This is a genomic window from Billgrantia ethanolica, assembly GCF_021404305.1.
Classification (GTDB): Bacteria; Pseudomonadota; Gammaproteobacteria; order Pseudomonadales; family Halomonadaceae; genus Halomonas; species Halomonas ethanolica.
In genome coordinates this window covers 556,433-610,202 of sequence record NZ_JABFTX010000003.1, presented here as the reverse complement: position 1 = coordinate 610,202, position 53,770 = coordinate 556,433, and the positions used below count along the sequence as shown (strand labels likewise).

Below are 53,770 nucleotides of genomic sequence, written 5' to 3'. Positions count from 1 at the left end.
GGAATTTTCCGTGCCCTGGCTACGCTTGACGCTGCGCAAGCCGGGCGCGGTACCGGCCGCTGCCGCGGTAGGCGTGCGCATCGAACGCGGCACGCCGCCGGAGGGTGCCTGATGGCCAAGGTAAGCGTCAGCATCGGTAGCAACATCGAGCGTGAGCGTCACATCACGGCCTGTCTGGAGGCGCTTGCCGCCACCTTCGACAACCTGGTCTTGTCACGCGTCTACGAGAGCGAGCCCGTCGGCTTCATCGATGGACGCAACTTCTATAATCTGGTGGCAGTATTCGACAGCGACTGGTCGGTAGGCGAGCTGCAGGCCTGGTGCAAGCGTATCGAACGCGAGCATGGACGGCGCCCGGGCACGCCCAAGTTCAGCCCGCGAACGCTGGACATCGACCTGCTGACGGTGGGCGACCTCACCGGCGAGCACGACGGGATCACGCTGCCACGCGACGAGATCCTGCATCACGCCTTCGTGCTGCTGCCGCTCGCCGAACTACTGCCCGACACGCCCCATCCTGAGACCGCACGCACCTACGCCGAACTGTGGGCCGAGTTCGAGGCTGGCGATCAGCGACTGTGGCCCGTCGAGTTCGTCTGGCGCTCCTGAGCGATACACCAGTAAGCCGATCGCTGAGCGCATTTCCTCAACGCCGCTCCATTTCCCGCTGCAGCACGGCCCGGCGGCGTCGGGCCAGCTCTTCGCCCAGCGCGCCGCCGCGAAAGCCCTCGGCCAGCAGCGCCCTGGCCTCGAGCCGCGACACCTCCCGCCAGGCTCGCTCGAGTCGCGTGGCCAGCGCCGGCGTCTCGAGCGCCAGCAGCGCGATGAGCGGGGCTACCCGTTCGGCTCGTCGCCAGGCGTCGACACCGTCCAGCCAGGCTTTTACCGTATCGGCATCGGGCGTGTCGCGCTCGGCCAGCTGCCGGGTCAATGCGACCTGCCACCCCAGCTCGCGATAGCTGCGCGGCAGACGCAAGCTTTCGCTCAAGGTGCGTTGGTCGGCCTCATCCAGACGCTCCACCAGGCGGGCCCAGCGCCAGCGCGACCGCTCTGTCTCGGGCAGTTCATCGGGCAGGCGCGTCATGCGCTGCAACGCCTCATCGAGCTCCGCGCCGCTCCCGATGAGCTCGGGCATCAACACCGTCAGGGCGCCACAGGCATGCAGCGTACGGAAGTAGACCGCCGGTTCAGGCTCGCCCAGCGCCTTCTCGGTCTCGGTCCAGACGCGCTCGGCCACCAGGTGAGCAAGCTCGCCGCTCTCGGTCAGCTCGCGCATCAGCGCCCAGGTCTCGTCGGCGATGGTGAAGCCGAGCCCGGCATAGCGGGCCAGGAAACGTGCCGTGCGCAGCACCCGCAGCGGGTCTTCGACGAAGGCCGGCGAAACGTGTCGCAAGACGCGCTTTTCGAGATCCTGCAAGCCGCCATAAGGGTCGATCAACTCGCCCTCTGGGGTTTCCGCCATGGCGTTGATGGTGAGGTCGCGACGGGCCAGGTCCTCTTCCAGCGTCACCTCGGGGCTGGCATGCACCTCGAAGCCGGTATAGCCGTGCCCCGACTTGCGCTCGGTGCGCGCCAGCGCGTACTCCTCATGGGTCTCGGGATGCAGGAACACGGGGAAATCGCGCCCCACCGGGCGAAAACCGCGGCGGCGCATCTCCTCGGGCGTCGCCCCCACCACCACCCAGTCGGTATCGACGGTGGGCCAGCCCAGAAGGGCATCACGCACCGCCCCGCCAACGCGATAGACCTCGAGCCCCGCCAGGTAGCGGTCGCGCCCTGCGTTCATCAGCCGGCGCGCTCCACACGTTCGGGCAGACGGTACTCCCACTCCGTGAATCCACCATCGAGACTGTAGACCTCGGCGAAGCCCTGCCCCGCCAGCCAGGCCGCTGCCTGCTGGCTCGAATGACCGTGGTAACAAACCACTACCATGGGCTGCTCGCGCGGCGCCACCTCCAGCAGCGTCGACACGCTGTCGTTGTCGAGATGACGGCTGCCGGGAATGCGGCCGGCGGAAAAGCTGGCCGGATCGCGGATATCGACCAGGGTGAGCGGAGCCTCGTCGTCGAGCCAGGCGGTCAGAGTATCGATGGTTAGATGTCGAAACATGGGGCGCTCCCTTCAGGTCTCGCCGGATCGCAATCCGGGTTCAGCGGCGATGACGATGGCTGGGCACCGCAATGCGCTCGCCGGTGCAAAGATTCAGAGCGGTGAGACTGCCGCCCCACACGCAGCCGGTATCCAGTGCTTCTACCCGCACCCGGGCGCCCTCGGCTTGGCCTTCCAACGCCGCCCAGTGGCCGAACAGCAGCCGCACGTCGTCGCCTCGGGGATAACGGAACCAGGGGGCGAAACCCGCCGGGGCGCTGTCGAGCCCCTCCTTGGCACTGAAATCGAGGCAGCCTTCGGCGTCGATGAAGCGCATGCGGGTCAGCACGTTGACGATGGCACGTAGGCGGTCGATGCCATCGAGCGCGACGTGCCAGCAGGCCGGCTCGTTGCCGTACATGCGCTCCAGGAAGGCACCGCTGCGCTCGCTGCCGAGACGCTCTACGACCTCGCCGGCCAGCTCTGCCGCCTCGTTCACCGACCATTGGGGCAACAGCCCGGCGTGAACCATCACGGTCTCGCCCTGCCCCGGGAAGTCTTCACGCACCAGCAGCGACCGCGACTGCAGCCAGTCGAGGAGCGCCTCGCGGTCGGGGGCGGCAAGAATGTCGTCCAGGGTGTCCTTGCGATTGAGCCTGGCACCGCCACGGGCCACTGCCAGCAGGTGCAGGTCGTGATTGCCGAGCACGGTGAGGGCGGCATCGCCCAGCGCCTGGACCTCGCGCAGACAAGCGAGCGATCCGGGGCCACGATTGATCAAGTCACCGGCCAGCCACAAGCGGTCGCGGCCGGGGTCGAAGTCGATCTTTTCGAGCAGCTCGACGAACTCGGCGTGGCAGCCCTGCAAATCTCCAACGGCATAGGCGGTCATGACACCTTCCCTTGTGCGCTTCGCGGGTTGTCCATCCGGCGCGAGGCTCACCCCGCACCACAGGCTTCAGTGTATCTGATTGGGGCCGGCCAGCCGGAAAGGGGCGATGGTCACTTCGAAAGGACGCTGACTGGCGGTATCGACACAGGTGTAGGAGCCTTCCATCACCCCCACCGGCCCGTCAAGGATGGCACGACTGGTGTAGCGAAAGGTCTGCCCGGGGCCGATCATCGGCTGCTGACCCACCACGCCCTTGCCGCGCACCTCCTGCACCTTGCCGCTGCCCTGGGTGATACGCCAGTGACGTGCCAGCAGCTGTACGCTGCGAGCCGAATGATTGTGAATCGTCACGGTATAGCTGAAGACATAGCGCGACTCCTCGCTCGAGGACTCGTCGTCGCGAAAGACGGGTTCCACGTCGACCAGCACCTCCCGCTCCAGCGGCACGTCGGAAGCCTGGTTCATGGCATGACCTCCGTGGCAGCAAGGTGGTTGGCGATACGTACGAATTCCTCGACGTTCAGCGTCTGGGGACGGCGCGCCGGATCGACGCCCAACGCCGACAGCGTGTCGCCGTCCACCACCCCCTTGAGGTTGTTGCGCAGGGTCTTGCGACGCTGGGAGAAAGCCTGGCGCACGACGTCGAACAGCAGCGCCTCGTTCGTAGCCGGCCAGGGCAGCTCGGCGTATGGCGTCAACCGCACGATGGCCGAATCGACCTTGGGCCGCGGCACAAACGCCTCCGGCGGCACCGTGAACAGGTCATCGACGCGGCAGCGATACTGCGCCATTACCGAGAGACGCCCCCAGTCGGCGCCGCCGGGCTCGGCGGCCAAGCGCTCGACCACCTCTTTCTGCAGCATGAAATGCATATCGGCGATGGCATCGCCGGCTTGCAGCAGATGGGCGATCAGCGGCGTCGAGATGTTGTAGGGCAGATTGCCCACCACCCGCAGCGGCTCACCGTCGCCGCGCAGCGCACGGAAGTCGAACTTCAGCGCATCGCCCTCGTGCACCACGAAGCCCGGATAGTTGAAGAACTGCACGCGTAGCCCAGGGATCAGGTCGCGATCCAGTTCGATCACCTCGAGCTGCCCGTCGGCTGCCTCGAGCAGCGGTTCGGTCAGCGCGCCCTGGCCGGGGCCGATCTCCACCAGCCGGTCGCCGGGGCGGGGGGCAATGGCCCGCACGATGCGGGAAATGATGCCGGGGTCACGCAGGAAATTCTGGCCGAAGCGCTTGCGAGCGCGATGGACCGGCGGGCGGGATGCCATGCAAAGAATCCTTGTCTGTTCGTTCGTCAGGGGGCGGCCGAACCGCGGCCGGCCATGTCGGCGGCCAGTGCCACGGCGACTCGCAGACTGCCCGCATCGGCCAGGCCGCGACCGGCCAGATCCAGCGCCGTGCCATGATCAACCGAGGTACGCACGATAGGCAGCCCCAGGGTGATATTGGCGGCCTGGCCGAAGCCGGCATACTTGAGCACCGGCAGACCCTGATCATGATACATCGCCAGCACCGCATCGACCCCGGCCAGATGGCGCGGCGTGAACAGGGTATCGGCCGGCAACGGCCCGTCAAGCTCGAAGCCTTCGCCGCGCAGGCGCGCGAGACAGGGCTCGATCACCTCGAGCTCTTCGCGCCCCAGATGTCCGCCCTCGCCCGCGTGGGGGTTGAGGCCGCACACGGCGATGCGCGGCCTGGCGATGCCGAACCAGCGCCTCAGGTCCGCCTGCAGAATACGCAGGATGCGCTCCAGCCCCGCCTCGCTGATGGCATCGGCCACTTCGCGCAGAGGCAGGTGGGTGGTAGCCAGCGCCACCCGCAGCGCGGTGCCGCCCTGCCAGTCGGGGCCCGCGGCGTGCAGAGCACTGTCGGTGGCCAGCATCATCACCACCTCGTCGACGCCGCAGGCATCGCGCAGGTACTCGGTGTGACCGCGAAAGCCGGCATGGCCGGCATCGAGAATCACGCCCTTGTGCAGAGGTGCGGTGATCATGGCGCCGGCGCGGCCGTCGCAACAGGCCGCAATCGCCAAGTCGAGGGTTTCAAGCACATAGCCGGCATTGGCCACGGCCAACTCACCGGGGCGGCTCGGCTCACGCAGCGCCACCGGCCACACCGGCAGCACGCCGGGCCTAGCTGGCGGCACCGGCTCCTCCGGCCGTAGTTCGACCAGATCGACCGCCAGATCCAACAGCGCTGCGCGCTGGGCCAACAGGGCCGGATCGCCCACTGCCACGACCCGTCCAAGCGGCGGTTCGCCCATGGCCAGCTGCAGGCACAGCTCGGGGCCGATGCCGGCAGGCTCCCCGCTGGTCACCGCCAGTACGGGCGCGTACGGGTTCATCTATCAGCTGCCGCTGGCCAGCCGGTTGTCGACGAAGGCGTCGGCGCGAATCTCCTGCAGCCAGGCGTCGAGGGCCTCGTTGGCCTTGCGCTGGAACACCATCTGGCGCGCCTGCTCATGGCTCACGTTGCCGCCCTGCTGCTCGATGAAGCGCTCCACCTCACGAGTGCTGACGTTGACCCGGCCGCCGAGCTGACGCTGATGTAGCTCGCGCAGCAGCATCTCGCGACGAATCTCCTCGCGCACGGCTGCCATGGTCAGACCGTCCGCCTCAAGGGCGTCGGCGAACTGATCGAGGGTCATGTTGTTGCTCTCGGCGATCTCGCGCATCTGGCGGTTGAGCGCGGTGTCATCGACGCTGAGGCCGGCATTGGCCGCCATCTGCAGCTGAATCTCTTCCAGGATGATCTGTTCAAGCACGTATTCGCGCAGCATCGACTCGGGGGGCAGCGACTGCCCCTGCGCCGCCAACTGGCTGCGCGCCTGCGCCATGCGCTCCTCGAGTTGGCTGTGCATGATGGCCTGCTGGTTCACCACGGCCACGATACGGTCCAGGGACTGCCGCTGCACCGGCTGGAAATCCTGGGCCACGGCCGTCAGCGGCAGAGCACCAAGGCACAGGGCCAATCCCAGGGCGCCCAGGGTGGCGAATGGCGAAATCCGCATCTTTCTCTTTCCTCTCATATGGCTCTCTTGTAGGGCATTCGCACGATCAGAAGGCCGTGGCTCGGTAACCCGGTATGGCGCGCTCGAAATAGTCGCCAGCATCGCCGCCGACACCGCCCAAGCCCTTGAAGACGAAACGCAGGAACAAGCCGCGCTCCGTCGTATCGTTCTCGATGCTGGCGGTGTCGTTGTCATCGATCCATTCGCGCCACACGACCTGCAAGCCGTAGCAGCAGTCGTTCCACTGCACGCCAGCCACCTGATCGAGCAGGCGCTCGTTGGTGTAGTCATACACGGCACGCCCGATCAGATCCACTCGGGGCGATAACTTCCAGGCAAACGAGAGATCGTACTCCTCTCGGTCGTATTCGCGAAACTCATCGTCCCCTGGTCGTACCGAAGGATCGAATCCTTGGAGTTCCCAGCGGTAGCCGAGGTTCAATACGTGTCCTTCAGGGCTACGATAGCGCAGGTCCAGCGAGGTACGCTCGGTACGCTGCTGCTTGTCGTCGTAGAGCCACTCCCAGCGACTCCGCCAGCGATCGGTCATCTGCCAATCGAGGCGAGTCACCAGCGGCGAGCGATCGCGGGTGGCGTTGTACCAGGGCTCGAAGCGACCCCCATCATCCGGCGAGCGTGGCAGCGTATCGGGGTCGCCGTTGATGTCGATGTAGCGGTCGTCGAGATAGAAGGCCTGGCCGATGCCGAAGGCCAGTCGCTCGCGGCCACGGTCGTCTTCCAGCAGGCGCGAGTCGACGCCGACCGACACCCGGTTGAGATCCCCCACTCGGTCTGCCCCGGAGAAGCGATAGGGCGACCACAGCTGGCTCCACGAGAAGGCACGCTCGCTACTATCGAACTCGGGAAATTCGCGTTGATTCGTTGCCGGTACATAGGCGTAGTTGAGTCTGGGTTCGAGGGTCTGACGATAGGCTCGCCCGCCAAGCTCCAGCTCGCGCTCGAATACCAGCCCGCCATCGATGGAGCTTACCGGCACAGCACGCTGCAGAGTGGTATCGCGATCGGTCTCACGCTCGCCATAGTCGAGGTCGTAGGCGGTGTAGAGCCACTCCACTCGCGGCTCCAGGTGGCCCCAGCTCTCGTCGAAGCGCCAGCCGGTAGCTGGCGAGAGGTGTAACCGGGTACCGGTAGCGGCTTCACGCAGAGGTACTCGGTTGCGATCCACATCGCGCCAGAAATAGGTGACGTTCGAACGCCACTGCTGATACCAGCCGCCCTGCTGGGACCAGCGGGCGTTGGCAGTCAGGCTGGGCAGACGATAGAACGGCTTGTCGCGATCGCGCAGCGGATCGTCGAGCCGCTGGTAACCTTGGGCACGGGCATCGAGATGCCACAGCGCCCCCCGATAATCGATCTGAGCCAGGCGCGGCATATTGGTGGGGTCATCGCCGAAGATGCTGCCGTAGTCGTCGAAGTAGCGCCCGTCGCTGGCCGCCCCGTAGCGCAGGTTGTAGCTCGTGCGAGAGTCGAAACGACCGGTATGACGATAATCGACGTACCAGCGGTCCTCGCCCTCGTAGCGCCGCGAGGCGGCACCCGGGTCATCGGAGCCACCGCCGTCACTGGACAGGTAGGCCCCCTCGATCTGACCGGCATCGGTGGGGAACAGGTAGCGGTACTCGCCCCCCAGCAGCAGCCCCCGGTCGCTGATCCAGCGTGGCGTGATGGTGGCGTCATGGTTGGGCGCAATGTTCCAGTAGAACGGCTGGGCATAGTCCAGAGCGCCGCCGGAGAGGCCGATCTCGGGCCACAGGAAGCCGGTATGACGCCGGTCGTCGATGGGAAAGCGCACCCAGGGCCAGTAGAATATCGGCACATTGCCCATCTCCAGGCGCGCGTGGCGTGCGGTGCCGAAACCGCTCTCGCGGTCGAGCACCAGATCGCCTGTGACCAGTTGCCACAGGTTGTCGCCCGGGTCGCAGGTGGTGAAGCTGGCCGAGGTGAGCCGGAAGCGGCCATCCTCCAGCCGCTCCAACTGCATGGCATCGCCGCGCAGGTGCTGATCGTGGACCACGAAGTGCGCCGCGTCGATGCTGGCGGCGTCGGTGACCAACGAGACCTCGCCGGCCTCACCGCGCACCAGCAGGTTGAGATCGCGCAGAGCCAGCGGCCCTTCGGCAAACGCCCACTCGCGCTCGGGCGGCACGCTCACCCGCGGCGACTCGAGCTGCGTGTCGGCACGCCGCAGGATCACTTCACCGCCGAGAATGGTTTCGCCATCATCGCCGTAGTAGGCGGTGTCGGACTCGCTGCGCACCTGGCCCGGCTCGTCGCCCGCGGGCAAGCGATAGGCGGGCATCACGTAGATCCCGCGGCACAGCGCCTCGGCCGGGCGCCCCTCGCCCCACGGCTGCCAGTCCAGTTGCCATGCCGCCAACGGCTCGAGCGCCAGCGCCTGCGGCGCGCCCAGCGTCAGGCCGGATGTGATCAGGCTGGCCAACGCCGTTCCTGCATGTCGGTTGCCCATGGTCCCTCGATGTCCTTGGCGAAGAGAATCGGTATTATACAGACCGCACCCAGCCTGTCGTATGCGCCTGATCGGTCAGCATGCGGCGGTGCCCAGCGGGCGTCAACCGGCACCGTACGAGACTCCAAGGAGCCAGCATGACCCAGGCCGACACCACGACGCGATTCGAGGCCCTGCGCCAATGGGCCGCGGCGCAGCATGAGCTTTCCCCGGCAGCCCTCGACCTGTGTCTGGCCGCAGGAGACGCCAGCTTTCGCCGCTACTTCCGCCTGCTGCTGCCCGATGGCAGCACGCGCATGCTGATGGACGCCCCCCCGGCCCAGGAGGACAGTCGTCCATTCGTCGATATCGCCCGTCGTTGGCGAGCCGGCGGCCTGCCGGTACCGGCCCTGCACGCGGTGGATCTCGACGCCGGCTTCCTCGAGCTCGACGATCTGGGCGACACGCCGCTGCAACTGCGCTTTGCCGGCGACGAGCATACTGACACCCTGGCCTGGCACGAACGCGCCCTGGCTCTGATCCATGAGCTGCAGAATCGCGCCGGCCCCGACATGCTGCCGGCCTACGATGAGGCGCTTCTGGGCCGCGAGCTGGACCTCTTCCCCGAGTGGTGCCTGGGGCGATGGCTGGGCGATAGCGCCCTGCCGCCCGGCTGGACCGAGCTGCGCGAGGCACTGATCGACTCCGCTCTGGCGCAGCCGGTGGTCACGGTGCACCGCGACTTCGATGCCATGAACCTGATGGTGTGCGACGAGAGGCTCTACCTGATCGATTTTCAGGACGCCGTGGCCGGCCCCATCAGCTACGACCTGATCTCGCTGCTGCGCGGGCGCTACTGCCGCTTCTCCCCTGCGCGCTTCGCGGGTTGGGTCGAGGACTTTCGCCAGCGGGCAGTGCACGACGGCCGCCTGCCCGGCACCACCGACAGCGACTCCTTCCGACGCCAGGCCCAAGCCATGGCCGCCCAGCGCGCGCTCAAGGTGCTCGGTATCTTCTGCCGCCTGACCCTGCGCGATGGCCGTAGCGGCTATCTCGAACGTCTGCCGCACTTCCTCGGCCATCTCGAAGCCAGCATCGTAGACCTGCCCGAGCATGCGGCCTTCCAGCGCTGGCTGGTGGAGCGCTTGCGCCCCACCCTGACCCAGCGGCTGGCCGCCGGCACCGGCCCGGAGGCGACATGAAGGCCATGATCCTGGCCGCCGGGCTCGGCAAACGCATGCGCCCATTGACCGACCATTGCCCCAAGCCGCTGCTGCCGGTGGCCGGCAAGCCGCTGATCGTGCACCACCTGGAGCGACTGGCGGCAGTCGGTATCGACGAGGTGGTGATCAACATCAGCTATCGCGCCGAGCAGATCATCAGCGCCCTGGACGACGGACATCAGTTCGGCGTACGCATCGCCTGGAGTCACGAAACGCAGCCGCTGGAGACCGGCGGCGGCATTCGTCAGGCGCTGCCGCTGCTGGGCGGCGCCCCCTTCCTGCTGGTCAACGGCGACGTCTGGTGCGAATTCGACCCCTTGACGCTGCCCGCCCTGGGGGGCGATCTGGCCCACCTGGTGCTGGTCGACAACCCCACGCACCACCCCGATGGCGACTTTCACCTGGACGCTGCGGGCCGGGTCCATGACGAGGGCGAACCGCGGCTGACCTTCGCCGGGCTCAGCCTGCTCGACCCTGCGCTGGTGGCCGATCAATCACCGGGAGAGTTCCCTCTCGCCCCTCTGCTACGTGCGGCGATGCACGCCGGACGCGTCGGCGGCACCCACCATCGCGGACGCTGGGTCGACGTGGGCACGCCCGAGCGTCTGGCCGAGCTGGAGCGGGAGCTGGTCGGACGGCAGGGCTGAGCCGAGCGCCGCACAGTGATAAGCTCTCCGACATGAACGTATCGACAAGGAAACCTTGCTCATGAAAGCCAGCGTCAAGTGGACCGATGGCCGTCAGTTCGTCGCCGAATCGGGTAGTGGTCACAGCGTGGTGATCGATGGCCCGCCCGACCACGGCGGACGCAATACCGGCCCGCGCCCGATGGAAATGCTGCTGATGGGCATGGGCGCCTGCACCTCCTTCGACGTGCTGGAGATCCTCGAGAAGTCGCGGGCCCCCGTGAGCGACTGCGTGGCGACCATCGAGGCCGAACGCGCCGATGCCGTGCCGGCCGTCTTCACCAAGATCCACATCCACTTCACCGTCAGCGGCCGCAACCTCAAGGAGAGCCAGGTCAAGCGCGCCGTGGAACTCTCGGCCGAGAAGTACTGCAGCGCCTCGATCATGCTGGCCAAGGGTGGAGTAGCCGTTACCCACTCCTACAGCATCATCGACGACTAGCATCATTGATGACTGCCGCCATACAGACAAAGGCCCGCCTGGCGGGCCTTTTCTCTAGTTCGTACGGATAGCCAAGCGCTAGCCAGGCGGCGAGTCGACATGCCGCCACAGGTAAAGGGCAAGGTAGGAACGATGGGGGGCAAAACGCATGGCGGTACGCCGCGTCTTGCGCCGCGGGCTGGTAAGACGCTCGAGGGTCTTGCGTGCCGTCACGTCGCCTTCCGGCCATACGTCAGGCTCGCCGAAGTAGAAGATAGACAGCATGTCGGCGGTCCACTGCCCCACACCCCATAGCGCGGTCAGCCGCCGCGAGCGTTCGACATGGTCCAGGCCCCTGAGCGCCTCGGCCTCTAGCCGACCGGCACGGGCTTCTTCGGCAATCAGACACAGCGCCCTGGCCTTGGCCCCCGATAGGCCACAGCCACGCAGCGTCTCCTGGTTCGGCTCGACGAAGAACTCCATCAGCGGCGTCTCGCCCGCCGCATCGACGACCCGCGCCCAGATCGAGCGCGCCGCCTTTACCGAAAGCTGCTGCCCGGCGATCGAACGGCACAGGCGCTCCGCCAGCGGCTGGCCGTCGTCGGCGCGCAGCGTCAGCGGCCCACCGCGCTCGATGGCCTCGGCGAGCAGTGGACTCAACTGACTGGCGACTTCGATACAGCGCCGATGGATCGCGTCCGACATCGCAACGTGCTCAGATTCGATAGACGCTCTTGGTCATCACCTTCGACATCAACGACATGCCGAACTTGATCGGAGCCGGAAAGCGTGCCCCGCCGGCTTCCAGCGCCAGTTGGGCGTGGTGCGCCTCGTCGATGGCCATCTGGCGCAGCACGGCCCGCGAGCGGTGGTCGCCCGCTGGCAGTTTGACCAGGTGATCCTCCAGATGCTTGCCCACCTGCTCTTCGGTGGCGGCGACGAAGCCCAGGCTGATGCGGTCGCCGATGGCACCCGCCACCGCCCCCAGGCCGAAGGAAGCTGCATAGAACAGCGGATTGAGCACGCTGGGGTGGCTGTCGAGCTCCTGCAGCCGCTCGTCGCACCAGGCCAGGTGGTCAATCTCCTCCTGGGCGGAGTGCTCCATCTGGCTGCGCACCTCCGCCAGCTTGGCGGTACAGCCCTGTCCCTGATAGAGCGCCTGGGCGCATACCTCACCGGTATGGTTGACCCGCATCAGCCCGGCGGCATGGCGCCGCTCCTCGGCGCTCATGTCCTCGTCCCGAATGTCTGCGGTGGCCGGCGAGGGTCGCGAGGCGTGGGCCGCATGGGGGATCAGCGTACGCAGCACGGTATCGAACTGGTGGACCAGGTTGTCAGCCGGAGAGTAATTACGATTCATGTCACTTTTCCCTTAGCGCCTCTCTCCCCACCACACCTTGCTCAACTTGGCCTGGTGCATTGGGCAAAATGGGACTCGGCACCTTTCGGCTATCACGTCGACGCCACCCTTGGGGTGGCGTCATGAATGGGATGCACCTGATGCGTCGCACGCCTCGACGCGCGCGGATGAACCGCAGAGCGCCAGCTAGCCAGCCGGCCAAGTAAAGCGACGACCGCCCATCAGGTGCATATGAATATGATAGACCGTCTGCCCGCCCTGGTCATTGCAGTTCATCACCACCCGGTAGCCCTCATCGGCGAAGCCCCGCTCCCGGGCCAGATGGGCCGCCACGACCGGCAGCCGGCCGACCAGGACCTGGTCGGCCTCCTCGAGATCGTTGAGGGTGGCGATATGGCGCTTGGGAATGATCAGAATGTGAGTCGGCGCCTGGGGGTTGATGTCGTTGAACGCCAGGATCTGATCGTCTTCGAAGACGATCTCGGCCGGAATCTCGCGCTTGACGATCTTGCAGAACAGGCAGTCTTGCATCGGACGTGCTCCCTTGCGTGTTAGCGAAAACGCCGCTGCGCCAGCAGATGGCGCACCAGCGGCGCCAGAATCAGCTCGATGGCCAGCGACATTCTCGCCCCCGGCACCACTAGGGTGTGCGGGCGGCTCATGAACGAGTCCTGGATCATCGCCAGCAGCCAGGGAAAGTCCACCGTCGAGGGGTCACGAAAGCGAATCACCACGAACGATTCGGCGTCGTTGGGGATGTCCTGCACCTCGAAGGGGTTGGAGGTATCCACCGTAGGTACGCGCTGAAAGTTGATGTGGGTGCGCGAGAACTGCGGCTGAATGTAACGCACGTAATCGTTCATGCGCCCCAGAATGGTGTCGATCACCGCCTCCTGAGAGTAGCCGCGCAGCTTGATGTCGCGATCGATCTTCTGAATCCATTCGAGATTCATGGTGGGTGCGACCCCCACCAGCAGATCCACGTGACGGGCGATGTCGTGCTCCGCCGTCACCAGCCCACCGTGCAGCCCCTCGTAGAACAGCAGATCGGTACCACAGGGCAGCGGCTGCCATTCGGTGAAGGTACCGACCTGGTGGCCGGCCTCGATCATCTGCTTGTCTTCGGCATGTATGTAGTGCCGGTAGGTCCCGCTGCCATGCTCGCCGTACTCCAGGAACAGCGCTTCGAGACGGTCGAGCAGATTGGCTTCCACGGCAAAGTGGGAGAGCTGATTCTTGCGCTCGGGCTCCTCGCGGAAGATGCGTGCCAGCTCCTCGCGGGTGTAGCGATGAAAGGCATCACCGTCGACGAAAGCCGCATGCACGTCCTCACGGGCGAACATGCGCTCGAAGGTGCGCTTTACCGTGGTGGTGCCGGCCCCGGAGGAGCCGGTCACGGCGATGATGGGATATTCACGAGACATCAGGCGCTCTCCGCTCCGGCGAAGGCCTGCCGCACGACATCTGGTAGCGCGACGCTGCGCCCCTGGGCCGGGTCCACCAGCACCAGATTCAGGCGCGCGGTGGCCACCGGTCGGCCGCCTTCTGCATGCCGGACCCGATGGTAGACCACGATCGCCTGGCCGGCCGGCTCCGGAATGGCCGTCTCCACCACCAGCGCGTCCGGCCAGCGGGCCTCGGACTGGTACTGCACGGCGAGGTCGACCACCACGCTGGGAAAGCCGCCCATGTCCCATTCGGTGAGACCGAGGGCCCCGAAGGCCTGAATGCGCGCCTCATGCAGCAGCGACACCAGCGTATCGTGCCCCAGGTGCCGGCCGTAGTTCATGTCGGTGACGCGTACCGACAGCGGCTGCCTGTGCACGATGGCGGAATCGGGAAATGCCAGCTTGATGCGCTCCATGCTCACTCCCTGACTGTCGTTGCGGTAGGTACAGGTGGTCACGATCAGCCCGCCTGACGCTCCCGGGCAATGGCACGGTAGGCGATGTCGCGGCGGAACTGGACGCCGTCCCAGCGAATCGCCGCCACGCCTTCGTAGGCCAGATCGCGAGCCTTGGACACGCCCTGCCCCAACGCGGTGACGCACAGCACACGCCCGCCGCTGGTCACGATACGCCCCTGGTCGTCTTCGGCGGTGCCGGCATGGAAGACCTTGCAGCCGGTCGCCTCTGCGGCGGCGAGCCCATCGATGGGATCGCCCTTGCGATAGCTGCCGGGATAGCCGCCGGCGGCCAGCACCACGCCCACCGCAGCATGCGGATCCCACTCGCAGGTATGGCCGGCGAGCTCGCCCCGCGCCCCGGCCAGGCACAGCTCGGCGAGATCGGAACGCAAACGCAGCATGATCGGCTGCGTCTCGGGATCGCCGAAGCGGCAGTTGTACTCGATCACCTTGGGGTTGCCCTCGGCGTCGATCATCAGGCCGGCATAGAGGAAGCCGCTGTAGGGGTGGCCCTCGGCAGCCATGCCGTGCACCGTGGGCATGATGACCTGTTGCATGATGCGTTCGTGCACGCTCTCGGTCACCACCGGCGCCGGCGAATAGGCGCCCATACCGCCGGTATTGGGGCCGGCATCGCCGTCCAGCGCGCGCTTGTGGTCCTGGCTGGTGGCCATGGGCAGCACGGTGGTGCCGTCGACCATGACGATGAAGCTCGCCTCTTCACCTTCGAGGAACTCCTCGATCACCACCCGCGCACCGGCATCGCCGAAGGCATTGGCCTCGAGCATATCGCGTACCGCCGCCTCGGCCTCGGCCAGAGTCATGGCCACGATCACGCCCTTGCCTGCGGCCAGGCCGTCGGCCTTGATCACGATCGGCGCGCCCTGCTCGGCCAGATAGACGAGCGCCGGCTCGACCTCGGTGAAGGTGCGATAGGCCGCGGTGGGAATGGCGTGGCGGGCGAGAAAATCCTTGGTGAAGGACTTCGAGCCCTCCAGTTGGGCAGCCCCCTGGGTCGGCCCGAAGATGCCCAGCCCAGCTTCGCGGAAACGATCCACCACGCCTTCGACCAGCGGCGCCTCGGGACCGACGATGGTCAGCTCCACGCCCTCGTCACGGGCAAAGGCCACCAGGCGCTCCAGCTCGGTCGCCTCGATGGCGACGTTGGTCAGCCCAGGCTCGTGGGCGGTACCGGCATTGCCGGGGGCCACGAATACCCGCTCGACAAGGGGCGACTGGCCGACCTTCCAGGCCAGGGCATGTTCGCGGCCACCGCCGCCGATGATCAAAACCTTCATCCGCTTGCTTTTCCTGTTTCGTACCGATCAGGCCCGGCCGTCCGGCGAACCTGGCTTTCGGCTATAAGACGTCGCGGCATTATGGCAGAAAGCGGTCCCGTACGCCGCCCCGCGCTGCCTGCCTACTTGTCGTCATCCTTATCGGATTTCTCCTTCGGCTCCGGCTTGCCCGGCTGTCCCTGGCCGATCGCCTGCTGCCAGAAGCGCATGTTTTCCTCGGCCATTTCGCGCATCAGCTCCATGGGCGAGTGGCGCATCGCCTGCTGCCACTGATCCTGCATGCGCTTCTGCTGCTCGAGCATCAGCTGAGTGCCCTGCTCCAGATAACGGGCTAGCGGCAGCGGCTGCGCCATGTCATAGACTCGGATGAACTGGGCCAGCAGATCGTTGGAAAAGACCTCGGCCTCTCCGTCGGCCTGCTCCTGCTCGATGATGATAGAAAGCAGGATGGTGCGAGTCAGGTCCTCACCGCTCTTGGCATCCTCGACGCGAAACGGCTCCTCGTCGAGAATCAGGCGCCGCAGATCTTCCAGCGTTACATAGCGGCTCTGTTGGGTATCATAGAGCCTGCGGTTGGCATACTTGCGAATCACGCGCACGACGGCACTCCTTATGGGAAGGCAGGTTTGCCCTTGGCTGCTATTGTGCACCGCGCTAACGCCCTTGCAAATCGAAGCGACCAACGAGACCCGATGAACTTGATACTGCTGGCCCCGGAAGATATCCGGCACGACCGCCTGGCGTGCTTGCGCGACCCGCGCCGCCTGCGTCACCTGAAGGAAGTGCATCGCGCCCGGGTCGGCGACGTCCTGACCCTCGGCGTGCAAGGCGGCGGCATCGGTCGCGGTGAGCTCACGCTGCTCTCCGACGACGAAGCCCACTTCACGCTCGAAGCGCTCGACACGCCACCGCCGCCGGCGCTGCCGGTGCACCTGGTGCTGGCCCTGCCCCGCCCGCGCATGCTGGCCAGAAGCCTCGAGCACGTCACTGCCATGGGGGTGAAACGGATCACCCTGCTGCATACCCGCCGGGTGGAGAAGAGCTACTGGCAGTCGCCGGAGCTCGAGCCGACGAAGATTCACGAGCATCTGGTGCTGGGCCTCGAACAGGCACGGGACACGGTACTGCCCGACGTCAGCGTGGCCAAGGGCTTTCGCCCCTTCGTCGAGGATCAGCTACCGCTGCTGCTCGACGGCCACCGCGGGCTCGTCGCCCACCCCGGCATGCCCAATCCCTGCCCCACCGGCCTGAGCGAGCCCAGCCTGCTGCTCATCGGACCCGAGGGCGGCTTCATCCCTTATGAGGTGGAACGGCTGCTCGAGGCGGGCTGCGAGGGCATCCATCTAGGCCCCCGCATCCTGCGGGTGGAGACCGCGGTAGTCGCTTTGCTCGCCCGGCTGTTCTGATGCCGGGCAGGCAGCATCAGGCCTCGTCGTCCTCTACGTCATCGTCCTCTACGTCGTCGTCCTCTACGTCGTCGTCCTCGATGTCGCCCTCATCCTCGCTCTCGTAGCGCATCACCTCGGCATCGTCACCGCAGTCGGGCGAATTGAGAAAGGTGCGAGTGACGTCGAGCAGGCCCAGATGGCCGATGGTGCGCCTACCCAGCAGCAGCGGATAGTGCATCTCCTCCCGGTCACGCAGGCTGAACTGCTCCTCGTGGATGGTGTCGCCCATGCAGATCTTCATCAGCACCACCGGGCGCTCGTCGCGACCGCCGGCTCCGCGCACGCGAATGTCGCGGTAGAGTGGCAGCTCCAGGCTCTCCTCGAACGGCTCGCCGCTGGCCTCATCGGTCAACTCCAGGCGAAAGCGCACCCACTCCTCGCCGTTCTTGTCGAAGGTCTCGATATCGCGGGCATCCAGAGAGGAGGTCAAGGCGCCGCTGTCCAACTTGGCCTTCACTTCGACTCCCCAGGGTTCGAGCGTACTCTTCTCGACCCAGCCGAACACGACCGGCTCCTCAGCCATGGCCGGCGCCGCCAGCAACAGCGCGCCCACCGTTGCCAACAGCCGGTTACGCAACTTTCGAGCCGGATCTTTCCGGTACACACTCTTCATGACGATAGCTCCATTGTCGTCGATGCTCACTCTACCGCGGCATGTCGCAGCCGCCCGAACATTGTTACATTTACTATACTGTTGATGTCACCATGGAAGAGGATGGCGAAACGATGATACACCCACGCATGAAAAGGACGCTCATTTCCGCCTCGGCCGGACTGCTGCTCACCGGCCTTGCCACTGCCGTACAGGCACAGTTCGAGCCTCAGGGGCTCTACTCCTCCCGGGCGCTCTTCGATGCCGAGGTGCATTTCGAGGCGGCACCGGACAGCCAGCCGGGCGAGGTGGTAGATATTCTGCTCGGCGATGATCGGCAGGTACATGCCATCGTCGTTCGCCCTGACGCCAACCTGGTAGAGAACGGCGACTACCTGGTGATCACCAACGCCCACTATCGGCTGATCAACTACGAAGATGATGGCGAAACGGTCCATGACATCATCGTCGACGCCGACCCGGAGTCGCTGGAGGCCATGCCGCGCTACGACCAGGAGTGGTGGGACATGGCGCGCGAGCGCACCCGCGAGGCGTGGCATAGCGCCGGAGAAGGCGCCGACAGCGCCTGGCAGCAGACTCGCCGCGGTGCCGATCGCGTCGGCGAAGGGGCCGAACAGGCCTGGGAGCGCACCCAGGAGGGCGCCGAACGGGCCGGACGTACCATCAGTGAAACCCTGGATCGCTGGACCAACAACTAGGCTGTCGGGCTCTTGCCCAACATCCTGCCTTACCTGGTGCCCCGCTCTGGCTCACCGGTCAAAGCGGGGTCACCGGTTCAACGCTGCAGCCGCTGCAGCAGGCTCAGAGTCGCAAACCCATCCGGCGTGACGCCGATGCTGCGCTGGTAATCGCGCAGGCCGCGCCGGGTATTCGGGCCCATCACACCATCCGGCGCACCGACATCGAAGCCACGGGCATTGAGCGCCTGCTGCATCTCACGCACCTGACCTCGCGAGAGCGGCTGCTCGTCGCGCGGCCAGTCACTGCGGATGCCGTCCCGCTCTGCGATCCTGTCGGCCAGGGTGCCCACCGCCAGCGCATAGCTGGTGGCGTTGTTGTAGCGCAGGATGGCACGGTAGTTGGGTCCTACCAGGAAGGCCGGCCCCTGGGCGCCCGCCGGGGCCAGCACCGAGGCCTGGTCGAAGGCCGGCAGGCTGCCGCCGCTGAGACGGCTCACCCCCTGTGCTGCCCACTCCTGGCTCGAACGCCGCGTGGTCAGCTCGGTCTGGGCATAGTCGAAATCGTTCGGTAGCCGCACCTCGACGAACCACGGCTGCCCGGGCTGCCAACCTGCCCGCGCCAGGTAGTTCGCGGTGGAAGCCATCACGTCCGGGATACTGCCCCAGATATCGCGGCGACCGTCGCCGTCGCCATCCACCGCGTAAGCCTCGAAGCTGGAAGGAATGAACTGGGTGTGGCCCATGGCGCCGGCCCAGGAGCCGACCATGCGCTCCGGTGCGATGTCGCCAGCCTCGATGATGCGCAGCGCGGCCAGCAATTCTCCACGAGCGAAATCGCTGCGTCGGCCGTCGAAGGCCAGGGTCGCCAGCGCTTCGAGAGTGGAGAAATCGCCAAAATTACCGCCGTAGTTGCTCTCGATGCCCCAGATCGCCACGATGATCTCGGCCGGCACGCCGTATCGCTGCTCCATGCGCCGGGCCGTGTCGCGATGCTCGGCAAGCTTGGCCCGCCCCTGGCTCACACGCGCCTGGGAAACCGCGGTATCGAGATACTGCCAGATGGGACGCACGAATTCTGGCTGGGAGCGGTCCAGTTCGATGACACGCGGACGGTAGCGCACACCATCCAGCGCCCGCGACAGGGTCGCCTCGCTGATGCCCTCGCCTCGGGCCTGACGACGGAAGTCGCGCAGCCAGGCCTGGAAGTCGGCCGGCGCGGCGGGCTCCGCCTCGCTGCTGGCAGACGTGGCGGCATTGCTGGATGCCGGAGCGGCACTCGAGTCGGCAGCGCTCGGCGGGCGCTCATCGGCCGCCGCCTCCTGCACAGGCGTGATGGAGCCGGATTGACACCCGGCAAGGGCCAGGGTGAGCAGAGCGACAGGGAACAGAGGACGAATCATGGCGCGGTATTCCTTTACGTCGAAGGCCACCGATAATGGCGCAGAAGCGGCCCTCAGACCAGCCCTGCCGCACGCGGAAAACGTCGCTTTGTGTAACCGCGTGGCCAGCCTCACTTGGGATCGTTCTCGCGCGGCTGATGCACCGCGTTGCTATCCGTTTCCAGACCGCTCTTGAGTTCGTGAGTGAGCGGGTCGTAATTGGGCCTAAGCTCGTCCTTCACCGTACCGCTCCACAGCTTGGAGCCGACGAAGTAGCCCGCCCGGCCGATCACATGAGCCGCCACCGGAGCGGTCATCAACACGAAGACGATGATGGCGAAGGCCCGCGCCACCACCGCCACCTCGCCGAAATGCACGGCCACTGCCAGCATGATCAGGATCACCCCCAGCGCCGCCGCCTTGGTGGTGGCATGCATGCGGGTGAGCAGATCGGGCAGACGCAGAATGCCCAGCGCCGCCAGCAGCATGAAGAGGGCACCGGTGAGGATCAGAAAGCCCTTGATGGTCTCAATCATCTCGCGGCCCTCCACGCTCCAGGAATCGGGCAAAACCGATGGCGGCCAGGAAGCCCATCAGCGCGATAACGATGGCGGCATCCAGAAAGCTGGAGACATCGGTGCGAATGGCATAGACGCCCACCAGCCCCACCACGATGCTGGCGAACAGCTCCAGCGCCACCACTCGGTCGGGCAGGCTGGGACCTCTGACGACACGCACGAAGGCCAGGATCAGAGCGATGCCCATCAACACCTGGCTTATCAGAATCACTGTGGCCATATCACTCCCCACTCGGCCTTGGCGTACTCAACGGAACAGCTCCAGTGCACGGTATTCCATTTCCTTGAGGTTGCGGCGCAGCTCCTCTTCGTCGTCGAGGAACATGGCGTGGATGTAGAGCACCTTGCGGTCGTCGGAAACGTCCAGGCTCAGGGTGCCAGGTGTCAGCGAGATCAGGTTGGCGACCATGGTGATCTCGAGCTCCGTGCGCGCCTCGAGAGGCATGGCGATCACCCCCGGCTTCATGTGCCAGGGCGGGGTCAGGATATCGAATCCGACCCGCAGATTGGCCTGCACCAGCTCCTTGATGAAGAAGCCGAGGAATTTGAGGATCCGCGGCACCCGTGCCGGGTAGCCGGCCAGGGCGTCGACCTGCGGCTCGATCAGCACCAGAGTGATGTAGCCGAAGACCAGCCCGACCACCAGGTTGAGCCCCGAGAAGTCGCCGGAAAGGATGACCCAGGCCAGCGCCAGCAGCAGGTTCCAGATAGCTCCCGTCATGGCGACACCTCCTCATCCGGTGCTTCGATCAGGGCATCCTCGATCCCGACATCGGCACCCAGCACCGCTTCTATATACCCCTGCGGGTTCATCAGCTGCTCGCCAATCTGGTTCATCATCGCCATCAGCGGCTCGGCGAGCACGCCGATCAGCAGTGCAAACAGGGCCAGCACCGCCACCGGCAGATACATCAGCCACAGGCTCGGCGGCACCATGCGGCTGTCGTCGCCCACCACCACCTCTTCGGTGGGCACCAGGTTGTCTTCCGGCAGCGACTTCCAGAATACCTCGTTCCAGATCTTGACCATGGAATAGAGGGTCATCAGCCCCACCAACAGCGCGACTGCCGTCACCACATAGGCTTCCGCCTCGATGCCCGCGCGCACGATGACAAACTTGGCGAAGAAGCCCGACAGCGGCGGCACCCCGGCCAGCGAGAAGGCGGAGAGGAAGAAGGCCACCGCCAGCCAGGGGCGCTCGCGATAGAGTCCGCCCATCTTCTTCAGCTCGTAGGTGCCCTGCAGTCGCCGGGTAATGCCGCTGATGAGGAACAGGTTGGTCTTGACCACCATGTTGTGCATCACGGCGAAGATGCCCCCGGCGATGGCCAGCGGGGTATACAGCGCCAGGCCGAGAATCATGTAGCCGATCTGGCTGACGATGTGGAACGATAGAATGCGGCGGAATTCGAACTGCGCCGCGGCCCCCAGCACACCGGTGACCATGGTCAGGGCGGCGCCCCAGATCAGCAGCTCCTGGGTGTAACCCAGGGTCTGGTCGAACAGCAGGGTGAAGAAGCGGAACAGGGCGTAGACGCCGACCTTGGTCAGTAGCCCGGCGAACAGCGCCGACACCGCCACAGGCGGCGTGTGGTAGGAGGCCGGCAGCCAGAAGAACAGCGGGAACGCCGCCGCCTTGATGCCGAAGGCGACCATGAACATCACCGCCAGCACCTCGACCATGCCCTGGTGTTCGGCCACGGCCAGGCGCTGGGCGGCATCGGCCATGTTGAGCGTGCCGACCATGCCGTAGAGTAGCCCCACCGCGGAGAGGAAGATCACCGAGGCCAGCAGATTGAGGGTGACGTACTTGATCGCCCCCTCCATCTGCGCCTTCTCGCCGCCGAGAATCAGCAGCGCAAAGGAGGCCACCAGCATCACCTCGAACCAGACATAGAGGTTGAACACGTCGCCGGTGAGAAAGGCGCCAGCGACGCCGGCCAGCAGCAGGTGCATCAGCGGGTAGTAGCCGAAGCGCTCGTGACCGTCACCGGTCGAGGCCAGCGAATAGATCGACAGTACCAGTCCCATGAGGCCGGTGAGCACGATCATCACCGCGCTGAGCATGTCCGCCACCAGGGTGATGCCGAAGGGGGCTTGCCAGCCACCCATCTGGATCACCACGTAATCCTCCTGGATCACGGACACCAGCAGCCACAGTGACACGCCGAGCAGTGCGAGGTTGCCGGCCACGGCAGTGAAACGCTGCATGGGACGAGAGCGCCAGAACAGCAGCGAAATGGCCCCAGACAGCAGCGGCAGAAGAACGGGAAGGGCGACTTCGGGCCTCACGTATCGGTTTCCTTCATCTTGTCCAGGTCATCGGCCTTGACGATTTCGTAGGCCCGGCGAATCAGCACCACGGCAAATGCCAGCACGCCAAAGGCGATCACGATGGCGGTCAATACCACGGCCTGGGGCAAGGGGTCGGCCACCGGGCCCAACGGCGCTGAGAGCCCCTCGGGGATTAGCGGCGGCGCCCCGCGGGTCATGCCGGCGGTGGTGAAGATCAGCAGATTGGCGGCGTTGGAAAGCAAAATCAGTCCGATCACCAGCTTGACGATGGAGCGCCGCAACATGAGGAAGATAGCGGCCGCATAGAGCAGGCCCACGGCCACGGCCATTACCGGTTCCATAGCGTTCCTCCCTTCGAAGTCGGGGATAAGGCGCCCGCAGCGCCTACGTGTTTACGGCTCATCCTTGTCCACCTCCATCAGCGTCATGACCATGGCCAGCACCGAGCCCAGCACGGCGAGATACACTCCGATGTCGAAGATCAGCGGGGTCGAGGCGTAGAAGTCGATGCCCGGGATCGTCCACCACTGAGCGGTGAGGAAGGGCTGATCCACGAACCAGGCGGGGAACACCGAGGCCATGCCGAACAACAGCCCCATGCCGATCAGGTCGCGGGGATCCACCATGCGCAGCACCTCGCGTGTGGCGCTGACGCCGAAGGCGAACAGGTAAAGGGTAAAGGCCCCCGCCGCCACCAGCCCGGCGATGAAACCGCCGCCGGGCTCGTCATGGCCGCGCAGCAGCAGGAACACGGAGAACAACAGCTGCAGTGGCATCAGGATGCGTGCCGCCGTGTGCAGTATCAGCGTACCCGACTTAACCATGGCTCGACTCCTTCTCCTGTGCCGCCGGTTTGGCGGGCTTTACCGGCGCCCTCAGCTTGAGCATGGCGATGACCCCGATGGCGGCCAGGGCCAGTACGAAGATCTCGCCCAGGGTGTCCAGCGAGCGGTAATCGACCAGGATCACGTTGACGATGTTGCGCCCGTGGGCCAGCGGTACGCTGTTCTCGATCATGTACTCGGAGATCGGCACGAACTGGTCGATGCCCCAGGCGGTGAGGATCAGCAGCGTGATCAGCACGCCCACGCTGCCCGCCACCAGCACGTCACGCACCCGCTCCAGCGGCGTCGACAGGCTGGCGAAGCGCGGCAGGCGGAACAGCACCAGCACCAGCAGGATTACCGTCAGGGTCTCCACCAGCAGCTGTGTGATGCCAAGATCCGGGGCGCTGAACAGGATGAAGGTGAGCGCGATGGAGAAGCCCATGATGCCCACCGATACCACGGCACTGAGCCGCGAGCGGGCAATCGCGGCGAACAGCGCGCCGAGCACCATCATGGCGACCACCACCACTTCATGGAAGCGCACATCGAGTTCGAAGGCGATCTCGAGTGGATGCCTGAGCAGCAGCGAGTTGCCCAGCAGGGCGATCAGCACCAGCACCATCACCAGAATGTAATTGCGCATGTAGCCGTTCTGCAGGATGCGCGTCTGCCACTCGGAGACCACCGTGACCCAGTGCATGAACGCCTCGTAGCCCGCTTCCGGCCCGCGCGCCATGACCGGATCGAGCCGTGCGAGGTGGGCACGCACGCGGTCCCAGCGTTTGAACAGCAGGTAGCCCAGTGCCAGGGTCACGATCGACATGACCAGCGGCAGATTGATGCCATGCCACAAGGACAGATAGACGGACACTGGCTCGCCCATTACCGCCGAAGCCGCCGCCGTGAGCACTCCCATGCCGGCGAGGACCGGCAGCACGCCGAGCAACAGCGACAGTGCCGCCAGACAGGCCGGGCCGAGCAGCATCGACAACGGCGCCTCGTGCGCCACTCTCGGAGTCGTGCGACGCTCGCCGAAGAACGGCCGCAGCGCAATGATCGCGGCGACGGCGATGGTCAGGAACGCCGAGACGAAGGCCAGCAGCAGCACCAGCCAGCCGAAGACCTCCGCCTCGAGGGCCGCCTCGAACATCATCTCCTTGGCGATGAAGCCGAACAGCGGCGGTGCCCCGGCCAGCGATAGCGCAGCGATGATGGCGACCACCGCCGTCACCGGCATCAGCGGCCGCAAACCGCCCATGGCGGTAATGTCCTTGGTGCCGGTTTCGTGATCGAGAATACCGGCCACCATGAACAGCGCGCCCTTGTAGAGCGAGTGGGCGAGCAGGAAAGTAACGAAGGTGATCAGCGCGCCCTCGGTACCGATGCCCAACAGCATCGTCAGGGTGCCGAGCGCCATCACCGTGGAGTAGGCCAGCATCTTCTTGATATTGGTGTGACGAACGGCCAGGAAGGCTCCGGTGAACATCGTGACGGCGCCGACCACCGACAGGATGCCGACCCAGGCCTCGGTGCCGCCCAGGCTCGGCTGCAGACGTGCCAGCAGGTAGATACCCGCCTTGACCATGGTGGCCGAATGCAGATAGGCCGACACCGGCGTGGGTGCAGCCATGGCATTGGGCAGCCAGAAGTGGAACGGGAACTGGGCTGACTTGGTGAAGGCCGCCAACAGCAGACACAGCAGCATGGGCAAGTAGAGATCGTGCTCGCGCAGGTCGATACCGCCGGCGTTGATCTCGGCCAGCGACCAGCTGCCGCCAGCGTTGCCCAGCAGCACCAGGCCCGCCATCAGTGCCAGCCCCCCGGCGAAGGTAACGAACAGACCCTGGCGCGCCGACTTGCGCGCTTCGATGTCGGCATGGCTGAAGCCAATCAGCAGGTAGGAGGTGATGCTGGTCAGCTCCCAGAACACGAATAGAGTCAGCAGCCCGTCGGCCAGCACCAGCCCGAGCATCGACACCATGAAGGCCAGGATGACGATGTGGAAGCGCACCAGATCACGGTGACCCTTGAGGTAACCGCCTGCGTAGATCAGCACGAAGGTACCGATCACGGTAATCAGCAGCGCGAACAGCAGCGCCAGACCGTCGATGACGAAGCTCAGACTCATGCCCAGCGACGGTACCCAGTCGAGCTCGAGAAAGAGTACCTCGCCGCGCATCACCGCCGGCATCTGGCCCAGGAACCAGAGCGCCAGCGCAGCCGGAAACGCAGCCAGCACGAAGCTGACGCGCTCACCGAACCAGCGGTGAAACAACGGCGCAAAGGCGGCCAGCACGAACCCCGATAGCACGGCAAATTGCATCATGCAGTTCCCTTCTGTCAGTTCATCGTCCGGACATGGCGCCCCGCCACCTCGCAGCGCCGACATCGACGGCAGAGCCTGCCGTGACGTCCGGGTATCCCCCGCACAGCGTGACGTCGCGATTAAAGAAATCCGTGCAGCGGCCGAAAAAATACGCCCAAAGGATGAGCGTCGGCAGCCGGGCCAAACCTGTATATTGCAGCGCAAAAGGATTAGACTTTGCGCCGCGGCTGGCTACGGTGAGCGTTGATTTCACGACGAAACGGCTTGCTAGTATAGCGATTTTAAAACGTTTCTTCATGCACCGCTCCCAACGACCCGGCCCATCGACCCTCGTTCGATACCATTAGCCTGTGTGTGTGGTGCTCGGGCAGATACGCCACGACGGATCTCTCTGTGCAGTGGTGCGATGCATCGACCGCCGCCAGAATGGATGACCGCCATGTCGTTGCTGTGGATTCCACTTCTCACCATTATCGGCATCATCGTTCCGGTGATGACCTCACGCCACGGTCGCAAGACCTGTGTCACTGCCACACTGATAGCCCCGCTGCTCGCCCTCGGGCTGGTACTGCTGCAAGCGCCTGCCGTGTTGGCCGGCGACGTGGTCAGCCTACAGATACCCTGGATGCCCCTGTTGGGTCTCGACCTCGCGCTGCGAATAGACGGCCTGACCCTGCTGTTTTCCCTGCTGATCCTGGGTATCGGTAGTCTGATCCTGCTATACGCCGGTTTCTATCTCTCGGCCGAGGAGGACGACGGCCGCTTCCTCGCCTACATGATGCTGTTCATGACGGCCATGCTAGGCATCGCCATGGCGGACAACCTGATCCTGCTATGGCTGTTCTGGGAACTCACCAGTATTTCGTCTTTCTTGCTGATCGGCTTCTGGGGCCACCGCAGCGACGCCCGACGAGGCGCGCGCATGGCACTGACCGTTACCGGAGCAGGCGGTCTTGCACTGCTGGCCGGCGTGCTGCTGATCGGTCAGGCCGTCGGCAGCTTTGCCATGGCGGACGTGCTGGCGTCGGGTGATCTTATCCGTGGGTCTGCCAACTACCCCTTGATCCTGGCCCTGGTGCTGTTCGGCGCGTTCACCAAGTCAGCCCAGTTCCCGTTCCATTTCTGGCTGCCTCACGCCATGGCGGCGCCCACCCCGGTCTCCGCCTTCCTGCATTCGGCCACCATGGTCAAGGCGGGCGTACTGCTGATGGCACGCCTCAACCCGGCGCTGGGCGACACCGCCCTGTGGGCCATCAGCCTGTCGCTGGTGGGCCTGGCGACCATGCTCTACGCCGCTTGGTTCGCCCTGCTCGAGCGTGACCTGAAAGGCATACTCGCTTTCTCCACGGTCAGCCACCTGGGGCTGATCACTCTACTGCTGGGGCTCGGCAGCCCGTTGGCTATCGTCGCCGCCGTGTTTCACATCCTGAACCACGCCACCTTCAAGGCGGCGCTGTTCATGATGGTCGGCATCATCGATCATGAAACCGGCACCCGTGACATCGACCGTCTCGGCGCGCTGTGGTCGATGATGCCGCTGACCGGCACCATGACCATCCTGGCGGGCTCCGCCATGGCTGGATTCCCCCCGTTCAATGGCTTCTTGTCCAAGGAACTGCTGTTCGAGCAAAGCCTGATCAATAACCTGCTCGGCGCGCTGAGCATCGTCATCCCGCTGCTGGTGGTGGTAGCCGCCATGCTCTCGGTGGCCTATTCGCTGCGGCTGATCTGGAGCCTGTTCTTCGCCGAGCCCAAGCTGACCCGCGAGCAGAAGGCGTTGCCGCCGATGAAGGCTCACGACCCGGCCCGCGGCATGCTGGCCCCGGGCCTGTTCCTGGCCGCCATGAGTCTGCTGGTGGGGCTGTTCCCGATGACCCTGGCCGCTCCGCTGCTGCACGCGGCGAGCCTCGCCGTGCAGGGCGAGACCACCCCGGTCGTCAGCCTGGCCCTGTGGCACGGCCTCAACCTGCCGCTGCTGATGAGTGTTGTTGCGGTGGCCGGCGGCGTGCTGGTACTGCGTCAGCAGCGGCGCCTGGCCGGCATCGCCGCGCTGTTTCCGGAGCGCAGTGCCGGGCTGATCTTCGAGGCGCTGGTACAGCGCTTGATCAAGGTCACGCTGTGGCTGACCCTGCGCCTGGAGAACGGCTCCCTGCAGCGCTACCAGGCGCTGCTGATCCTGAGCGCCCTGGTCATGGCTGCCATCGGCCTGACCCAGTTGGAGAGTCTGACCGGCGAGCGCGGTCTGCAGCCCTTGGACGGCATGCTGTTCCTGGGCGCGGGTTTGATGGTGTTCGGCGCCATCGGCAGCGCCCTGAGCCACCGCTGGCGACTGGTGTCATTGCTGATGCTCTCGGTGACGGGGCTGTCGGTCTCGCTGACCTTCGTGCGTTTCTCCGCCCCCGACCTGGCCCTCACCCAGCTATCTGTGGAAGTGGCCTCGATGATCCTGATGATTCTGGCGCTGTTCTTCCTGCCCCAGCGACCACCGCTGCAGGTGTCGGGCAGGCGCATCCTGCGCGACCTGATCCTGGCCGCCTCGCTGGGGCTGGTGGTAGCGATGCTCAACTACGCCCTGCTGACCCGCGAGACTCTCACCATTGCTGACTATTTCCTGCGCGAGAGCGTGCCCGGCGGCGGCGGCACCAATGTGGTCAACGTCATCCTGGTCGACTTCCGCGGCTTCGATACCCTGGGTGAGATCACCGTACTTACCCTGGCCGGTCTGGCCACCTTCAAGCTGCTCAATCGTCTGCGCCTGTTCATGCCTTCGGGCAACATCGAGGGCATCCGCTGGTCGCGTCACCGCCACCCGCTGATCCTGTCGGTGGTGGCACAGATCCTGCTGCCGCTGGCGCTGCTGGTGTCGGTGTACATCTTCCTGCGCGGCCACAACCAGCCGGGCGGCGGCTTCATCGCCGGATTGATCACTGCCACCGCCCTGATCCTGCAGTACATGGCCCGAGGTCACGACTGGACCCGCGAGCGGCTGCCGATCTCCTACCCGATCGTCGCCGTGTCGGGACTGGCCGTAGCCCTGGCCACCGGGCTCGGCAGTTGGCTGTTCGGCTACCCCTTCCTGACCTCGGCCTTCGGCCACTTCCACCTGCCCCTGGTGGGTGAGTTCGAGCTGGCCACGGCGATGCTGTTCGACATGGGTGTCTACCTGGCCGTGGTGGGCGCCGTACTGATGATCCTGATCAACCTGGGCCGCGTCACCACGGTCAACCGCCCAACGCTGGAGGAGCGCTGATGGAAGCCCTTTTTGCCCTCGTCGTCGGGGTGCTCACGGCAAGCGGCATTTATCTGCTGCTGCGCGGTCGCACCTTTCCGGTCATCGTCGGCCTGGCGCTGCTCGGCTATGCGGTGAATCTGTTCCTGTTCTCCACCGGTGGGCTCAACACTCACGCGGCGGCCGTGATCGGAGAGTCGATCACACCCACCGACCCGCTGCCCCAAGCTCTGGTGCTCACCGCCATCGTAATCGGCTTCTCAATGACCGCCTTCGTCGTGATCCTGGCGATCCGCGCCCGCAGCGATCTCGGCTCTGACCATGTGGACGGTCAGCAAGGCGAGGAAGGAGACGCCCTCAGATGAGCCAACATCTTCTTACTTTCCCCATTCTGCTGCCCATGCTCGGCGCTCTGGTGCTGCTGCTGTCGGGCAAGGCCAGCGACCGAACCCACCGCTGCCTGAGCATTGCCTTCACTGCCCTGCTGGTCATCGTCACCCTGCTGCTGTTGCAGCGGGCGGCCGGGGGCGAGCTGACCTTCTACGCACTGGGCAACTGGCAGGCCCCCTTCGGCATCGTGCTGATGCTCGACCGCCTCTCGGCGCTCATGCTGAGTCTGACCGCCGTGCTGGCGCTGGGCTGCGTGATCTTCGCCAGCGCCGGTGACGACGTCCGCGGCAGCAACTTCCACGGTCTCTTCCAACTGCAGCTGATGGGGTTGAACGGCGCCTTTCTCACCGGTGACATCTTCAACCTGTTCGTCTTCTTCGAGATCACACTGCTCGCTTCCTACGCCCTGCTGATGCACGGCGGCGGCAAGGAGCGGGTCGGTGCCGGTCTGCACTACGTGATTCTCAACGTGGCCGGCTCGGCGCTGTTCCTGATTGCGCTGGGCGTGCTGTACGGCGCGACCGGCACTCTCAACATGGCGGACATGGGACGGCGGGTCGCCACCATGTCCGGTGACCAGGCCGCCCTGGTCACCGCCGGCGCCCTGCTGCTGATCGTGGTGTTCAGTCTCAAGGCCGCGCTGCTGCCGCTCTATTTCTGGCTGCCGCGCACCTACTCCTCGGCCCCTGCACCGGTGGCGGCGCTGTTCGCCATCATGACCAAGCTCGGGCTCTACGCCATTCTCCGCGTGAACAGCCTGATCTTTGCCGACAGCGACGCCGAATCCGCCATCCAGGGCTGGCTGTGGTGGTCGGGGCTGGCCACCATCCTGCTGGCCGCCATCGGCGTCCTGGCAGCCCGCGACCTGCGCCCGCTGGTGGCCTATCTGGTGCTGGTCTCGGTCGGCACCCTGCTGGCGGCCGCCAGCCTGAGCACCACCGCTGCCACCACCGCGCTGCTCTACTATCTACCCCACACCACCCTGATCTGCGGCGTGCTGTTCCTGATCGCAGAGCTGATCGGCCAGCAGCGCGGCAAGGCCGGTACGCGTCTGGTGCGCGCCCGCCGGCTGCACCAGCGCTACCTGCTCGGCGGCCTGTTCCTGGCCGCGGCGGTCGGCGTGGTCGGTCTGCCCCCGCTGGCCGGTTCCCTGGCCAAGCTGCTGCTGATGCAGGCCGCGGAGGGCAGCGCCCGGCTATGGCTGTGGCCGCTGCTGCTGCTGGCCGGCCTGAGCGCCCTGATCGCCATGTCACGGGCGGGATCGGTTTTCTTCTGGGCCAGCTACAAGGGCGAGGTAGCCGCCGGCAAGGTCACCCGTCCCCAGCTCGTCGGCGTGGTCTGGCTGCTGGCCAGCGCCCCCCTGCTGGTGGTCTTCGCCGGGCCTATCAGCCACTACTCCCAAGCCACCGCGGAGCAGCTGGCCATGCCCCAGGTCGTGATCCAGCAACTGCTGGGCGACGAACCCACCCGGGATCTGGTGCAGTCTCGCCAGCCGTTCCATGACCAGACGCAGGGAGACACGCTATGAAAGCCATGGGACGTTTCCTGCCCACCCCCACCCTGTCGCTGGTGCTGCTGGTGGTATGGCTGTTGATGGTACGCAGCATCGCGCCCGGCCAGCTCCTGCTCGGCACGCTGCTGGCCGTAGGCATTCCGCTGTTGACGAAGGATTTCTGGGAGCCGCTGCCGCGGGTCAAGCATCCGCTCAAGCTGGCCTGGTTCGTGCTCGTGGTGATGTGGGACATCGTCAAGGCCAACGTGCATGTCAGCCTGTTGATCCTGCTGCCGCGGCGCGAACCGCACCCCGGCTTCGTCGAGTATCCGCTGGAGGTGAAGGACCGCCTGGCCATCACCCTGCTGGCCAATACCATCACCATGACGCCGGGCACGGTATCGACCAACATCCGTCTCGACGGCTCCTCGCTGTTGATCCACGTCCTCGACCTCGACGACGAACAGGCCCTGATTCGCGAGATCCGCGATCGCTACGAGCGCCCGCTCAAGGAGATCTTCGAATGCTAGACACCGCCCTGCTGATCAGCCTGACGCTCATCGTGCTGGCCATGGCCATGAACGTCTATCGCCTCGCCATCGGCCCGGACGTACCCGACCGCCTGCTGGCCCTCGATACGCTCTACGTCAACTCGATCGCCCTGATCGTGCTGCTGGGGCTGTGGCTCAACACCAAGACCTACTTCGAGGCGGCGATCCTGATCGCCATGCTGGGGTTCATCGGCACCATGGCCGTTTGCCGCTATCTGCTGCGCGGCGACATCATCGAATAGGGGACGCCACATGACCTTCTACGTCATTGCCGAAGGTGTGATTGCCTTCCTGCTGATAGCCGGCGGGGTGTTCGCTTTCACCGGCTCGCTCGGCATGCTGCAGTTCAAGGACTTCTTCATGCGCCTGCACGGCCCCACCAAGGGCACCACCCTGGGTATCGGCTGCGTGCTGATCGCCTCGATGCTCTACTTCACCATCACCCAGCGCGAGCTGCACGTTCAGGAGCTGCTGATCACCCTGTTCCTGTTCATCACCGCCCCGGTGACCGGGCACATGCTGGCCAAGACCGGGCTGCACATGCACCTGCGCTTCACCACCGGTACCCGCGGCTCGGTGCCGGAGTTCCGCGACGAGGACGTGGGCCAGAGCCGGGTGGCGCGTCCGGCCCGCGCCAAACACCCCTGGAAGTACCGCAAGCAGAAGCGTTCGCGCCTGTTCCGCTGACACGAGAGCCGATCAGGTGGCCCGATCGGCTCTCCCGCTTCACACCCAGCCGCCCAGCTCGTTGTCGATGATCGCCAGCAGCGCCCGGATGTGATCGTCGCGGTCGTTGAGACAGGGAATGTAGGTGAAGCGCTCTCCGCCCGCGGCGAGAAAGCTGTCGCGAATCTCCTCCTTGACCTCCTCCAGGGTCTCGACACAGTCGGCGGAGAAGGCCGGAGAAATCACCGCGATGTGTTTCCTGCCCTGGCGCGCCAGTTCAGCCACATGATCGACGGTTTGCGGGCCGACCCACTCCTCGGGGCCGAACTGCGACTGAAAGGCAGTCTGAATCTCACCCTCCGCCCAGCCCAGCCGCTCGCGAAGCAGTCGCGTGGTCTTCTGACACTGGCAGTGGTAGGGGTCTCCCTCCATGAGAAAGCGCTTGGGCACACCGTGATACGAGGCCACCAGCACCTCCGGCGCCGACTCGGCCGCGGCATAGGCCTCGCGCACGGAATTGCTCAGCGCCTCGAGATAGGCCGGGTGCTCGAAGTAGGCCGGCACGGTACGAATCGCCGGCTGCCACTTGAGCTTCATCAGGGTGCGGAAGGCATGGTCGTTGGCCGTGGCCGTGGTCGGCGAGGCGTATTGCGGATAGAGCGGAAAGAACAGGATGCGCTCGCAACCCTCGGCCTGCAGGCGCCGCAGCACGCTGTCCGTGGAAGGATTGCCGTAACGCATGCAGAAGTCCACCAGCACCTGCTCGCCATGGCGCGCTTTCAGCCCCTCGGCCACCTTGCGCGTCTGGTCCCGGGTGATGGTGAGCAGCGGACTCTCGTTCTTCTCGGTGTTCCAGATACCGCGATAGGCCTCGCCCGACTTGAACGGCCGGCGCGAGAGGATGATCAGCTGCAGCAGCGGCTGCCACTTCCAGCTGGGGTAGTCGACCACCCGCTTGTCGGAGAGAAACTCGCTGAGATAGCGTCGCATCGACCAGTAATCGGTGGCATCCGGCGTGCCCAGGTTGACCAGCACCACACCGACCCTGGGCCGGGCTACCGCGGGATGATCCGCCGGAGCATGGGGGGGACGTTGACGCTCCGGCGAGCCCGATACCTCTTGCGATGCGGCCATGCGCTGCGCTCCTCGTGGCGAAACATTAGGAGCGTCATTGTATCAGGCGAGGTCCGTCAGGGGCATCGAGTTATACTATGAAGTCGATTTGTATAACTTGGATCAAGGTTGTCGTTCAGCGGGCCTAGAAGACCAGCGGCATGCGCGACGTCAGCGGGTCGTGATAATGAGCCTCGCGGCCGATGACTTCGTCCTGCGGCACGTGCTGGACCAGGAAGGCCCGGTGGATGCCGGCGCGCTGCAGCTCCAGGTAGACGTCCTCGAGAGAGCGGAACACCATGGGCTTGCCACGCCGTGTCAGCATGTGGCGTACGCCCTCCACGTCCTCGAGCTCCACCTGGTAGCAGTGGCTGCCGGAATGGGTGATGACGCGCACTTCGAAGTTGTCATGGCGCGCGACGAATTGCTTCAACTGTTCGAATTCCATGGCTCCCTCCATGTCCTGTTTCGTTCCGTTGGGGTCTCTGGATAGACTTCGGGCACAGCATGACTGTGCCCGATATCAATCGCATGACGCTAACGTATCGAAACTATGACAGTGGAGCCCTGGCCAGGTTCCGCAGGCGTTCTCCTGCGCGAGGCGGCTACTGGTACTCCGAGGGATCGATCGCCTTGGCCAGGGAGTTGCGGTCGACCCACCTGCCCGCCTTGGTCTCCTTGTAGCGGAACACCACGCGATCGCCCACCGCGACGGAGAGTTCGGCATCCTCGGTCTGGTAGCTGTAGGCCTCGCCGTCGACGACCAGATGAAAGCGATAGAGATCCGGCATGCCGAGCCACTCCTTGAACGGCCCCTCGCGCTCCAGCGACTCGATGATACCGCGGGCTTCCAGCTTGGGGGGGCGCTGACGCTTGCCGCGTCGAAATCCGCCTGCCATGGGTCACTCCTCGAAAACGACTGTCGGGGGCTCGGCATTATACGGGGCCGCGCCGCTGGCTCAAGCGCTGCTGCGCTTCACTCGCCGAATGCTTCGCCGTAGCTGTCCGGCGCCAGGTCCTCGAAGCGGGTGTACTTGCCGATGAAGGCCATGTGCACCGTGCCGATGGGACCATTACGCTGCTTGCCGATGATCAGCTCGGCCAGGCCCTGGTTGTCGGGGTTATCCGGGTTGTAGACCTCGTCGCGATAGACGAAGGCGATCAAGTCGGCGTCCTGCTCGATGGCGCCTGACTCGCGCAGGTCCGACATCACCGGGCGCTTGTTGGGGCGCTGCTCCAGCGAGCGGTTGAGCTGGGAAAGCGCTACCACCGGGCAGCCGAACTCCTTGGCCATGCCCTTGAGCGAACGCGAGATCTCGGAGATCTCGCCGGTGCGGTTCTCGGAGAAGCCGGGAATCTGCATCAGCTGCAGGTAGTCGATCATCACCAGGGCCAGATTGCCGTGCTCCCGCACCACCCGGCGAATGCGCGAGCGCATCTCGTTGGGCGACAGCGCCGCAGTATCGTCGATGAACAGCTGCTTGTCCTTGAGCAGGTTGACCGCCGAGGTCAGCCGCGGCCAGTCCTCGTCCTCGAGTTGACCGGTACGCACCCGGGTCTGGTCGATGCGTCCCAGAGAAGAGAGCATACGCAGCATCAGCGATTCGGCAGGCATCTCCATGGAGAACACCATCACCGGCCGGTCGCTGGCGATCACGGCGTGCTCGACCAGGTTCATGGCGAAGGTGGTCTTACCCATGGAGGGGCGGCCCGCGATGATCACCAGATCGGAGGGCTGCAGGCCCGAGGTCATCTCGTCGAGGTCGCGAAATCCGGTGGAAAGGCCAGTCATCTCGCCCTTCATGTTGAACAGCTCGTCGATGCGGTCCACCGCCTTGGCCAGCAGCTCGCTCATGCCGATGGGTCCGCCCGACTTGGGGCGCTCCTCGCTGATCTGGAACACCAGTCGCTCGGCCTCATCGAGCAGCTCGTCGGCGGGACGTCCCTGGGGGCTGAAGGCGCCGTCGGCGATCTGGCTGGCGGCACGGATCAGCTTGCGCAGCGTGGCCCGCTCGCGAACGATGTCGGCATAGGCGCGGATGTTGCTCGCCGAGGGGGTATTGCGCGCCAGCTCAGCGAGATAGGCAAGCCCACCCACCGTATCGAGTTGATCGCGGCCTTCCAGCGCCTCGGAGAGAGTGACCACGTCGAGCGGCTTGCTGGCTTCAGCCAACCCGGTCATGGCGTTGAAGATTAAACGGTGCTCATAGCGGTAGAAGTCGTCTGCCACCAGCCGGTCGGCGACGTTGTCCCAGGCCTGGTTGTCGAGCATCAGGCCGCCCAGCACCGACTGCTCCGCTTCGAGCGAGTGCGGCGGCACCTTGAGCGCAGCGGTTTCCTGATCGAGCTCGAGCGTGTCGTTCATGGTGCGGCAACCTTGAGGGGAACGGGCCGTGCCATTCTACCCGATGCCCGTGGCCCACCCCACCTTTCGAAATGACAAAAACCGCGACCGAAAACGGTCGCGGCGAAGGTTCGAAACAGCGTGCGAGCAACGGGATTGCGGTAGTCGGCCTAGAACCATACCTCGGTCTGGACGCCGAAGCTCCACTGGCCGCCGGTGAAGCCTTCGTTGCCGAAGGAGCTGGCGCCGTAGTTGTTGAGATCGCTCGACCAGTCGGTGTAGGAGGCGAAGGCGCGAATCTCCGGCCGCTGCCAGAACCCGCCCACCTGGGGCTTGAAGGTCGGCGCGATGGTGAACTTGCCGAAGTCGCCGCTCACCGCATTGCGGCCATCGAAGCCGTTGGGGTCGAGGTCCATGTACTGGTAGCTGGCCTCGTACTGCATCTCGAAGTTCTGGGTGATCTCGTTGACCAGGCGCGCGTTGAGGGTCAGCCACTTGTAGTCGTCGCCATCGACGTAGCGGTCCTTGCTCACCTCACCGAGCAGCACCGGAGCCAGACGCCAGTTGGGCGCCACGTAGGTGGTGCCGTAGATGCCGAGGCGAGTGGCCTGGGCATCGTCGGTCAGGTTGCCGTCGCTGCCGAGCCCCTTGACCTCGGCGCCCAGGCCCTGGCCGTGCATCAGCGCCACCTTGAAGTTGCCCTCGCCCAGGCCGAAGAAGCTGTCGCCGTGGTAGGCCACCATGGTGTGGAAACCGCTGCCGGCAGCCATCTGGTCGTCGCCGATGTCGCGCTCATCGTTGTCGGCCGCGGACAGACCGCTCACCATCCACTGCCAGTTACCGAAGTAGTTGTTGGCTGTCAGGATCAAGCTATCGGTGTTGCCCTCGTCCCCCGGACGTTCGGGGCGCACCGGATAGTCGCTGAAGCTGCGCCCGTAGAGCGAAAAGTTGGAGCGCCAGTTGTCGGCCAGCTGCACGTCGTAGATACCGGCGCCGGTACCGGCGAGGAAGATGAAATCACTGTCGAGCCAGTGGATGTCGAAGTTGTCGCGGTCGAAGCGCTTGCCGGCCCAGATCGAGGCGTTCTCGAAGGCGCCGGTGAAGCTCGGCAGATCGCTGAACTCGGCGTAGACCTGGCGCACGTTGAGGTTGGAGTCACCATCCCAGTCGTTGCTGGTGGTGGTGCCGCTGGCCAACATGGTGCGGTAATGCGCCTTGGCGCCGTTGTCGAACTGCATGCGGTAGTTGAGGATGGCCTCGGCGTAGGTATCCGGCTCGTTGCCCAGGCGCCCCACGGCACCACCCAGTCCACCGGCCGGCGTTACGTAGGGGCCACCGTCGATGCTCTTGCGGTCTTCACCCAGCAGCAGCCCGGAGCGGGCGTAGACGTTGAACGAGAAGCCCTCTTCGCCGCTGGCCTGGCGCTCGACCCGGGCCAGGCGCTCTTCCACGTCAGCAGGGGCCGGGCTTCCTGCAGCCTGGGCCTCGGCGAGTTCGGCACGTTGCTCGGCGGCGCTGGCGCGCTGTTCGGCGGCGGCAATGCGGCTCTCCAGTTCGAGCAGGCGCTGCTCCAGGGCGTTGGTATCGGCGGCGGCGTGCCCGATCATGCCGAAACTGGCCAGGGCCACGGCGGCGACCAGCGGAGTTCTTGGCAAGGCAGTCTTCATCGCAGTTGTTCCTTTGTGTTTATTGGATTGTTTACGCAAGGAGAACGGTGGGAAGCATGGCGCTGTATCGTTTAAGACCGGTATCGCGACGATACCTTTGTCTCTTATCTTTCGTCCTGCTGCCCTGGCCTGAAACGCAGCGGAGCCAGGCAGAAAAAACTTAATCGTTTAAGAGTTGCGATGCAAAGACAAACCGTAATATTACTACCAATGTCTAAGACACAAACGACAAGGGGCGCAGGATCTCTCCTGCGCCCCTTGGGGTCGGTCGAGGGCGGTGAGGCTTACTCGGCGACGACGACCACGCGAACGGTGGCATCGACTTCGGCATGCAGGTGCAGGTCGATGTCGTATTCCCCGGTCTGGCGGATCGGACCTTCAGGCATGCGAACTTCGCTCTTGGCGACTTCGATGCCGGCCTGACCCAGCGCCTCGGCCAGATCACGCGGACCGATGGAGCCGAACAGCTTGCCTTCGTCGCCGGCCTTGGCCACCAGCGACAGCTCGATCTCGGCCAGCTGAGCGGCACGGGATTCGGCGATCGCCTTGCGCTCGGCGGCCTGGGCCTCGAGCTCGGCGCGCTGCGCCTCGAAGGCTTCCACGTTGTCCTTGGTGGCCGGCACGGCGAGGCCGTAGGGCACCAGGTAGTTACGGCCGTAACCGGGCTTCACGGTGACCTTGTCACCCAGGCCGCCCAGCTTGCCAATGTTGTCGAGCAGAATGACTTCCATCTCGTTAACCTCTTGTCAGTCGCTGCGAGAGGCCAGACGGCCGCGAAAATCCGCGAGCACATCGATGAAGGCCACCAGCAGCACTATCAGAATCATGGGCCAGGTGGTGATCAGCAGTACGTAGAAAGCGATCAGCCACAGCCCGTTCATACCTTTCAATCCGACATAGCCGTGTACCAGAGCGATGCCGGCCACCAGCAGCGGCACCCATACCAGCATGGAGAGCGACGGTAATCCCAGCACCATGCCCACCACGCCGAGCACCACCAGCAGGCCGAGTTCGCGCGGCACCAGGCGCAGCGCATGGAACTCTTCGCGAAAGCCGCCTGGGTTGTAGAGCCCCGCCTGCCAGGCCCGCGCCAGCGCCAGACAACCCACCGCAGCGATCAGCACCACCAGACCGGTGATGCCACCGATCAGCAGGGTCGCCAGCTGCTCGGTGTCGAAGCCTTGGGCGGCCAGCTCGGTCAGCATGCGGTCGATCTCGACCGAGCCCTGGCGCAGCTGCTCCAGCAGCGGCCCGGCACCACCCGGCGGCACGAAGACACCGAGCTGGATCATGACCGCCGCAGCCAGCGTGCCGACGATCAGTGCCTCGCTCCAGCGCATGCGGGAGCGCAGCACCACCGCCATCAGCGTTACCAGCAGTACGCTGGCCAGCGGCAGAGCATCGCCCTGAGCCCACCACCAACCGGCAGGGACGGCGGCCGCCACCAGCACAGGCAACGCCGGCGATAGACCGCGACGCAGCGTGACCAGGGCCACGATGGCGCCACTGAGCCAGAACAGCCAGGGTATCACCGCGGCCAGCGCCGCCCCGCCTACGGCGTAGGGCGTGCCGCGCATCAACCATCGGGCGATCGGCAACATCGAATCGGCGGCTTACTGGTGGCTGTCGGTGTAGGGCAGCAGAGCCAGGTAGCGCGCGCGCTTGATGGCAGTTGCCAGCTGACGCTGATAACGGGCCTTGGTACCGGTGATGCGGCTGGGTACGATCTTGCCAGTTTCGGTGATGTAGGCCTTCAGTGTGTCCAGATCCTTGTAATCGATCTGCTTCACGCCTTCAGCGGTGAAACGGCAGAACTTACGACGGCGGAAAAAGCGTGCCATGTAGAGACTCCTCGGTACGTGCGATCAGTTGGCTTCGGCAGTTTCTTCTTCGGCGCGCGGCTTTTCTTCGCGACGCGCACGCTTGTCATCTGCCGGCTTCATCATCGGCGAAGCTTCGGTGATGGCTTCCTTGCAGCGCACCACCAGGCTGCGAATGATGGCGTCGTTGAAGCGGAAGATGTTCTCGATTTCCTCGAGGGTCTCGCCGCTGCACTCGACGTTCATCAGCACGTAGTGAGCCTTGTGGATCTTGTTGATCGGGTAGGCCAGGTGACGACGGCCCCAGTCCTCCAGACGATGCACGGTGCCACCGCTCTCGGTGACGATGCTGGAGTAACGCTCGACCATGGACGGTACTTGCTCGCTCTGGTCCGGGTGGACCATGAACACGATTTCGTAGTGACGCATGGGATCTCCTTTCGGGTTGGCAGCTTCCGCGTGAGACCTGCGCCATACGCGCCCGGCACTCAGGGGAAGCAAGGAGGTGATAGTCGAAATAGCAACGCCCGCTCACGCAGGAACGGGCGCCTGTATTCTAGTGATCCGCACCGCTGGTTGCAAGCCGGTGGTGTACTGCCGACTCATGTACCGCGGCGCTGGCGCACCGCCTCGAACAGACAGATGCCGGTGGCAACCGAGACGTTGAGGCTAGTGACGCTGCCCGCCATCGGGAGCTTGACCAGGCCATCGCAGGCCTCGCGGGTCAGTCGCCGCATGCCCTTGCCCTCGGCCCCCATTACCAGTGCCGTGGGACCGGTGAACTCGGCCTCGAAGAGCATCGCCTCGGCCTCGCCGGCGGTGCCGGTGATCCAGATGCCGAACTCCTTGAGCCGGGCCAGCGCGCGAGCCAGATTGGTCACCTGATAGACAGGCACGTTCTCGGCGGCACCGCAGGCCACCTTGCGCACCATGGCATTGAGCGGCGCTGACTTGTCCTTGGGCACGATCACACCATGCACGCCGGCGGCATCGGCGCTGCGCAGGCAGGCGCCGAAGTTGTGCACGTCGGTGACGCCGTCGAGCACCAGCAGCAGCGGCGGCGTAGCGTGGGGCCAGGCCTCGAGCTTGAACCACAGCGACGCCTCGCTCTCGAAGGCCAGCGGCGCGGCAAAGGCGACGATGCCCTGATGCGAGGCGTCCCTGGCCAGACGGTCGAGCTCGTCACGCGGATGCTGCTCGACTCGCGCGCCACCACGGCGGGCCTGATCGATCAGCTCGGAGAGGCGCTGCTGGGCATCGCCCTCCTGGACCCACAGCACCCTGGGCGCTTCGCCGCGTGCCAGCAGAGCACGTACCGCATGCACGCCGAATACGGCATCGAGCCCGCCCGGCGTGGCCGGTGGAGCCGATGAGACACCCGCTCTCGGCCTACGACCGGCATCGCGCCTGGGCCCTTTTCTGCCTTGTGCCATCAGCCGCGCGACCTCGACCGACGCGGGCCGCGGCGGCGCTTGCCGCCCTTGCCCTTGCCACTCTTGTCGTCCGCCTGCCCCTTGCCGGCGTCAGGCTTGGCTGTGAAAACCGCCTCACTCTCACCACGACGCTTGCGCGGTTGGCGCTTGGGCCTCGGCTTCTCATCCTCGAGGGCGAAGTCGATCTTGCGATCGTTCAGATCCACACGGGCCACCTGCACGGTGACGCCATCGCCCAGGCGGTAGCTCATACCGGTACGCTCGCCCTTGAGGCGATGTTTCTCGGGCTCGTAGTGGTAGTAGTCCGAGGGCAGCGAAGTAACGTGCACCAGCCCCTCGACGTAGACTTCGTCGAGGCGCACGAAGATACCGAACTGAGTCACCGAGGCAATGGTACCTTCATACACCTCGCCGAGCTTGTCAGACATGAACTCGCACTTGAGCCAGTCCTCGACGTCACGGGTGGCGTCGTCGGCGCGACGCTCGGTCATCGAGCAGTGCTCGCCGAGCTCGAGCATCTGCTCGAAGGTGTAGGGGCACCACTTGCTCGGCGGATCCACCTTGGCCCCTTCGGCACGCAGCACGGTATTGGTCTGGCGCGGCCCACGCACCACCGAACGAATGGCGCGGTGCACCAGCAGATCGGGGTAGCGACGAATCGGCGAGGTGAAGTGGGCGTAGGCCGGGTAGGCCAGGCCGAAGTGGCCCTCGTTCTGTGGCGAGTAGACCGCCTGACTCATGGAGCGCAGCATCACGGTCTGGATCACGTCGGCATCCGGCCGGCCGCGAATTGCTTCCGCCAGCACCTGGTAGTCCTGGGGCGTGGGCTCGTCACCGCCCCCCACCGAGAGCCCCAGCTCGTTGAGAAACAGACGCAGCTTGTCGAGACGCTCCGGCGAGGGGCGCTCGTGGATGCGATAGAGCGCCGGCAGGTCATGCTTGTCGAGGAAACGTGCAGTGGCCACGTTGGCCGCCAACATGCACTCCTCGATGATCTTGTGGGCGTCGTTGCGCTTGCGCGGCACGATCTTCTCGATCTTGCGCTCCTCGTTGAAGAGGATCGCCGTCTCGGTGGTCTCGAAGTCGATGGCGCCGCGCTCTTCGCGGGCCTGACGCAGCACCTTGTAGAGCTCGTGCAGCCCCTTGAGCGGCTTGACCAGCGCGCGATACTCCTCGCGCAGCGCGTCGCCCTCGGGGTCGTCCTCGTCGAGGATCGCTGCCACCTTGTTGTAGGTGAGTCGCGCATGGGAGCGGAACACCGCCTCGTAGAAGCGATAGCGGCTGATCACCCCCTGCTTCGAGATATTCATCTCGCAGACCATGGCCAGGCGATCGACGTCCGGGTTGAGCGAGCACAAACCGTTGGAGAGCAGCTCGGGCAGCATCGGCACCACCTGCCCGGGAAAGTAGACCGAGTTTCCGCGGCGAATCGCCTCTTCGTCGAGCGGCGTGCCGGGGCGCACGTAGTGGGAGACGTCGGCGATGGCGACGATCAGTTTCCAGCTGCCGGACTTCGTCTTCCAGGCGCACACGGCGTCGTCGAAATCCTTGGCAGTCTCGTCATCGATGGTGACGAGTGGAATGTCGCGCAGATCGATACGGTGCAGCTTGTCCTGCTCGGCCACCTCGGCAGACATCTCGGCAATCTGATCGTGCACCTCGGGCGGAAACTCGGCGGGGATCTCATAGCTGCGGATGGCAATGTCGATCTCCATGCCCGGGTCCATGCGCTCACCGAGTACCTCGACCACCTCGCCCACCGGCTGCACCCGGGTGTCGGGCTGCTGCACGATCCTGGCCGACACCACCTGGCCGTCGCGGGCGCCGCCACAGGCGCTGTGAGGAATGATCACCTCCTGGGTGATGCGCGGATTCTCGGGAATCAGCACGCCGAACTCGGAGGTGTTCTCGCGATAGACGCCGACGATGGTCTGGGTGTTGCGCGACAGCACCTCGGCAATGGTGGCTTCGTCACGGCCGCGACGGTCGCGCCCGCTGACGCGCACCAGCACGTAGTCGCCATGGAAGACCCGGCGCATCTGCCGCGGCGGCAGCACCAGGTCGGGCTTCTTGCCGTCGTCGCGCAGCACGAAGCCGAAGCCGTCGCGGTGACCCAGCACCTTGCCCTTGATCAGGTCGAGCTTGTCGATCAACGCGTAGGCGCCGGCACGGTTGCGCAGCACCTGGCCGTCGCGCTCCATGGCGGCAAGCCGGCGGCGCACCGCCTCCTGCAGCTCATCGTCCTCGAGACCCAGCATGCGGCTCATGGATTCATGGGTGATCGGCTTGCCGTACTCCTCCAGGCGCGCCAGCAGGTACTCGCGGCTGGGTGCCGGCTTGTCGTACTTGTGGGCCTCACGGCTGGCATGGGGGTCGTTGCTGAGCGTCCAATGAGTCATGCGAGGGGCATCCTTGGCAACGGGAGCAGCATTCGGGGAAGAGAGTCGGCGAGTCGCCGCGTACGTGGGGTATTGCTAATAGAGTCATTTGTCATGCCCGCATTATAGCGCCGGTAGTGGCGGTTCCCAACCATGACGGCTAAACCAGGCGTAGATTGAGCCTGGCATTCGACTCTTTTACCGCCTAGGCTCTTGCATTGGCCCACAAATTGGGTAAGATACGCGTCGCCTGCCCAGATGGCGGAATTGGTAGACGCGCTAGCTTCAGGTGCTAGTGTCCTTACGGACGTGGAGGTTCAAGTCCTCTTCTGGGCACCATCGCTCTTTATTTAGCTCGAATCGCTCGTGTTCGCCCAGGTGGCGGAATTGGTAGACGCGCTAGCTTCAGGTGCTAGTATCCTTACGGATGTGGAGGTTCAAGTCCTCTCCTGGGCACCATCCCAGAGGCGCGAACACGACAGCGGCATAGAATAGCAGTTGCGATAAGACAGTAGCGAAAGCACGACAGGCATGATGCGCCCAGGTGGCGGAATTGGTAGACGCGCTAGCTTCAGGTGCTAGTATCCTTACGGATGTGGAGGTTCAAGTCCTCTCCTGGGCACCACTGCTCTACGAGCAGATCGCGTCATGCAGGTTGAAACATCGCCAAAGCGAATAAAGAGAACCGCGACTGATCGCGGTTTTTTTTGTGCCCGAATGCCTCCCTGACTCAGTATCTGGCCCACCTCAATATCTGGAGGGAAGCCGCGCCACCTCTTCGAGCGCCCACCCCGATGCCACCACCTCTCCCTCCAACACCTCGGCGACCTCCTCGGGCAGCCGCGGGAAGAAGTTGAGCCCGGTACGCGCCTCCACCTCATCGATGGTCACCAGGTAGTCGTCCAGCGGTTCGTCGCCGCGCACCTCCTGGGGCATGATGAAGGCTAGCGCCATGGGCTCCTCGGCCGGCACCACGACGATCTTGTAGAACGCCTCGGGAATCTCGACCAGCCCTACCCGGTTGGTCACGTTGTCGAGGAAGCGCTCGGGAAAGACCGGACCGGTGATCACCTGGACCACGCCGAAGCGCGGCACGAAGTGGTCGATCACCACCTCTTCCAGGCGCTGCCACAGACGGCGGTTGAGGTCGGGACGCTGGGGCGAGATATTGCTCATCAGGAACGACTGCTCCTGGGCCTGACGCCCGTGCACCACGGCAATGGCGTAGTTGGGTGCCAGGTGGCCGCGGTCGTAGCCGCTGCCGAAGTAGCTGTCGGCGGCAATCGGCCACAGGGTCCGCCAGTCGCGGCGAAAGTCTGGCCTGGGCGCCGCCCGACGTTCCTCCACGTCATGCAGCAGATAGCTCACCCATAGCGGATTGACCCGCACGTCCGACCAGCCCACCAGGAAGCCGTCGTTGCGCAGCACACGATGTACGGTCAGCGGGGTCAGGGTGTCCCAGGTGGGCACGCCCATCCAGCTCAGCTGGTCGCGGTACTCCTGCTCCTGGGTGTACCACAGGCCGCTGCCGACCAGCACGAAAACGAGAGTAATGCCGAATTGGCGAACGCGGGAGCGCCAGCGCGGCAGTACGGCGCGACGCCGCCGGCCACGGGTTCGTGTCAAAGCCATGAAGTCATCCGCAGGGGAGCCACTGCCGGTACATCCGGGTACCGGCTCGATACGGTTGTGAGTGGGTGGCAGTCGCTAGCGAATTGCTACCAGCCGAGCGAGAACATGGTCTCGAGATCGTGCTTGGAGTGCACCTGCATGGCGTTGAGGGTCTCGGTATCGCGAATGCCTTCTACGGCATTGAGGCGCCCGGTGACCAGCTCGGCCAGGCTTTCGAAGTCACGCGTGCGGGCGATCGCCACCAAATCGTAGCGACCGCAGGTGGAGTAGACCTCGCTGATGCCTTCGACGTCGGCGAGCCGCTCGGCTACCGCCTTGACCTGCCCCTTCTCGGTGTTGATCAGAATCACGGCGTTCTGCATCGAGCACCCTCCCCGTTGGTAAAATCCTGCGGCCAGGCATCGCCGCACTGGCGCGAGTATAGCAGGCCCACTCCGGCGGCTGAATCGCCGCGCTCTCTTTGCGCCGCTCGCCTACCCCCGAGGTTGCCGCCCTTACAGGCACGGCGGCAGGAACACGATGGGGTAGCCGACGAACAGGGTGCTGCCCGCCGAAAACAGAAACATCCCGGCCGAGATATAGGCGAAGTAGCACTCGCGGCGCACCTCCGCCCTACGGCCTGCCGACACGCTGGCCCAGCTCAGCCACAGCAGCAGCGCGGTGGTGACCAGAGTGGCCACGCCGACACCCAAGTTGATGCCGGTGAGCATGTCGCTCCCGGGTTCGGGGGGAGCCACCGAGCAGGCCACCGAGAGCCCGGCATAGATCGCCACGAACCAGATGCCCCAGATCGTCAGCCCGCTGACCAAATGGATCGGATGGGTGAGTTTCAGCAGACGCCTCATGCACCACCTCCCAGCACGGTCGGCAAGACCCAGATGGCCACGAACAGGCTCCAGTAGACCACCAGGTGGTAGTACCACAGGCGCAGCACCACCACCGGCTCCAGCGGCGTCTCGACGCTGACGTAACCATAGCCGACGCGCAGCCCCTGGAGGAGGCACAGTATCGCCCCCAACGACGCCAGAATGAGCACGTAGCACAGCGCCACGAACAGTGTGGCATCATGCGCCGTCTCGGTAGGCGCCAGTCCCGCGCGCCACATCACCGCCACGATCAGCAGTGTCTGCAGGGTACCCAGACCACCCGCCAGATACATCATCATGCCGAGCCCGCCCCTCTCGCGGCGGCGCAAGCGACGCACCACCTTGGCCAGCAGCAGCGTGCCCAGCGTCAGCGCCACGCCTGCCGCCACCAGCAGCAGCGGCGAAAGCGGAGAGCTCTCCGGCATCTGCCACTCAGGCGCCACCACCCACAAATAGAACCAACCGAACAGCAGCGACAGATAGAGCGAGCCGTTGGCCAGGTGGGAGACCGACATGCACCAGACGCCGGGCCCGTTCATGGTGTGGTAGTGCAGCGGCGGATCGGTGGGCGCCATCGACGCCTCGGGCGCCTTGCCAGGATGCGCGCAGTTCTCCCACGACCAGCGCAGCAGCAGTACCACACCGATCACGACTGCGACGGCGGCCAGCCAGTAGACTCGCGCCAGCAAGCTGATACACACCACGGCCAGCGCCAGCGAGGAGAACAGCGGCCACCAGGAGTTGCTCGGCAGATGAATGGTTTCGCGCAGCTTGCCGGTCAATGCATCGCTGCCCCAGGTCTCCCGGCGGCCATGCTCGATGGTGGCGAGGCCATGCTGCCCCTCGTAGATGGTGCGCGAGAGCTCGGGTTTCTCCCACAGCGGATGACGCGTCTCCACCGCCGGCAGACTGACGAAATTGTAGGCCGTGGGGGGCTTGGGCATGGCCCACTCCAGAGTATCGGCGCCCCACGGATTCTGCGGCGCCTTCTTGCCGAAGCGGAAATGCAGCGCGATGTCGAGAATCAGCAGTGCCACGCCGGCGGACATCATGAAGCCACCCACCGAGGAGATCAGGTTATAGATGTCCCAGCCCATGGCGGTATCGTAGGTGAACACCCGCCGGCGCATGCCCAGCAGCCCGGTCCAGTGCATGACCAGGAAGGTGACGTTGAAGCCGAGGAAGATCAGCCAGAAGCTCCACTTGCCCAGACGCTCCGATGGCATGCGCCCCGATACCTGAGGTAGCCAGTAGTAGAGCCCGGCCATGAGCGGGAACAGCATGCCCCCCACCAGCACGTAGTGCATGTGGGCGACCACGAAATGAGTGTCGTGCACCTGCCAGTTGAACGGCACCAGGGCCAGCATGACGCCGGTCAACCCGCCCAGCACGAAGATGACCAGGAAACCGACGATCCACAGCATCGGCAGCGTCATCCTCGGCCGGCCCAGCCACAGCGTGGAGAGCCAGACGAAAATCTGGATGGCGGTGGGAATCGCCACCAGCATGCTGGCCGCCGAGAAGAAGGCCAGCGCCAGCTGCGGTATGCCCAGGGTGAACATGTGATGCACCCAGAGCCCGAAGCTGACGAAGCCCATGATGATGATCGCCGCCACCACCCAGCCGTAGCCGACGATGGGGCGCCCGGCGAAGACTGGGATCAAGGTCGAGACGATACCCGCCCCCGGCAGGAAGATGATGTAGACCTCGGGGTGACCGAACAGCCAGAACAGATGTGCCCACAGCACCGGGTCGCCGCCGCCGGCCACCTCGAAGAAGGGCATGCCGGCGGCGCGCTCCAGCTCGAGCAGAATGCTGCCGAGGATCAGCGGCGGAAAGCCGACCACGATCATCAATGCCATGGCCAGGATATACCAGGCGAACAGCGGCATCTTGTGCAGCGCCATGCCCTGGGTACGAGTGCGCAGAATCGACACCACCAGCTCGACGCCGGCGGAGAGCGCCGATATCTCGACGAAGGTGATGCCCAGCAGCCAGAAATCGGAGCCCGGCCCGGGCGAGTACTCGCCGCTGCTGAGCGGGGTGTACATGAACCAGCCGCTGGCCGGCGCCATCTCCAGGATCATGCTGGAAGCGAGAATGATGCCGCCGAACAGATAGCAGTAGTAGCCGAAGGCGGTCAGCCGCGGACACACCAGGTCGCGAGCCCCGATCATCTTGGGCATCATGTAGATCGCCAGCCCCTCGAGAATGGGGATGGCAAACAGGAACATCATCACCGTGCCATGCATGGTGAAGACCTGGTTGTAGATCTCGTGAGACATGAAGTCGTTGTCGGGGAAGGCCAGCTGAGTGCGGATCAGCATCGCCAGCAGGCCACCGATCAGAAAGAAGATCGCCCCGGTGACCATGAAGCGCAGACCGACGGTGGTATGGTTCACCACGGTCAAGGCCCGCCAGCCGGTGGGGTTACCCCACACCTCGTCCATTCCCTTGTGCAGTCGCCGAAGCTCGGGCGTCAGCGTCGCGTCCTTGATCTCGCTCATGGTTCCATCGTCTCCAGCCAGGCTCCGATATCCTGCAGCGTCTCGGTGTCGATATGGTTATGCGGCGGCATCCTGTTGCCGGGCTTGAGCAGCTGGTGGTGCTCCAGCCAGTAGGCGATGGCCCCCTCTTCCATGGGCAGCACTCCAGCCCCCAGGGTGGGGCGGGAGCCGATGTCGGTCAGGTTGGGGCCGACCATGTCGTAAGTGACCTCATCGGCAATGAGCTCCTGCGGAAAACCGTCGACGGTGTGGCAGGCCGCGCAGTGCTCGCCGAAGGCCTGTCGCGCCTCGTCGAAGCCTGCGCGAGGCTCGGGGGGAGTACGGCGCTCGGCCAGCCAGGCATCGTATTCCTCCCGCGGCATCGCCTCGACGTGCAGCAGCATGTTGGTGTGCTGGGCACCGCAGTACTCGGCGCACTGGGCGCCGAAGACGCCGGGCACGTCGGCTTCGAGACGAATGATCGAATGCCGTCCCGGCACCATGTCGCGCTTGCCGCCGAGACGCGGGATCCAGAAGGCGTGGATCACATCCGCGCTGACCAGGCGGAAGTCGACCGGCTCGCCGGCCGGCATCACCAGCCGGTTGGCGGTGATCACGTCGGGCTCGCCGTTCTCACCGGGATAGCGGACCTCCCACCACCACTGGTGCCCCACCACTTCGATGAGTTCGGCCTCACCCTCCGGCAGCGGCAGGGGAATCATGCTGCGGCCGGTCGGGGCGGCGAAAACCAGCAGCGCAATGATGCTGGCCAGCGGCAGCGCGATCCCGCCTCCAACCACCCAGCGCAGCATGATGCGCTGCTCCTCCCGCGGCGTTCGCTGGGGCTGCTCGTCACGGCGGAAGGTATACAGCCAGAGCGCGAAGAGAACCAGCGCCACGACCGCACTGAAACCAAGCATGGCCCACCACACCCAGAACTGATGGCGAGCGGCAGGACCGGAAGGGTCGAGGATCGACATTTCCCCTGCACAGCCGGCCGGCAGTGCCGCCAGCGGCAGCACTGCCCATGAGGCCAAGCGCCTCCAGCGGTTGACCCACTGCCGGACAGGGCGTTGAATGCCAGAGAGACCCCTGGAACGATCGCAAAGGACGCGAACATGGCTGAACAACCGAGACGCTCGATAAAAAGCCGTGCTGCCATTGGCGGGCACCCCCTTCACCCCACCATGGTGCACTTTCCCATTGCCTGCCTGATGCTGGTGGTGGGCAGCGACGCCCTCTTCCTGTTTACCGGCGATCCGTTCTGGGCACGCACCAGCCTGTGGCTGGCCGGCATCGGCGCTCTGGGCGGCTGGGTTGCCAGCATCGCCGGCCTGACCGACCTGATCACTGTGAAGCAAATCCGTGACATGATCCTGGGCTGGTGTCACGCCATCCTGGCGGTGATGATGCTGTCGCTGGCCTCGCTCAACTGGCTGTGGCGTTACCTCTACCCCACCGATCTGCTGCCCTGGGCCGTTGGCCTGACGCTGATGACGGCGGGACTGATCGTGCTGGCAGGGATTCTCGGTGGCATGCTCGTCTACGACGAGGCGGTAGGCGTCGAAATCGACGACAAGTGTTGACCGAGCATGGCGGGTCGAGTGGCGCATGTGACTCTCCTTGTCATGCCTCAATCGAATGGCTTGCTGAGTACCAGCACGAGAACGGCAAGCATGAGCGAGGCGGCGACGGCGGCCACCAGCGCGCTTGCCGGCACCAGGAAGCGGCGTCGGTCACGCTCCAGGCGCACGATCAGTGCGCCGCACAGCACATGGCACAGCACCATGCCGCTCACGGCCGCCAGCTTCAGCACCAGCCAGCCGCCGACGAGCTGCGCCACGACGAACAGCAGCGTACCGCTCATGATCGCCACCAGGGCGAAGGGAGTGGCGATGTGAGTAAAAACGAAACGCAGCAGCGCCGGGGCGGAAACCTCGAATGAGCTGCCCGTCCGGGTTCGGGCACTGACCATCAGCATGGCCGGCAGGTACAGCAGCGAAGCACACCAGCACAACAGCGTGGCGATGTGCAGAATTTTCAACCACGGCATAACAGCATCCTTGCAGCAGCAGTGTTCACCCACACTATCGAATCTACCTTAGCGGTGCCAGCGCCATCGGCTGCGTTGGCCAGCGTCCCGCGCCCCTTTCATTCGCATTTCCTTACGTCGCCTCGCCTGCCGAAACCGCATGACACCAAACCGAAACGCAAGGCAAAATTCGGCAATTGCGCCACGGTTAAAAAGCGTGTTTCCTCCGCTTAACACTCGAGAACTTCACTCCCCCTTGCCGAGTCTGATAATCGAGCCGGTACGTCGTCTGTCCACTCGGCAGCTGCCCGGCCCGCAATGGGGTTCGTTCCATAACGACTTGACCGTGTCGAAGCAGGAGACCTCTCAATGGCCAAGAAGCATCCCATGGCCAAGAAGCATCCCATGGACAAGAAGCATCGCTCCCCGGCTCAGCAAAGCCGACGTGACTTCTTACGCAACAGCCTGCTGGGCATCGCCGTTCTGCCCCTGGGCGCCGGCGTTCTCTCGCGCCAGGCATTCGCCCAGACCCTGCCGAGGCTCAACCCCAACGACGAGCAGGCCCAGGCATTGAACTACGTGGAAGTGGCCGAGCGAGCCAGCGATCACCCCGCGTACGAGCGAGGCGAAACCTGCAGCAACTGCATGTTCTTCGAACGTCGCAGCGAAGGCTGCCAGCTCTTTCCACAGAATAGCGTCGAACCGGGCGGCTGGTGCCAGTCCTGGGTCACCGCCGACTGAGCCAGCCATGAGCCGAACCAGCCAAGCGGGAAAGCGTGCGGCTGCCGGCACGGCCCATGCTGCCCGGCGACACGCCGGGCACTACTCCTTGCCTTCTTCGTCCGGCAGCGGCCACTGATAGCGCCTGCCGATGCTGCCATCCGCCGCAATCGACTCCAGGCGTACTGGAAAGCCCCAGAGCTGGTGCAGATGGCGAATCACCGGGTAGACGCTGCGACCCAGCGGGCGCCGGCTATCCTGCACGTGGTGCAGGGTCAATGAGCGGTTGCCGCGGATGTCGGCTTCGTACACCTGGATATTGGGCTCCCGCAGCGACAGGGCGTACTGCGCGGCCAGCGCCTCCCGGATACGACGATAGCCACGCTCGTCGTGAATGGCCGCCACCTCCAGCATCTCCTCCTGATCGTCATCGACGATGCTGAACAGCTTGAGGTCGCGCATGACCTTGGGCGAGAGAAACTGCTGAATGAAGGATTCGTCCTTGAAGTTACGCATGGCGAAGTGCACCGCCTCCAGCCAGTCGCCGCCCGCCGTGTCGGGGAACCACTCACGGTCCTCGGCGGTGGGGTTTTGGCACATGCGCTTGATGTCGCTGAACATGGCGAAGCCCAGCGCGTAGGGATTGATGCCACTGTAGTACGGGCTGTCAAAAGCGGGCTGGCTGACCACGGCGGTATGCGACTGCAGGAACTCCAGCATCAGCCCCTCGTCGACCAGCCCTTCGTCGTAGAGCCGATTCATCAGGGTGTAGTGCCAGAACGATGCCCAGCCTTCGTTCATCACTTGGGTCTGGCGCTGGGGGTAGAAGTACTGCGCCAGCTTGCGCACGATGCGCACGATCTCGCGCTGCCACGGCGCCAGCAGTGGCGCGTTCTTCTCGAGGAAATAGAGCAGGTTCTCCTGGGGTTCAGGGGGGTAGCGCCCGCCCCCGCGCAGGCCCAGAGGGTCCTCGTCGCTGGCCAGGCTGCCGGGTAGCGCATCCGCCGCCTGACGCCCCGGAATGGTGCGCCAGAGGGTGTTGACCTGGGTCTGCAGGTACGCCTCGCGCTCCGCCTGGCGGCGGACCTCCTCCTCGGCTGAGATAGGCGAGGGCCGCTTGTAGCGATCGACACCGTAGTTCTGCAGCGCATGGCAGGCATCGAGCAGCTGCTCCACGGCAGTCACGCCATGGCGCTGCTCGCACTCGGCCACGTACTTGCGCGCGAATACCAGGTAGTCGACGATCGAACTGGCGTCCGTCCAGGTACGAAACAGGTAGTTGCCCTTGAAGAAGGAGTTGTGTCCATAGCAGGCGTGGGCCATGACCAGCACCTGCATCATCAGGGTGTTCTCCTCCATCAGGTAGGCGATGCAGGGGTCGGAGTTGATCACCAGCTCGTAGGCCAGCCCCATCTGGCCCCGCCGGTAGGCCTGCTCCACGGCCAGGAATTGCTTGCCGAACGACCAGTGATGGTAGCCCACCGGCATCCCCACGCTGGCATAGGCGTCCATCATCTGCTCGGTGGTGATGATCTCGATCTGGTTGGGGTAAGTGTCCAGCCGATACTCGTCGGCCAGCCTGGCCAACTCCTGCTCATACTCCTTGAGGGTCTCGAAGTTCCAGTCGGAACCGGTGGCGATCGGCTTGCGTCGGGTCATGAGACCTCCTCATCCACGTCAATGGGCGGCGCGGCGCTTGAACAGCTCACGGAACACCGGGTAGATATCGCCCGCCTCGACGATCTGGCGCATGGCGAAACGGTCGGGATGCTCGGCAGCCACCGTTTCGTACTCCTCCCACAGCGCCTGGTGGGCATGGGGCGTGATCTCCACGTAGGTGTAGTACTGCAGACGCGGCATCAGCTTCTTCATCAGCAGCTCACGGCAGTTCACCGAGTCGTCATCCCAGTTATCGCCGTCCGAGGCCTGGGCCACATAGAGATTCCACTGCGCTGGCGAGTAGCGCCGGGTGATGATCTCGTCGACCAGGGTCAGGGCGCTGGAGACGATGGTGCCGCCAGTCTCCCGCGAGTAGAAGAACTCCTCCTCATCGACCTCCTTGGCCGCGGTGTGGTGACGCACGAAGACCAGTTCGACTTTCTCGTAGTTGCGCTCGAGAAACAGATAGAGCAGCAGGAAGAAACGTTTGGCGATGTCCTTGTGGGCCTGGGTCATGGAGCCCGACACGTCCATGACACAGAACATCACCGCCTTGCTCGACGGTTGAGGCTGATTGACCAGATTGTTGTAGCGCAGGTCGTAGGTGTCGATGTAGGGCACCGCTTCGAGGCGCTTCTCGAGACGCTCGATCTCCGCCTTGAGTTCGGCGATCCGCGACGGGTTGCGCAGCACGGGATCCTTGCCTTCCTCCTCCTCCAGTGCCTCCTGCGCCTCGCGCAGGGCACGCCGGATCGGGGCCCGCATGGCGATGCGCCGGGCATACGCCTCGCGCATGGAGCGTACGATGTTGATCCGCGCCGGCACTCCGTCGCGTGTGACCCCGGCACGTACCGGCTTCACCTCGTCGAGATCCTTGAGCGCCTTGCGCTCCAGATGCGGCAGCTCAAGACCATCGAAGACGAAGTCGAGAAACTCCTCGCGGGTGAGGCTGAAGGCGAACTCGTCCATACCCTCGCCCTGGTTGGAGGCGTTGCCCTCGCCGGCGCCACCTCCGCCGCCGCCCCCGCCGGGGCGGCGCAGCTTGTCACCTTCGACGAACTCCTTGTTGCCGGGGCTGACGATGGTGCGCTTGCCGCCCGGCCCGTGCTGGAACACCGGCTCCGAGATATCACGGGTGGGAATCGAGACCTTCTCGCCCCGCTCCATGTCAGTAATGGAGCGGCGGTTGACGGCTTCCTCCACCGAACGCTTGATATGCGTCCGGTAGCGGTCGAGAAAGCGCTGACGGTTCACGGCGCTCTTGTTCTTGGCGTTGGCGCGTCGGTCGATGAAATAGGTCATGCTGACCTCCTGGCTCGCGCCGCTTATTGCGATTTACGCACCCGCAGGTACCACTCCGAGAGCAGCCGTACCTGCTTCTCGGTATAGCCACGCTCCTTCATGCGCGCCACGAAGTCTTCATGCTTCTTCTGATCCGCGGTGGATGCCTTGGCGTTGAAGGAGATCACCGGCAGCAGCTCCTCGGTGTTGGCGAACATCTTGTGCTCGATCACGCCGCGCAGCTTCTCGTAGGACTGCCAGCTGGGGTTCATGCCGTTGTTCTGCGCACGCGCCCGCAGCACGAAGTTGACCACCTCGTGACGGAAGTCCTTGGGATTGGAGATCCCGGCCGGCTTCTCGATCTTCTCCAGCTCCTCGTTGAGCGACTGACGGTTGAACAGCTCGCCGGTCTCGGGATCGCGATACTCCTGGTCCTGAATCCAGAAGTCGGCGTAGGTGACGTAGCGGTCGAAGATGTTCTGACCGTACTCGGAGTAGGACTCGAGAT

Annotated in this window: 60 protein-coding genes and 3 tRNA genes (2 of these 63 cut by a window edge); 18 read left to right on the top strand and 45 right to left on the bottom strand. The window is 65.0% G+C overall.

What is annotated here, in order from left to right; translation table 11 throughout:
- Together folB and folK are read left to right on the top strand one after the other, a co-directional pair.
- Positions 1–112: the 3' end of a dihydroneopterin aldolase gene (gene folB / locus HOP53_RS16085; RefSeq protein WP_234270963.1), read on the top strand. The gene continues 254 nt to the left of window position 1, outside the view; the window shows 112 of its 366 coding nt (coding positions 255–366); its start codon lies beyond the left edge, outside the window; it ends in the stop codon at positions 110–112.
- The gene (folK, locus tag HOP53_RS16080; protein WP_234270962.1) at positions 112–609 is read left to right on the top strand and encodes a 2-amino-4-hydroxy-6-hydroxymethyldihydropteridine diphosphokinase; all 498 of its coding nucleotides are present in this window, start codon (positions 112–114) and stop codon (positions 607–609) included. The genes folB and folK overlap by 1 nt, the downstream gene beginning before the upstream one ends.
- A 37-nt stretch (positions 610–646) precedes the next feature.
- On the opposite strand, the gene HOP53_RS16075 is transcribed toward folK, so the two are convergent.
- The 8 genes from HOP53_RS16075 to HOP53_RS16040 form a co-directional block, all read right to left on the bottom strand.
- Complete coding sequence (locus tag HOP53_RS16075) at positions 647–1,786, bottom strand: tRNA nucleotidyltransferase/poly(A) polymerase-related protein (protein WP_234270961.1); 1,140 nt, start codon at positions 1,784–1,786, stop codon at positions 647–649.
- Positions 1,786–2,109, bottom strand: coding sequence for a thiosulfate sulfurtransferase GlpE (glpE, locus tag HOP53_RS16070; protein ID WP_234270960.1), 324 nt, complete (start codon positions 2,107–2,109; stop codon positions 1,786–1,788). The genes HOP53_RS16075 and glpE overlap by 1 nt, the downstream gene beginning before the upstream one ends.
- A gap of 40 nt (positions 2,110–2,149) precedes the next feature.
- Complete coding sequence (locus tag HOP53_RS16065; protein WP_234270959.1) at positions 2,150–2,980, bottom strand: symmetrical bis(5'-nucleosyl)-tetraphosphatase; 831 nt, start codon at positions 2,978–2,980, stop codon at positions 2,150–2,152.
- Between the two features lie 66 nt (positions 2,981–3,046).
- Positions 3,047–3,445, bottom strand: a complete 399-nt coding sequence (gene apaG, locus HOP53_RS16060; protein ID WP_234270958.1) for a Co2+/Mg2+ efflux protein ApaG — start codon at positions 3,443–3,445, stop codon at positions 3,047–3,049.
- Positions 3,442–4,254 (bottom strand): 16S rRNA (adenine(1518)-N(6)/adenine(1519)-N(6))-dimethyltransferase RsmA, encoded by an 813-nt coding sequence (gene rsmA, locus HOP53_RS16055; RefSeq protein ID WP_234270957.1) that lies wholly within the window; start codon positions 4,252–4,254, stop codon positions 3,442–3,444. The genes apaG and rsmA overlap by 4 nt, the downstream gene beginning before the upstream one ends.
- Positions 4,255–4,280: 26 nt before the next feature.
- Positions 4,281–5,330: a 4-hydroxythreonine-4-phosphate dehydrogenase PdxA gene (gene pdxA, locus HOP53_RS16050; protein ID WP_234270956.1), complete on the bottom strand. Its 1,050-nt coding sequence runs from the start codon at positions 5,328–5,330 to the stop codon at positions 4,281–4,283.
- A 3-nt stretch (positions 5,331–5,333) separates the two neighbouring features.
- A complete protein-coding gene (locus tag HOP53_RS16045; protein ID WP_234270955.1) occupies positions 5,334–5,996 on the bottom strand; it encodes a SurA N-terminal domain-containing protein in 663 nt (220 codons plus the stop codon).
- A 46-nt stretch (positions 5,997–6,042) separates the two neighbouring features.
- Positions 6,043–8,484: an LPS-assembly protein LptD gene (locus HOP53_RS16040; protein WP_234270954.1), complete on the bottom strand. Its 2,442-nt coding sequence runs from the start codon at positions 8,482–8,484 to the stop codon at positions 6,043–6,045.
- Positions 8,485–8,621: 137 nt separating this feature from the next.
- Here HOP53_RS16040 and HOP53_RS16035 point away from each other — a divergent pair, with 137 nt between their 5' ends.
- The 3 genes from HOP53_RS16035 (at position 8,622) to HOP53_RS16025 (ending at position 10,814) form a co-directional block, all read left to right on the top strand.
- Positions 8,622–9,665: an aminoglycoside phosphotransferase family protein gene (locus tag HOP53_RS16035; protein ID WP_234270953.1), complete on the top strand. Its 1,044-nt coding sequence runs from the start codon at positions 8,622–8,624 to the stop codon at positions 9,663–9,665.
- Complete coding sequence (murU, locus tag HOP53_RS16030; RefSeq protein ID WP_234270952.1) at positions 9,662–10,333, top strand: N-acetylmuramate alpha-1-phosphate uridylyltransferase MurU; 672 nt, start codon at positions 9,662–9,664, stop codon at positions 10,331–10,333. Before HOP53_RS16035 ends, murU begins: the two co-directional genes overlap by 4 nt.
- Positions 10,334–10,394: 61 nt before the next feature.
- A complete protein-coding gene (locus HOP53_RS16025; RefSeq protein ID WP_234270951.1) occupies positions 10,395–10,814 on the top strand; it encodes an OsmC family protein in 420 nt (139 codons plus the stop codon).
- A gap of 78 nt (positions 10,815–10,892) precedes the next feature.
- Here the strand turns inward: HOP53_RS16025 and HOP53_RS16020 are convergent, their stop codons facing one another.
- The 7 genes from HOP53_RS16020 to phaR all read right to left on the bottom strand — a co-directional run bounded on the left by HOP53_RS16020 (position 10,893) and on the right by phaR (position 15,956).
- Complete coding sequence (locus tag HOP53_RS16020) at positions 10,893–11,498, bottom strand: DNA-3-methyladenine glycosylase family protein (protein ID WP_234270950.1); 606 nt, start codon at positions 11,496–11,498, stop codon at positions 10,893–10,895.
- A 10-nt stretch (positions 11,499–11,508) separates the two neighbouring features.
- A complete protein-coding gene (gene coq7 / locus HOP53_RS16015; RefSeq protein ID WP_234270949.1) occupies positions 11,509–12,153 on the bottom strand; it encodes a 2-polyprenyl-3-methyl-6-methoxy-1,4-benzoquinone monooxygenase in 645 nt (214 codons plus the stop codon).
- Positions 12,154–12,339: 186 nt separating this feature from the next.
- Positions 12,340–12,684: a histidine triad nucleotide-binding protein gene (locus HOP53_RS16010; protein ID WP_234270948.1), complete on the bottom strand. Its 345-nt coding sequence runs from the start codon at positions 12,682–12,684 to the stop codon at positions 12,340–12,342.
- A 20-nt stretch (positions 12,685–12,704) separates the two neighbouring features.
- Positions 12,705–13,577: a phosphoribulokinase gene (locus HOP53_RS16005; protein WP_234270947.1), complete on the bottom strand. Its 873-nt coding sequence runs from the start codon at positions 13,575–13,577 to the stop codon at positions 12,705–12,707.
- Positions 13,577–14,017 (bottom strand): acyl-CoA thioesterase, encoded by a 441-nt coding sequence (locus tag HOP53_RS16000; RefSeq protein WP_086508505.1) that lies wholly within the window; start codon positions 14,015–14,017, stop codon positions 13,577–13,579. The genes HOP53_RS16005 and HOP53_RS16000 overlap by 1 nt, the downstream gene beginning before the upstream one ends.
- A gap of 44 nt (positions 14,018–14,061) precedes the next feature.
- Positions 14,062–15,357: a phosphoribosylamine--glycine ligase gene (purD, locus tag HOP53_RS15995; RefSeq protein WP_234270946.1), complete on the bottom strand. Its 1,296-nt coding sequence runs from the start codon at positions 15,355–15,357 to the stop codon at positions 14,062–14,064.
- A gap of 122 nt (positions 15,358–15,479) precedes the next feature.
- Positions 15,480–15,956 carry a polyhydroxyalkanoate synthesis repressor PhaR gene (gene phaR, locus HOP53_RS15990; protein ID WP_234270945.1) on the bottom strand — a complete coding sequence of 159 codons (477 nt, stop codon included), beginning with the start codon at positions 15,954–15,956 and terminating at the stop codon, positions 15,480–15,482.
- 93 nt (positions 15,957–16,049) lie between these two features.
- Here phaR and HOP53_RS15985 point away from each other — a divergent pair, with 93 nt between their 5' ends.
- Positions 16,050–16,763: a 16S rRNA (uracil(1498)-N(3))-methyltransferase gene (locus HOP53_RS15985; RefSeq protein WP_234270944.1), complete on the top strand. Its 714-nt coding sequence runs from the start codon at positions 16,050–16,052 to the stop codon at positions 16,761–16,763.
- A gap of 16 nt (positions 16,764–16,779) precedes the next feature.
- On the opposite strand, the gene rloA3 is transcribed toward HOP53_RS15985, so the two are convergent.
- Positions 16,780–17,418 carry a retropepsin-like aspartic peptidase RloA3 gene (gene rloA3 / locus HOP53_RS15980; protein WP_234270943.1) on the bottom strand — a complete coding sequence of 213 codons (639 nt, stop codon included), beginning with the start codon at positions 17,416–17,418 and terminating at the stop codon, positions 16,780–16,782.
- Positions 17,419–17,546: 128 nt separating this feature from the next.
- Between rloA3 and HOP53_RS15975 the strand changes: the two genes are divergently transcribed.
- On the top strand, positions 17,547–18,116 hold the full coding sequence (locus HOP53_RS15975; RefSeq protein ID WP_234270942.1) for a hypothetical protein: 570 nt from the start codon (positions 17,547–17,549) through the stop codon (positions 18,114–18,116).
- 77 nt (positions 18,117–18,193) lie between these two features.
- Here HOP53_RS15975 and HOP53_RS15970 read toward each other — a convergent pair whose 3' ends face one another.
- From HOP53_RS15970 to HOP53_RS15930, 9 genes are all read right to left on the bottom strand, one after another.
- Positions 18,194–19,498, bottom strand: coding sequence for a lytic murein transglycosylase (locus tag HOP53_RS15970; protein ID WP_234270941.1), 1,305 nt, complete (start codon positions 19,496–19,498; stop codon positions 18,194–18,196).
- 110 nt (positions 19,499–19,608) lie between these two features.
- A complete protein-coding gene (mnhG, locus tag HOP53_RS15965) occupies positions 19,609–20,013 on the bottom strand; it encodes a monovalent cation/H(+) antiporter subunit G (protein ID WP_234270940.1) in 405 nt (134 codons plus the stop codon).
- Complete coding sequence (locus tag HOP53_RS15960) at positions 20,006–20,275, bottom strand: MrpF/PhaF family protein (RefSeq protein ID WP_010629639.1); 270 nt, start codon at positions 20,273–20,275, stop codon at positions 20,006–20,008. The genes mnhG and HOP53_RS15960 overlap by 8 nt, the downstream gene beginning before the upstream one ends.
- Before the next feature lie 27 nt (positions 20,276–20,302).
- Positions 20,303–20,776, bottom strand: coding sequence for a Na+/H+ antiporter subunit E (locus HOP53_RS15955; protein ID WP_234270939.1), 474 nt, complete (start codon positions 20,774–20,776; stop codon positions 20,303–20,305).
- A complete protein-coding gene (locus tag HOP53_RS15950; protein ID WP_234270938.1) occupies positions 20,773–22,347 on the bottom strand; it encodes a Na+/H+ antiporter subunit D in 1,575 nt (524 codons plus the stop codon). Before HOP53_RS15950 ends, HOP53_RS15955 begins: the two co-directional genes overlap by 4 nt.
- Positions 22,344–22,691, bottom strand: coding sequence for a Na+/H+ antiporter subunit C (locus tag HOP53_RS15945; RefSeq protein ID WP_234270937.1), 348 nt, complete (start codon positions 22,689–22,691; stop codon positions 22,344–22,346). Before HOP53_RS15945 ends, HOP53_RS15950 begins: the two co-directional genes overlap by 4 nt.
- Positions 22,692–22,742: 51 nt before the next feature.
- Entirely contained in the window at positions 22,743–23,174 is a 432-nt protein-coding gene (locus tag HOP53_RS15940; protein WP_234270936.1) for a Na+/H+ antiporter subunit B, read from the bottom strand.
- Positions 23,167–25,500 (bottom strand): putative monovalent cation/H+ antiporter subunit A, encoded by a 2,334-nt coding sequence (locus HOP53_RS15935; protein WP_234271064.1) that lies wholly within the window; start codon positions 25,498–25,500, stop codon positions 23,167–23,169. The genes HOP53_RS15940 and HOP53_RS15935 overlap by 8 nt, the downstream gene beginning before the upstream one ends.
- Positions 25,501–25,522: 22 nt before the next feature.
- Entirely contained in the window at positions 25,523–25,801 is a 279-nt protein-coding gene (locus HOP53_RS15930; protein WP_234238528.1) for a hypothetical protein, read from the bottom strand.
- 141 nt (positions 25,802–25,942) lie between these two features.
- Here HOP53_RS15930 and HOP53_RS15925 point away from each other — a divergent pair, with 141 nt between their 5' ends.
- The 6 genes from HOP53_RS15925 to HOP53_RS15900 are packed head-to-tail and all read left to right on the top strand — an operon-like array spanning position 25,943 to position 31,852.
- Positions 25,943–28,753: a monovalent cation/H+ antiporter subunit A gene (locus HOP53_RS15925; RefSeq protein ID WP_234270935.1), complete on the top strand. Its 2,811-nt coding sequence runs from the start codon at positions 25,943–25,945 to the stop codon at positions 28,751–28,753.
- Complete coding sequence (locus tag HOP53_RS15920) at positions 28,753–29,097, top strand: Na+/H+ antiporter subunit C (RefSeq protein WP_086508519.1); 345 nt, start codon at positions 28,753–28,755, stop codon at positions 29,095–29,097. The genes HOP53_RS15925 and HOP53_RS15920 overlap by 1 nt, the downstream gene beginning before the upstream one ends.
- The gene (locus HOP53_RS15915) at positions 29,094–30,650 is read left to right on the top strand and encodes a monovalent cation/H+ antiporter subunit D (RefSeq protein ID WP_234270934.1); all 1,557 of its coding nucleotides are present in this window, start codon (positions 29,094–29,096) and stop codon (positions 30,648–30,650) included. The genes HOP53_RS15920 and HOP53_RS15915 overlap by 4 nt, the downstream gene beginning before the upstream one ends.
- Positions 30,647–31,144: a Na+/H+ antiporter subunit E gene (locus tag HOP53_RS15910; protein WP_086508521.1), complete on the top strand. Its 498-nt coding sequence runs from the start codon at positions 30,647–30,649 to the stop codon at positions 31,142–31,144. Before HOP53_RS15915 ends, HOP53_RS15910 begins: the two co-directional genes overlap by 4 nt.
- Positions 31,138–31,407 (top strand): K+/H+ antiporter subunit F, encoded by a 270-nt coding sequence (locus tag HOP53_RS15905; RefSeq protein ID WP_010629649.1) that lies wholly within the window; start codon positions 31,138–31,140, stop codon positions 31,405–31,407. The genes HOP53_RS15910 and HOP53_RS15905 overlap by 7 nt, the downstream gene beginning before the upstream one ends.
- A gap of 10 nt (positions 31,408–31,417) precedes the next feature.
- Complete coding sequence (locus HOP53_RS15900; RefSeq protein WP_086508522.1) at positions 31,418–31,852, top strand: Na+/H+ antiporter subunit G; 435 nt, start codon at positions 31,418–31,420, stop codon at positions 31,850–31,852.
- A 39-nt stretch (positions 31,853–31,891) separates the two neighbouring features.
- Here the strand turns inward: HOP53_RS15900 and hemH are convergent, their stop codons facing one another.
- The 11 genes from hemH to rnr form a co-directional block, all read right to left on the bottom strand.
- Positions 31,892–32,965, bottom strand: coding sequence for a ferrochelatase (hemH, locus tag HOP53_RS15895; protein ID WP_086508523.1), 1,074 nt, complete (start codon positions 32,963–32,965; stop codon positions 31,892–31,894).
- 124 nt (positions 32,966–33,089) lie between these two features.
- Positions 33,090–33,392 (bottom strand): DUF6482 family protein, encoded by a 303-nt coding sequence (locus HOP53_RS15890; RefSeq protein WP_026038265.1) that lies wholly within the window; start codon positions 33,390–33,392, stop codon positions 33,090–33,092.
- Between the two features lie 157 nt (positions 33,393–33,549).
- Positions 33,550–33,843 carry a hypothetical protein gene (locus tag HOP53_RS15885; protein ID WP_086508524.1) on the bottom strand — a complete coding sequence of 98 codons (294 nt, stop codon included), beginning with the start codon at positions 33,841–33,843 and terminating at the stop codon, positions 33,550–33,552.
- Between the two features lie 77 nt (positions 33,844–33,920).
- Entirely contained in the window at positions 33,921–35,309 is a 1,389-nt protein-coding gene (dnaB, locus tag HOP53_RS15880; RefSeq protein ID WP_086508525.1) for a replicative DNA helicase, read from the bottom strand.
- A 149-nt stretch (positions 35,310–35,458) separates the two neighbouring features.
- On the bottom strand, positions 35,459–36,955 hold the full coding sequence (locus tag HOP53_RS15875) for a carbohydrate porin (protein WP_234270933.1): 1,497 nt from the start codon (positions 36,953–36,955) through the stop codon (positions 35,459–35,461).
- A gap of 284 nt (positions 36,956–37,239) precedes the next feature.
- Positions 37,240–37,686, bottom strand: coding sequence for a 50S ribosomal protein L9 (gene rplI / locus HOP53_RS15870; RefSeq protein ID WP_010629656.1), 447 nt, complete (start codon positions 37,684–37,686; stop codon positions 37,240–37,242).
- Positions 37,687–37,701: 15 nt separating this feature from the next.
- Complete coding sequence (locus tag HOP53_RS15865; protein WP_234270932.1) at positions 37,702–38,556, bottom strand: YybS family protein; 855 nt, start codon at positions 38,554–38,556, stop codon at positions 37,702–37,704.
- Positions 38,557–38,568: 12 nt separating this feature from the next.
- Positions 38,569–38,796 (bottom strand): 30S ribosomal protein S18, encoded by a 228-nt coding sequence (rpsR, locus tag HOP53_RS15860; RefSeq protein ID WP_010629658.1) that lies wholly within the window; start codon positions 38,794–38,796, stop codon positions 38,569–38,571.
- A gap of 24 nt (positions 38,797–38,820) precedes the next feature.
- A complete protein-coding gene (gene rpsF / locus HOP53_RS15855; protein WP_234270931.1) occupies positions 38,821–39,204 on the bottom strand; it encodes a 30S ribosomal protein S6 in 384 nt (127 codons plus the stop codon).
- 173 nt (positions 39,205–39,377) lie between these two features.
- A complete protein-coding gene (gene rlmB, locus HOP53_RS15850) occupies positions 39,378–40,208 on the bottom strand; it encodes a 23S rRNA (guanosine(2251)-2'-O)-methyltransferase RlmB (RefSeq protein ID WP_234270930.1) in 831 nt (276 codons plus the stop codon).
- The gene (gene rnr / locus HOP53_RS15845; RefSeq protein ID WP_234270929.1) at positions 40,208–42,607 is read right to left on the bottom strand and encodes a ribonuclease R; all 2,400 of its coding nucleotides are present in this window, start codon (positions 42,605–42,607) and stop codon (positions 40,208–40,210) included. Before rnr ends, rlmB begins: the two co-directional genes overlap by 1 nt.
- 231 nt (positions 42,608–42,838) lie before the next feature.
- Between rnr and HOP53_RS15840 the strand changes: the two genes are divergently transcribed.
- The 3 genes from HOP53_RS15840 to HOP53_RS15830 all read left to right on the top strand — a co-directional run bounded on the left by HOP53_RS15840 (position 42,839) and on the right by HOP53_RS15830 (position 43,211).
- A tRNA-Leu gene (locus HOP53_RS15840) sits at positions 42,839–42,925 on the top strand.
- 33 nt (positions 42,926–42,958) lie between these two features.
- Positions 42,959–43,045 (top strand) — tRNA-Leu (locus tag HOP53_RS15835).
- A gap of 79 nt (positions 43,046–43,124) precedes the next feature.
- Positions 43,125–43,211, top strand: a tRNA-Leu gene (locus HOP53_RS15830).
- Positions 43,212–43,333: 122 nt separating this feature from the next.
- Here the strand turns inward: HOP53_RS15830 and HOP53_RS15825 are convergent.
- The 5 genes from HOP53_RS15825 to coxB all read right to left on the bottom strand — a co-directional run bounded on the left by HOP53_RS15825 (position 43,334) and on the right by coxB (position 48,607).
- Entirely contained in the window at positions 43,334–44,218 is an 885-nt protein-coding gene (locus tag HOP53_RS15825) for a DNA/RNA non-specific endonuclease (RefSeq protein WP_234270928.1), read from the bottom strand.
- An 86-nt stretch (positions 44,219–44,304) separates the two neighbouring features.
- Positions 44,305–44,580 carry an Lrp/AsnC family transcriptional regulator gene (locus HOP53_RS15820; RefSeq protein ID WP_234270927.1) on the bottom strand — a complete coding sequence of 92 codons (276 nt, stop codon included), beginning with the start codon at positions 44,578–44,580 and terminating at the stop codon, positions 44,305–44,307.
- Between the two features lie 132 nt (positions 44,581–44,712).
- Positions 44,713–45,063, bottom strand: coding sequence for a hypothetical protein (locus tag HOP53_RS15815; protein ID WP_234270926.1), 351 nt, complete (start codon positions 45,061–45,063; stop codon positions 44,713–44,715).
- Entirely contained in the window at positions 45,060–47,591 is a 2,532-nt protein-coding gene (gene ctaD / locus HOP53_RS15810; protein ID WP_234270925.1) for a cytochrome c oxidase subunit I, read from the bottom strand. The genes HOP53_RS15815 and ctaD overlap by 4 nt, the downstream gene beginning before the upstream one ends.
- Positions 47,588–48,607, bottom strand: coding sequence for a cytochrome c oxidase subunit II (coxB, locus tag HOP53_RS15805; protein ID WP_234270924.1), 1,020 nt, complete (start codon positions 48,605–48,607; stop codon positions 47,588–47,590). Before coxB ends, ctaD begins: the two co-directional genes overlap by 4 nt.
- Before the next feature lie 81 nt (positions 48,608–48,688).
- Here coxB and HOP53_RS15800 point away from each other — a divergent pair, with 81 nt between their 5' ends.
- Positions 48,689–49,156, top strand: a complete 468-nt coding sequence (locus HOP53_RS15800) for a DUF2231 domain-containing protein (RefSeq protein WP_234270923.1) — start codon at positions 48,689–48,691, stop codon at positions 49,154–49,156.
- A 47-nt stretch (positions 49,157–49,203) separates the two neighbouring features.
- Here HOP53_RS15800 and HOP53_RS15795 read toward each other — a convergent pair whose 3' ends face one another.
- Positions 49,204–49,623, bottom strand: a complete 420-nt coding sequence (locus HOP53_RS15795; protein ID WP_234270922.1) for a CopD family protein — start codon at positions 49,621–49,623, stop codon at positions 49,204–49,206.
- 348 nt (positions 49,624–49,971) lie between these two features.
- On the opposite strand from HOP53_RS15795, the gene HOP53_RS15790 reads away from it, so the two are divergent.
- On the top strand, positions 49,972–50,343 hold the full coding sequence (locus tag HOP53_RS15790) for a high-potential iron-sulfur protein (protein WP_234270921.1): 372 nt from the start codon (positions 49,972–49,974) through the stop codon (positions 50,341–50,343).
- An 81-nt stretch (positions 50,344–50,424) separates the two neighbouring features.
- Here the strand turns inward: HOP53_RS15790 and HOP53_RS15785 are convergent, their stop codons facing one another.
- The 3 genes in view from HOP53_RS15785 to HOP53_RS15775 are tightly spaced (at most 23 nt apart) and all read right to left on the bottom strand, a layout consistent with a single transcriptional unit that may run on beyond the window.
- Positions 50,425–51,981 (bottom strand): SpoVR family protein, encoded by a 1,557-nt coding sequence (locus tag HOP53_RS15785; protein ID WP_234270920.1) that lies wholly within the window; start codon positions 51,979–51,981, stop codon positions 50,425–50,427.
- 18 nt (positions 51,982–51,999) lie between these two features.
- Positions 52,000–53,283 (bottom strand): YeaH/YhbH family protein, encoded by a 1,284-nt coding sequence (locus HOP53_RS15780; RefSeq protein WP_234270919.1) that lies wholly within the window; start codon positions 53,281–53,283, stop codon positions 52,000–52,002.
- A gap of 23 nt (positions 53,284–53,306) precedes the next feature.
- Positions 53,307–53,770, bottom strand: partial view of a PrkA family serine protein kinase gene (locus HOP53_RS15775; protein WP_234270918.1) — the final stretch only. 1,459 nt of this gene lie beyond the right edge of the window; the window shows 464 of its 1,923 coding nt (coding positions 1,460–1,923); the start codon falls outside the window, past its right edge — the gene reads right to left on this strand; the stop codon is at positions 53,307–53,309.

What these genes read in the sequence shown, in the direction of transcription:
- HOP53_RS15825 (WP_234270928.1), bottom strand. Translation starts at nt 44,218, where the DNA reads ATGGCTTTGACACGAACCCGTGGCCGGCGGCGTCGCGCCGTACTGCCG.
- apaG (WP_234270958.1), bottom strand. Translation starts at nt 3,445, where the DNA reads ATGAACCAGGCTTCCGACGTGCCGCTGGAGCGGGAGGTGCTGGTCGAC.
- HOP53_RS15820 (WP_234270927.1), bottom strand. Translation starts at nt 44,580, where the DNA reads ATGCAGAACGCCGTGATTCTGATCAACACCGAGAAGGGGCAGGTCAAG.
- murU (WP_234270952.1), top strand. Translation starts at nt 9,662, where the DNA reads ATGAAGGCCATGATCCTGGCCGCCGGGCTCGGCAAACGCATGCGCCCA.
- HOP53_RS15970 (WP_234270941.1), bottom strand. Translation starts at nt 19,498, where the DNA reads ATGATTCGTCCTCTGTTCCCTGTCGCTCTGCTCACCCTGGCCCTTGCC.
- HOP53_RS15790 (WP_234270921.1), top strand. Translation starts at nt 49,972, where the DNA reads ATGGCCAAGAAGCATCCCATGGCCAAGAAGCATCCCATGGACAAGAAG.
- HOP53_RS16005 (WP_234270947.1), bottom strand. Translation starts at nt 13,577, where the DNA reads ATGTCTCGTGAATATCCCATCATCGCCGTGACCGGCTCCTCCGGGGCC.
- HOP53_RS15910 (WP_086508521.1), top strand. Translation starts at nt 30,647, where the DNA reads ATGAAAGCCATGGGACGTTTCCTGCCCACCCCCACCCTGTCGCTGGTG.
- HOP53_RS16075 (WP_234270961.1), bottom strand. Translation starts at nt 1,786, where the DNA reads ATGAACGCAGGGCGCGACCGCTACCTGGCGGGGCTCGAGGTCTATCGC.
- folK (WP_234270962.1), top strand. Translation starts at nt 112, where the DNA reads ATGGCCAAGGTAAGCGTCAGCATCGGTAGCAACATCGAGCGTGAGCGT.
- HOP53_RS15885 (WP_086508524.1), bottom strand. Translation starts at nt 33,843, where the DNA reads ATGGCAGGCGGATTTCGACGCGGCAAGCGTCAGCGCCCCCCCAAGCTG.
- HOP53_RS15815 (WP_234270926.1), bottom strand. Translation starts at nt 45,063, where the DNA reads ATGAGGCGTCTGCTGAAACTCACCCATCCGATCCATTTGGTCAGCGGG.
- HOP53_RS15925 (WP_234270935.1), top strand. Translation starts at nt 25,943, where the DNA reads ATGTCGTTGCTGTGGATTCCACTTCTCACCATTATCGGCATCATCGTT.
- HOP53_RS15915 (WP_234270934.1), top strand. Translation starts at nt 29,094, where the DNA reads ATGAGCCAACATCTTCTTACTTTCCCCATTCTGCTGCCCATGCTCGGC.
- HOP53_RS16020 (WP_234270950.1), bottom strand. Translation starts at nt 11,498, where the DNA reads ATGTCGGACGCGATCCATCGGCGCTGTATCGAAGTCGCCAGTCAGTTG.
- HOP53_RS15930 (WP_234238528.1), bottom strand. Translation starts at nt 25,801, where the DNA reads ATGAAGAAACGTTTTAAAATCGCTATACTAGCAAGCCGTTTCGTCGTG.
- HOP53_RS16025 (WP_234270951.1), top strand. Translation starts at nt 10,395, where the DNA reads ATGAAAGCCAGCGTCAAGTGGACCGATGGCCGTCAGTTCGTCGCCGAA.
- HOP53_RS16010 (WP_234270948.1), bottom strand. Translation starts at nt 12,684, where the DNA reads ATGCAAGACTGCCTGTTCTGCAAGATCGTCAAGCGCGAGATTCCGGCC.
- rpsR (WP_010629658.1), bottom strand. Translation starts at nt 38,796, where the DNA reads ATGGCACGCTTTTTCCGCCGTCGTAAGTTCTGCCGTTTCACCGCTGAA.
- rplI (WP_010629656.1), bottom strand. Translation starts at nt 37,686, where the DNA reads ATGGAAGTCATTCTGCTCGACAACATTGGCAAGCTGGGCGGCCTGGGT.
- HOP53_RS15935 (WP_234271064.1), bottom strand. Translation starts at nt 25,500, where the DNA reads ATGCAATTTGCCGTGCTATCGGGGTTCGTGCTGGCCGCCTTTGCGCCG.
- glpE (WP_234270960.1), bottom strand. Translation starts at nt 2,109, where the DNA reads ATGTTTCGACATCTAACCATCGATACTCTGACCGCCTGGCTCGACGAC.
- ctaD (WP_234270925.1), bottom strand. Translation starts at nt 47,591, where the DNA reads ATGAGCGAGATCAAGGACGCGACGCTGACGCCCGAGCTTCGGCGACTG.
- rsmA (WP_234270957.1), bottom strand. Translation starts at nt 4,254, where the DNA reads ATGGCATCCCGCCCGCCGGTCCATCGCGCTCGCAAGCGCTTCGGCCAG.
- HOP53_RS15960 (WP_010629639.1), bottom strand. Translation starts at nt 20,275, where the DNA reads ATGGCCACAGTGATTCTGATAAGCCAGGTGTTGATGGGCATCGCTCTG.
- hemH (WP_086508523.1), bottom strand. Translation starts at nt 32,965, where the DNA reads ATGGCCGCATCGCAAGAGGTATCGGGCTCGCCGGAGCGTCAACGTCCC.
- mnhG (WP_234270940.1), bottom strand. Translation starts at nt 20,013, where the DNA reads ATGATTGAGACCATCAAGGGCTTTCTGATCCTCACCGGTGCCCTCTTC.
- HOP53_RS15900 (WP_086508522.1), top strand. Translation starts at nt 31,418, where the DNA reads ATGACCTTCTACGTCATTGCCGAAGGTGTGATTGCCTTCCTGCTGATA.
- pdxA (WP_234270956.1), bottom strand. Translation starts at nt 5,330, where the DNA reads ATGAACCCGTACGCGCCCGTACTGGCGGTGACCAGCGGGGAGCCTGCC.
- HOP53_RS15945 (WP_234270937.1), bottom strand. Translation starts at nt 22,691, where the DNA reads ATGGAACCGGTAATGGCCGTGGCCGTGGGCCTGCTCTATGCGGCCGCT.
- HOP53_RS16000 (WP_086508505.1), bottom strand. Translation starts at nt 14,017, where the DNA reads ATGGAGCGCATCAAGCTGGCATTTCCCGATTCCGCCATCGTGCACAGG.
- HOP53_RS16040 (WP_234270954.1), bottom strand. Translation starts at nt 8,484, where the DNA reads ATGGGCAACCGACATGCAGGAACGGCGTTGGCCAGCCTGATCACATCC.
- HOP53_RS15865 (WP_234270932.1), bottom strand. Translation starts at nt 38,556, where the DNA reads ATGTTGCCGATCGCCCGATGGTTGATGCGCGGCACGCCCTACGCCGTA.
- HOP53_RS16045 (WP_234270955.1), bottom strand. Translation starts at nt 5,996, where the DNA reads ATGCGGATTTCGCCATTCGCCACCCTGGGCGCCCTGGGATTGGCCCTG.
- HOP53_RS16065 (WP_234270959.1), bottom strand. Translation starts at nt 2,980, where the DNA reads ATGACCGCCTATGCCGTTGGAGATTTGCAGGGCTGCCACGCCGAGTTC.
- HOP53_RS16035 (WP_234270953.1), top strand. Translation starts at nt 8,622, where the DNA reads ATGACCCAGGCCGACACCACGACGCGATTCGAGGCCCTGCGCCAATGG.
- HOP53_RS15940 (WP_234270936.1), bottom strand. Translation starts at nt 23,174, where the DNA reads ATGGTTAAGTCGGGTACGCTGATACTGCACACGGCGGCACGCATCCTG.
- purD (WP_234270946.1), bottom strand. Translation starts at nt 15,357, where the DNA reads ATGAAGGTTTTGATCATCGGCGGCGGTGGCCGCGAACATGCCCTGGCC.
- HOP53_RS15795 (WP_234270922.1), bottom strand. Translation starts at nt 49,623, where the DNA reads ATGCCGTGGTTGAAAATTCTGCACATCGCCACGCTGTTGTGCTGGTGT.
- HOP53_RS15800 (WP_234270923.1), top strand. Translation starts at nt 48,689, where the DNA reads ATGGCTGAACAACCGAGACGCTCGATAAAAAGCCGTGCTGCCATTGGC.
- HOP53_RS15975 (WP_234270942.1), top strand. Translation starts at nt 17,547, where the DNA reads ATGAAAAGGACGCTCATTTCCGCCTCGGCCGGACTGCTGCTCACCGGC.
- HOP53_RS15785 (WP_234270920.1), bottom strand. Translation starts at nt 51,981, where the DNA reads ATGACCCGACGCAAGCCGATCGCCACCGGTTCCGACTGGAACTTCGAG.
- HOP53_RS15920 (WP_086508519.1), top strand. Translation starts at nt 28,753, where the DNA reads ATGGAAGCCCTTTTTGCCCTCGTCGTCGGGGTGCTCACGGCAAGCGGC.
- HOP53_RS15955 (WP_234270939.1), bottom strand. Translation starts at nt 20,776, where the DNA reads ATGACGGGAGCTATCTGGAACCTGCTGCTGGCGCTGGCCTGGGTCATC.
- rlmB (WP_234270930.1), bottom strand. Translation starts at nt 40,208, where the DNA reads ATGGCACAAGGCAGAAAAGGGCCCAGGCGCGATGCCGGTCGTAGGCCG.
- rloA3 (WP_234270943.1), bottom strand. Translation starts at nt 17,418, where the DNA reads ATGAAGAGTGTGTACCGGAAAGATCCGGCTCGAAAGTTGCGTAACCGG.
- HOP53_RS15875 (WP_234270933.1), bottom strand. Translation starts at nt 36,955, where the DNA reads ATGAAGACTGCCTTGCCAAGAACTCCGCTGGTCGCCGCCGTGGCCCTG.
- coq7 (WP_234270949.1), bottom strand. Translation starts at nt 12,153, where the DNA reads ATGAATCGTAATTACTCTCCGGCTGACAACCTGGTCCACCAGTTCGAT.
- HOP53_RS15780 (WP_234270919.1), bottom strand. Translation starts at nt 53,283, where the DNA reads ATGACCTATTTCATCGACCGACGCGCCAACGCCAAGAACAAGAGCGCC.
- rpsF (WP_234270931.1), bottom strand. Translation starts at nt 39,204, where the DNA reads ATGCGTCACTACGAAATCGTGTTCATGGTCCACCCGGACCAGAGCGAG.
- HOP53_RS15905 (WP_010629649.1), top strand. Translation starts at nt 31,138, where the DNA reads ATGCTAGACACCGCCCTGCTGATCAGCCTGACGCTCATCGTGCTGGCC.
- HOP53_RS15890 (WP_026038265.1), bottom strand. Translation starts at nt 33,392, where the DNA reads ATGGAATTCGAACAGTTGAAGCAATTCGTCGCGCGCCATGACAACTTC.
- rnr (WP_234270929.1), bottom strand. Translation starts at nt 42,607, where the DNA reads ATGACTCATTGGACGCTCAGCAACGACCCCCATGCCAGCCGTGAGGCC.
- dnaB (WP_086508525.1), bottom strand. Translation starts at nt 35,309, where the DNA reads ATGAACGACACGCTCGAGCTCGATCAGGAAACCGCTGCGCTCAAGGTG.
- HOP53_RS15985 (WP_234270944.1), top strand. Translation starts at nt 16,050, where the DNA reads ATGAACTTGATACTGCTGGCCCCGGAAGATATCCGGCACGACCGCCTG.